Genomic DNA, 55655 nt, shown 5'->3' on the forward strand with positions numbered 1-55655 from the left:
TTTCAGATTTTAACCACCACTGCGGCCAGCATAACAGAGCTTAAACGTGATCCTATGGGTACTTTTAATGCAGGAGAAGGTGCACCGGTAGTCATCCTGAATCGCAATGAACCCGCTTTTTACTGTGTTCCCCCTGCCCTGTATGCACAGATGATGGAAATTCTGGAAGATCAGGAGTTGGGTCGTATTGCTGACGAACGAATCGGTGAGGCTGTAATCGAGGTCAATATTGATGACCTATAGGCTAGCCTTTAATGAATCAGCGTTGAAAGAATGGAAAAAACTGGGCCATACCATCCGGGAACAGTTCAAAAAAAAGCTTACTGAGCGCCTGCAAAATCCACGGGTGCCAGCGTCACAACTCCACGGACGTAAAGACCAGTATAAAATAAAGCTCCGTGGAGCGGGCTACCGACTGGTTTACAGCGTTAATGATGAAATTGTGACAGTCACTGTCATTGGTGTGGGTAAGCGAGAAAATGATGGGACGATCGATAGGCCTCGTTGGTGATTGAAAAATTACCTTCGGGGCTTTCTGCTTTTTGTCTCTATCTCTTTCTATTCCTTCCCTCAAGAAATTTGCCCGCAGGGCACAGCGCTCCTGCAATAACCCGAAGCGGCCGTTCACTCACTTCCTCACCTGAAACTCGGCATTAATAATCGTTTGCATCATCAATTGTTATGTTATAACGTTTCATGATGTAAATTTTTGTATGCCTTTATGGCTTTCTGCCAGGGATAAAATCAGGAGAGTGATGTGATGAAGAAGCCCGGCCTGCCCGCGTTAACGCTGGTGATGGCATCCATGCTGTCGCTGTTTGCTACCGCGCAGGCAAACGCCAAAATCAATGTGATCGCCAGTTTTTCAATTATTGGCGATATGGCGCACAGCATTGGTGAAGACCGCATTACGCTGCGCACGATTGTTGGACCAAACGGCGATGCGCACGTCTATGAACCCTCCCCGGCTGACGCTATTGCAATGGCAAAAGCCGATGTGATCCTGATTAACGGCCTGAAGCTTGAAGGCTTTATGGCCCGGCTGATCCGCTCCAGCGAGAGCACCGCGCCGGTTATTGAAACCACCAAAGACGCTACGATCCTGCGCGATCCGGCAGGTGGGCACTATCACTTCAACAACGGCAAAGCGGTGTTCCATGCCGCCCCGCTCGATCCGCACGCCTGGCAGTCCGTCGCCAATGCAAAAATTTACGTGAAGAATATTACCGAGGCATTCTGCGCGGCGGATAAGGATAACTGCGCGTTTTATCAGCAGAACGCCGATCGCTATACGGAAAAACTGAGCGTGCTGGATAGCAAAATCACTGCCGCAATTCAGCAGGTGCCGCCAGAGAGGCGCACCGTGGTCGTCGGGCATCATGCCTTCCGCTATTTCGAAGAGGCTTACGGCATTCATTTCCTTTCGCCGCAGGGCGTATCCACGGAGTCTGAAGCCTCGGCGGCGGACGTAGCCGGAATTTTACGGGAGATAAAAACTCACCGCGCCTCCGCCATTTTCGCTGAGAACATTTCTAATCCGCGGCTGGTACAGCAGATCGCCAGTGAAGCCGGACTGCACGTTGCCGGTACGCTTTACTCCGATGCACTTTCCGCCGCTGATGGCCCAGCCGCCACCTATCTCGCCATGATGGAACACAACGCCACAACGCTTGCGGCCGCCGCCATCGGGAAGCAGTAACCGACTCATTATTCTGGGAAATAGTTAAAGATGGAGATAAGCATGAAAAAACGCATTTTATCAGCGGCGATTTCCGCGCTGCTGCTGGGTGTCGCGGCGGGTTCCGCACAGGCTGAAGACGACGTTAACGCCTGGCGGCTGTTTGTCGCCGATCACGATAAGCCGGTGATTAATGTGATTGATGCGCTGGACGGCGATAAGCTGGCGACCTTTAACGTCAAGGGCCCGGCCAGCCTTTCGCGCACCGAGAGCGGCGCGGTGGTATTTGCGATTCAGGGCAGCGCCAACGTGGTGTCGGCGATTTCTTCCGGCATTGCCTTCCACGATCACGGCGATCATGCCGATATCGATATCGACGATGCAAAACTGCTGAAAGTTGAGCTGGACGGCAAAAAGCCCGGCCACTTTGTGGAGCGCCAGGGCAAGGTTGCGCAGTGGTTTGACGGTGAAAACAGCGCACAGCTGCTGACCGAGCATGCGGTACTGGCAGGCAAAAATGATGCGACCAAAGTGAGTGTTGTGGCCGCGCATCACGGCGTAGCGGTGCCATACGATGGTTACGCGGTGGTTTCTATTCCGAACCCTGAAGATGCCACTAAGCGCCCAATCGGCGCGCGGGTGGTCGATCTGAAAGGGAATAAAGTCGGCGAAGATGCCGCCTGCCCGGGACTGCACGGTTCTGCCGGTTCGGGCAATATCTATGCCCTCTCCTGCGCTACCGGCCTGCTGCTTATCACTCAAAATGACGATGCGCCGGTGATTAAGCATCTGCCTTACGCAAAATCACTGCCGGAAGGCAGCACCTCCACGCTGATTGGCGGCAAGGGCATGCAGTACTTTATTGGCAACTACGGCCCGGACCGCCTGGTGCTGATTGACCCGACCGAAGCGGACAGCTTCCGTCTGATCCAGCTGCCAACCCGCCGCGTGCATTTTGCCGTTGATCCGGTGCGGCCGAAATTCGCTTACGTGTTTACTGAAGACGGCAAGCTGAATCAGATTGATGTGCTGAAGGGGCAGATTACCCAGTCGGTGAAGGTCACCGAGCCCTACTCAATGGACGGCCACTGGAACGATCCGCGCCCACGCATTGCCGTGGCGGACAGCAAAATCTTCGTGACCGATCCGCTGAAAAGCAAAATCCACGTGCTGGATGCGGTGGCGTTTAAAGAAACCGGCGAGATCGCGGTGGCTGGCCAGCCGTTTAATATCGTAGCGGTGGGCGGCTCGGGCAAGGTTCACGGCGGCGGGCACGCTCACGATGAACACGGCCACAGCCATGAGCACGCACATAACCACGAACACACGCATTAACAGGTAAAAGCTCCGCCGCCGGATCAGGCCCCGGCGGCGTGGCTTGCGGTTTATGCCCGGCTGCGCAGCTGGGTGCAGAACGGGCAGCCGCATCCGGCAACCGGGACGGCGGCACAGGTGGCAGAGGCACTGGCCTGCCCTCTCACCCCGTGCGGGTTGTAAAAGTTGCCAATAAGCGCATTTTCAGCCGTTTTTAACTGCTCCTGCGACGGAGCGGAAATTTGAGTCTCTTTCGCCTGAAAGGCCAGAGCCTGGGCCGAGGCCATCGTCAGAGAGAGCGCAATAATTTTACTGATTTTCATCTGAACCCCTAATAAGCATTCCGGGCGCTGTCGGGCTGTCTTAACGACTGCGGGCATTGGGTGAAACGGTTTTAGTTTAAAAACTGAAGCTTAATCTGAACGGTTATAAAATAACATAACATCCGCTTCGCGCTGCGCAAACTTCTTTCCAATGACTCTTTAATTTCTTGCCGATGACTCTTTTACACATTCAGGCCACGAAAGCGTTTCCCAGCCCTGTCGCCGTCCTGAGTCAACACCGAATTCAGCGCCAGATGCTGAATCAGCATAATGGTTTTTGCATCCTGAATTTCCCCGCTGCGAATGGCGGCCAGAGCCTGTGCGAAGGGCCACTCCAGCACCTCAATATCCTCGCCCTCTTCGACCAGCCCGCCGCCGCTGGTGCTGCGGTCGCGATCGGTATATTCAGCGATAAAGAAGTACAGCTTTTCGGTCACCGAACCGGGGCTCATATAGGCTTCAAACACCTTCTCCACGTTAGCCACTTTGTAGCCGGTTTCCTCTTCCGCCTCGGCCATAATTCGCTCTTCGGGCGAGGCGTTATCCAGCAGCCCGGCGGCGGCCTCGATCAAAAATCCCGAATGGCCGCTGATATAAATCGGGAAGCGGAACTGGCGAGTGAGCACCACCGTTTGGCGCACTTTGTTGTACAGCAGGATAACCGCGCCGTTGCCGCGATCGTAGGCTTCGCGGCTCTGTTCCTGCCATTGCCCGTCCCGGCGCTGCAGTTCAAAGGTAAATTTCTTCAGCGTGTACCAGTTATCCGACAGCAGCTGTTCACGTATATTGCGGATTTTTAGCGGTTCAGTTTGCATGGTTTTCCCCAGAAGAGATGACAGCAGGCACGCTAACATGCATAATCGTGCAAGATCAAGAAAAAACAAGAAGAAAGAATTATGCTCTCCATCCAGAGAAAACAGCTTATTCTGGACATCCTTGCTGATGAAAAGCAGGTTATTTCCCGCGAACTGAGCCAGCGGTTTTCCATCTCTGAAGACTCTATCCGCCGCGATCTCAGGGAGCTGGCAGCCGAGGGGAAGCTTCAGCGAGTGCACGGTGGTGCGCTGGCGGTCTCCACGGCGATTGCGCCATTTGAAACGCGCAAAAACGTGCAAACTCAGGCAAAAAAAGTTATCGCCCGGAAAGCGGCAGCCCTGATTCAACCGGGAAATATTGTGATTGTTGACGGGGGCACCACCACCGGGGAGATGGTTCAGCTGATCCCCAAAACGCTGCCGTTTACGCTGGTCACCCACAGCCCGAGCATTGCGGTCAGCATGGTCGATCACCCGCTGGCCGAGGTGATTCTGATTGGCGGCCAGCTGTATAAGCATTCGCTGGTCACGGTCGGCGCGGCGATGATCGAATCCATCCAGCGCATTCATGCTGACCTGTTCTTTATGGGCGTGACGGGCATTCATCACACTGCCGGATTTACCACTGCGAATTATGAAGAGTCCTGCGTGAAGCGCGCCCTTTCCGAACGTGCCGCTGAAACCGTGGTGATGGCGTCACCGGAAAAACTGAATTCCGCTTCGGCCTTTGCGATCGGCGGCCTTGAGATTGCCAGCACGCTGATTGTGGAAGAGAGCCTGGATGATGAGATGAGCCGGGCGCTGGCGCGATTGCAGATTACGGTGATTTAATGGCGGATATTGCCGCGCTATCGTCGAACCGATCCTCTGATTGCACAGGGTTTGCCTGCGCAGACCGACGGTAACGGATGATGTTCGCTCCAGAACCGCAACCGGAGCGAACATTGGCAGCAAACCTGGCGGGATTAATAAAGCTCCAGATGCAGCCGTCCCTGCTGTGCAAGCTGCTGCCACAGCGTCTCTTCAGCCTGTCCTGCTAAGCCGCAAACCGCCGTCAGCGCATTTTCCACCGCGCTTTCCAGATGCTGCTTGTTACCGCACAGATAAACGTGCGCGCCGCGCTGGAGCATCGCGCTGATGTGCTCTGCGTTATCGGCGATGGCATCCTGCACGTAGTACTTACCGGCTCCGTCGCGCGAGAAGGCGGTAATCAGCTGGCCGATCGTGCCCTGCTGCCGGAGTGACTCCAGTTCGCCCCGGTAGAGAAAATCCCCTTCGCGGCGTTTTTCACCGAAGATCAGGCAGGTTTCTCGCGCCGAAGCGCTCTCCATCGCCTGCTCGCGCAGCAGCCCGATCAGCGGTGCAATACCGGTGCCGGTGCCGATCAGCAGCAGCGGCGCACGCTCGTCTTTCGGCAGCCAGAACCCCGGATTCGCGCGGCTGAAGATACGCATCGCTCCGTTGTCACCCAGCAGCCAGCCGGTGGCGACACCCCTGCGCGCCCGGCCCCGACGTTCATAGCACACTTCACGTACGCAGAGATCGACGATCTCCGTATCGGGGCGCGAAGCGATAGAGTAAGCGCGCGGCAGGCAGCCGGGCAGCAACTCCAGTAGCGCATCCAGCGTCACCGACTGCGGCGTGCAGAAATCTTCGAGCACATCGAGCAGGTCCGCGCCGTAAAGGTACGCCTCCAGTGTTTTGCGCTGGCTGATTTTCAGGAGTGCCTTCAGCTCGTCACTGCCGGAAAGCTTCGCCAGCTCGCGCAGGGTGGTTTTGCTTATCTGCCGCAGTTCCCGGCGGCGCAGGGCCTCGGCAGCATCGCTGCGGCCAAGCCAGGTGCCAATTGCGGCCAGCAGATCGGCGTCATTTTCCGGCTGGAGATACAGCGTATCCCCGGCGCGATAGTGGATGCCGCTGCCGGCAATATTCAGCCGGATATGCCACGCACAGGGCGCTTCGGCGCTGAGTCGGCGGCGTTCGATTATCGATGCAGCAAAGGCGTTATCTTCGCTCCAGGCGGTCACCTGCAGGTGCAGGTCTTGCCCCGCCTGTTCATCGCCGTCCAGCACTTTTTCCAGCACCGACAGCCACTGAGAGAAAAAGCCGTCAAACGCGGCATCGGCATCCACCCGGTTAATCATGCCGTACGCCCCGCGCTCGGCCAGTGCCGCATCAAGCGTTTTGGTGAAGCCACAAAAGTTGGGGTAGGCGGTATCGCCAAGGCCAAATATGGCGTAGCGCAGGCCGTCAGCCCCCGCATAGTGTTGCAGCTGGTCAATAAACTGTTCCGCGTTGGCCGGAGGTTCGCCATCGCCAAACGAACTGGAGACGATCAGCAGCAGATCGCCGGAACGCGGCTCTGTCTGAAAGAGATAGTTAAGCTCCAGAACCTGCGGAGCGAAAGGTTGCAGAAAAGGCTGCTCGCCCAGGCGCAGTGCCAGCGCCCGGGCATTGCCCGATTCCGAACCGTAGCCAATAACGATACGTTCGATGAGATCGGCCATAGTGATGTCTTAGTTATCGTAGAATTCGTCGAACTGCTCTTTAGAGAACTCTACCGCTTCAAAATCGGTCATCAGGTCGTTAATCACCCGGCGGATGCTGATGTAAGAAGAGATAGCGCCCTGCTCGTCGTACAGCGGTTGCACGGTGGTATCCACCACGTACAGGCCACCGCCTTTACCAACGTTAGGGATGATGCCGGTCCAGATATTGCCCGCTTTGATGGTGTCCCACATGTCCTTATAGGTGGCTTTTGGTACTGACGGATGACGCACGATGCTATGCGGCTGCCCCAGCAGTTCTTCGCGGCTGTAGCCGGTCAGCTGACAGAACAGATCGTTGACGTAAGTGATGGTGCCCTGCAGATCGGTGGTGGAAATCACCATCACTTTATCAAGGGCGGACAGCAGCTGGTCGGAATTGGGAGTCTGGCTCATAGCAAATTTCCTTGTGTTTAACCTGTTGAGGTGACTCAGTGCAGGTGAGGTCAGTGTATCGATTTGATGCGAACTATAAGTTGCATTTGAAATGCATCTTATAGGGAATCCCCCGACAAGATCAAGTTAAATGATTGTTGCAAAAAGGAAATAAACCCCTGCTAAAAATGCAACATCCACGCTTGCGCCCGTCTCAGCACGATGGAATACCCGTTCGAAGTGAAGGCGTTAGCCACCGTTGGCTAATTTGCTATCAGTCGTAATCCACACCATTTGTAATTTTTTGAAATGGTGAATGAAAATTGTTCTCCCTGAGTTATAGCCTGTGCTATAACTCATAGCATCAGCTAATTGCCTTGCGTAACTTTCTTACAGGAGAACATTGATGCCTCGTCTGAACTGGTTTAAAGGATTGTGCTGCGTAGCCCTGCTGGCGGCGCTGCCGCTAACGCCCGCCGCTGCCGCAGAGAAATTCCGCGTGATCACCACCTTTACGGTGATTGCCGATATGGCGCAGAACGTGGCCGGAGACGCCGCCGAGGTGGCATCGATCACCAAGCCAGGCGCGGAGATCCATGAATATCAGCCGACGCCCGGCGACATCAAACGCGCGCAGGGTGCACAGCTGATCCTCGCCAACGGCCTGAACCTGGAGCGCTGGTTCAGCCGCTTCTATCGCCATCTGAAAGGCGTGCCGGAAGTCGTGGTCTCCGCCGGTGTGGAGCCGATGGGCATCAGCGAAGGCCCTTACAGCGGTAAACCAAACCCGCACGCGTGGATGTCGGCGAAAAACGCACTGATCTACGTCGATAATATTCGCGATGCGCTGGTGAAATACGATCCGGCCAATGCCGCCACCTATCAACGCAACGCCGAACGCTACAAACAGCAAATCATCGCTACCGTTGCGCCGGTTCAGCATGCGCTGGCACAGATCCCGGAAGATAAACGCTGGCTGGTGAGCAGCGAAGGCGCATTCTCCTATCTGACCCGCGACTACGGCCTGAAAGAGCTGTATCTGTGGCCGATCAACGCCGATCAGCAGGGTACGCCGCAGCAGGTTCGCCGGGTGATTGACCAGGTGAAACAGCATCAGATCCCGGCGGTATTTAGCGAAAGCACCATCTCCGACAAGGCCGCGCGCCAGGTTGCGCGTGAAACCGGCAGCCACTACGGCGGCGTGCTCTACGTGGATTCACTCAGCCAGCAGGACGGACCGGTGCCGACCTATCTGGATTTACTGCGGGTGACCAGCGAGACCATCGTGCGCGGTATCCAGCAGGGGTTAGCAAAATGACCGAACTCAGTGCCCTTCAGCAGCCCGGCGGCATCCACGTCAGCGATGTCACCGTGACCTATCGCAACGGCCACACCGCGCTGCGTAACACCACGCTCGATATTCCCACCGCCAGCATCGCCGCGCTGGTGGGGATTAACGGCTCCGGCAAGTCGACGCTGTTTAAGGCAATTATGGGGTTTGTGCCGCTCTCTTCCGGCAGCATCACCCTGCTTGGCCGCCCCGGCAGCCAGGCGCTGAAGCAGAACCTGGTGTCCTACGTGCCGCAGGCCGAGGACGTGGACTGGTCGTTTCCGGTGCTGGTAGAAGATGTGGTGATGATGGGGCGCTACGGCCATATGGGCATGCTGCGCATCGCCCGCCAGCAGGACCGCGATATCGTCGCCGACGCGCTGGCGCGGGTGGGGATGTCCGACTATCGCCACCGGCAGATTGGTGAGCTTTCCGGCGGCCAGAAGAAGCGGGTCTTTCTGGCCCGCGCCATCGCCCAGCGTGGCCGGGTGATCCTGCTGGATGAGCCGTTTACCGGGGTGGACGTGAATACCGAAAGGCAGATTATCAGCCTGCTGCACGAGCTGCGCGATGAGGGGCGCACGCTGCTGGTTTCGACGCATAATCTGGCGTCGGTCAGCGAATACTGCGACCACACGGTGATCATTAAAGGCACGGTGCTGGCCTGCGGCACCACCGCCACCACCTTCACCCGCGAGAATCTGGAGAATGCCTTTAGTGGCGCGCTGCGCGATATCGTCTGGGAGAATCCGTAATGGGCTGGCTGGCGGAACCGTTCCACTATGAGTATATGCTCAACGCGATGTGGGTCTCCGCGCTGGTCGGCGGCGTGTGCGCGTTTCTCTCCTGCTATTTAATGCTGAAAGGCTGGTCGCTGATTGGCGATGCGCTGTCCCACTCCATCGTTCCCGGCGTGGCGGGTGCCTATATGCTCGGCCTGCCGTTTGCCCTTGGCGCGTTCTTTTCCGGCGGGCTGGCGGCAGCCGGAATGCTGTTTCTTAACCAGCGCACCCGGCTGAAAGAGGACGCGATTATCGGCCTGATCTTCTCCTCATTCTTCGGCCTGGGGCTGTTTATGGTGTCGCTGAACCCCACCTCGGTGAATATTCAAACCATCGTGATGGGCAATATTCTGGCGATTGCGCCGGGCGATATCCTGCAGCTGGCGATTATCGGCCTCACCTCGCTGGCGATCCTGCTGATTAAGTGGAAAGACCTGATGGTGACCTTTTTCGACGAGAACCACGCCCGCTCGATCGGCCTGAATCCTGCCCGGCTGAAGCTGCTGTTCTTCACCCTGCTTTCCGCCTCGACCGTGGCCGCCCTGCAAACCGTCGGCGCGTTTCTGGTGATCTGTCTGGTGGTGACGCCGGGTGCGACCGCCTATCTGCTGACCGACCGCTTCCCGCGGCTGCTGATGATTGCGGTGGCTATCGGCAGCATCACCAGCTTTTTCGGTGCCTGGCTCAGCTACTATCTGGACGGTGCGACCGGCGGCATTATCGTGGTGGCACAGACGGTTATCTTCCTGCTGGCGTTTATCTGGGCCCCTAAACACGGGATGCTGGCGCGCCGTCGCCTGGCCCGACAAACGCAGGAGGCACAGCCATGAACCTGACCGAACTGCTGCTCAGCCCGTTTGAGTTTGATTTTATGCAGAACGCGCTGGCGATTTCGCTGCTGGTGGCGATCCCCTGCGCCCTGCTCTCCTGCTTTATGGTGTTAAAAGGCTGGTCGCTGATGGGCGATGCGATGAGCCACGCGGTGTTTCCCGGCGTGGTGCTGGCCTACATCATCGGTATTCCTGTTGCGATTGGCGCGTTCGTCGCCGGGCTGTTCTGCGCGCTGGCCACCGGCTTTGTGGCGGAGAACAGCCGCATCAAGCGCGATACGGTGATGGGGATTATTTTCTCGGGGATGTTTGCTCTCGGGCTGATCCTTTATCTGTCCATCGAATCTGACGTACATCTCGACCATATTCTGTTCGGCGATATGCTGGGGATTGGGCTGTCGGATATGCTGCAAACCGGCGGCATTGCCGCGCTGATTGCGCTGATTGTACTGGTGAAGTGGAAGGATTTACTGCTGCACGCTTTCGATCCGCATCAGGCGAAAGCCTGCGGGATTAACACCTCGCTGCTGCACTACGGCCTGCTGTGCATGATCGCCATGACCATTGTGGCCACGCTGTCGGCGGTGGGGATTATTCTGTCGATTGCGCTGCTCATTGCGCCGGGGGCGATTGCTCTGCTGCTGATGCGCCGCTTCTCGTCGGTGCTGATTTTCGCCGTGCTGCTGTCGATGGCGGTCTGCTTCCTCGGCACCTGGCTGTCGTTTTTCCTCGACAGCGCGCCCGCGCCGACGATCGTGGTGCTGTTCAGCCTGATCTTTATTGTGGCGTTTATCTGGTCCAGCCTGCGTGCCCGCGCGGTGATGACCTAGAGGAGCCGGTCACTGCCTGCTCGGGCAAGCGTGCCCGTGCGGCGGCCTCAGGCACAGACGTTGCGCTTCTTTCGGAATCAGCCCGCGCCGGGTGGCAACACCCGGCGTTGAACGTTCAGACAGGCTGCCCCCTGCGGGGCAGCCGTAGTCTTTATCCGAGATCCTGACCGTTGGTGGCGATAACCTGCTTATACCAATGGAAGGATTTTTTACGGTAGCGATCGCCGGTGCCGTTGATGTTGTCATCCAGATCGACGTAGATCATGCCGTAGCGTTTGCTCATCTCCCCTGTCGACATACTTACCAGATCGATACAGCCCCACGGCGTGTAGCCCATCAGATCCACCCCGTCCTTAACCGCTTCCGCCATGGCGCTGATGTGCTGGCGCAGATAGTTAATGCGGTACTCATCGGCGACGTAGTGATTTTCATCCGGCTTATCTATCGCGCCCAGGCCGTTTTCAACGATAAACAGCGGCTTCTCGTAGCGGTCATACAGCTCGTTCAGCGCGATGCGCAGGCCGGTTGGGTCGATCTCCCAGCCCCAGTCGCTGGCTTCCAGGAACGGGTTACGCGCCCCGCCGAGCAGGTTGCCGTGCGCCGCTGCGGCTTCCGGGTGGGTGGCGTAGATAGTGCGCGACATGTAGTAGCTGAAGCCGATGTAGTCGACGGTGTGCGCTTTCAGCAGCTCCAGATCGCCCGGCTGGATATCCAGCTTGACGCCCAGCGACTGCCACAGGCTTTTCGCGTAGTACGGATATTTGCCACCCACCTGCACATCGGCACAGTAGAAGTCGGAAGACTGACGCTCTTTCAGCGCCGCCAGCTGGTTCACCGGGTTGCAGTCGAAGCCGTAGCTGGTGGCATAGAGGATCATGCAGCCAATTTTGATTTCCGGGTTAGTTTCATGGGCGATTTTCACCGCCAGGCTGCTGGCAACGAACTGATTATGCAGTGCCTGGAATTTGGCCTGCGGCTCCAGCGCGCCGGTTTTCACCGTCAGACCCTGGCTCATGATTGGGAAGTGGAAGGCGCTGTTGATCTCGTTAAAGGTCATCCAGTACTTCACCTGCTGACCAAAGCGTTCCAGCACCGTGCGGGCAAAGCGCTCGAAGTGGCCGATCACCTCGCGCCCCTGCCAGCCGCCGAACGCGTTGGCCAGGTGCAGCGGCATCTCATAGTGGGAAATGGTGATCACCGGCTCGATGCCGTGGGCGATGCAGGTGTCGATGACCTGCTGATAGTGGTTGAGGCCCGCCTCGTTCGGCTGCTGCTCTACACCGTTCGGGTAGATGCGCGTCCAGGCAATCGAGAAGCGATAGCATTTAAAGCCCATCTCCGCGAACAGCGCGATATCTTCACGGAAACGATGATAGTGATCGATGCCTTTATGGTTCGGGTAGGTATAGCGCTCGGTGTCCAGCGAGAAATCAAACTCCGGCGAGGAGACGATGCTCAGACGCGCCTTGCCGCCGGGAATGGCATCGACAATCGACAGACCTTTGCCGTCCTTATCGTATGCGCCTTCCACCTGATTGGCAGCGGTTGCGCCACCCCACATAAAGCCCTGCGGAAATCTTTCTTTCATTGCCGTAATCCTTTAAACATTCGCAAATTTTGCGGCCCCGCTTCAGGATGGATCGATTCAGCGCAGCCCGAACGACGATAATACAAGAGCAGTGAGCAAAGCGTAAGCCGCCGCCCGCCGGGATGGCGCAAATGTCGTAAAAATGAGGATATCGCTGAAGGGAATGCCGATGAAATCATCATTTTGCTGCAAACATCAGCAGTTGGCTGATTTTATTGATTTTCCACGTTGACACACCCGGTCGCGATGATTAATATGCGCCTCGTTCACACGATTCCTCTGTAGTTCAGTCGGTAGAACGGCGGACTGTTAATCCGTATGTCACTGGTTCGAGTCCAGTCAGAGGAGCCAAATTTAGAGAAGCCCGCTTAAGGAAACTTAAGCGGGCTTTTTGTTTGTTATCCTGCCCCGCACCGGCGGAATTTGGTAGTCAGATGTGTAACAAGTTGGTTCGATAACGGATTGACGGCCAGATGTTGTTTAACACCTTCGAGCGTTGATTTTAAATCACCCGCAACCTTTTCAAGGTTTTTGATTCTCACGGCCTGTACCTGTTGATTCAACTGGGGTCGCATCTTTGCTTTCTCAAATGTCGTACAATAAAAAATATCCTGGCTTACGCCTGGGGCCAATCCAGACGAATATGAAGCTGACTCTCGTCAACAGGTTGACGCTAACAATAAGTTGCCTAAACGCCTCTATTTACGCGGAACAAGCCGGACCAAGTTTATTTCGTTACGACTACCACTGCGCATTGGCGTCAGATAAGTACCGGCTCCTTGCGATACAAATACCTGTGTACTTTCAAAGTATTTCAGGCCGCTGTTAAAGTTAAAGAAAAAGGGTGACAACAGCGTCCCTGGAAACACCTGCCCAGCGTGAGTGTGGCCAGACAGTACAAGATCGGCTCCTTTTTCAGCCATGTATTCAATACCCATGGGACTATGATGAATAAATATAGAAGCCTTAAAGTGATCAACATCCAATCCGCCTAGTGTAGATTTGATGGTTTCTTTTTCATCTGAGGGGTGAAGGTCCAGGGTATTTTCATCAGCTTTCATGTAACGAAGACCAACCAGTTGGACCCCACGGATATTCACAATCTCATTCCTGAGAATATGCACGCCCATTGACGCTATAAGTTCCTCTGAACGCGCCTGATCAACATACTTCTCATGATTTCCTCCTGTAAAATAAACAGGTGCTGTGAAGTTTTTTAGCGGTTCAAGAACGCTCTTGCCCAGTGCGACTTTAGAATCAAGTAGATCACCATTGATGATAACCAGATCAGGACTATTGCGATTCGTCTCATCAACTATCTTCTGGAGATAATCACGCCCACGGTGATAGCCGATATGAACATCGGAGATATGCATGATGGTAAGAGAATTGCTAATCTTGGGCACTGATAACTGCGTTGTGGTCACAACGAAGTCTCGTGCCGAATACACTCCCCAACAGGTCAGAATTATCACTGAGAAAAGGGCTGTTCCATTAGCCCATGACGCTGATATAAAAGAGACTGATGCGATAAGACCGGAGATGACAAACGCAATTGCCAGATACACCAGGGCAATCCAGCTTACTCCGCCCAACCAATAGAGCGAACCGACAAATGGGCTGGTCGACTTATCAGCTAATATCAACCCAGCCAGACCAGCAATATAAATTCCTGCGAAGAGACATCGGAACAGAATCGTTCTGCGAATTCCAAACAATGCAATTAAACGTGTCTCAACAAACCAAATTGCAATTATGGATAAGATGAGAAGCACAGCCGGTATACCTAAACCTATTAATGTTTTCACACTATCTCCGGATAGATGCACTGCCTTTCAAAGAAAGCATATCTATAAGTGACAAATTTTCAGCAAAGGGTTTAGCAATAACCTAATCCCGAAAATAAACGACTAACTACCCTTTTCATTCCGTGATGGTAAAGGTGTTTTCCCGTGCCCCCCTACCGAGCCTCCTTAGAGGGAATGTTACGTCACTTAAAACCAGGGTTTTTGCCGGATCAGTCGCCACTTCTGGCCGCTGCTATTCGTAAAGTGAGAAAGAATAATGGGTGAATTAGTCTTATCTGACGACGCGGTGATGTAGATTTGTGTACCCACCAGACCAATTGTGTAGATGCCCCTTGTCACTTCCGTGAATTCCCAAATCACAGTATTATGGACAGCGCTATTCTGAACGAGTGGCACGTCTTCGTAGGGTAGAGATTTGGTATCTAACATTTTACCGGTGTAGTAATTAATTAAACGAAAGTTACCGTCCTCTGCCTGAGAAAAACGCCAGGTCATACACTTCCACGCGTGATGTACGTAAAGAATAACGGGATTACCGTCATGCTTTCTGGCTTTATAGGGGCGAAGGTTTTTTTTAAATGAAATATTCTGAATCGCAAATGTATGGCCATTTAGTTCGTCCAGACTAACATCTGCCGTCCTGTCTGATGCACGCAGTAAGCGAGGTGAAAACTGATGACAAATTTTTTTAATCATCGAAGATGACCCATTAAAGATATTTGGAAATAATGTTTTTTGAATAACTCCAGACAATGATCTCGTTTTCTGAAGAATAATTTTTCTTGCTGGGCTGCTCCTCACCTTTTGGACCAAAATACTTTCCACTAATTCCTTCTAGTTCTGGTGCGCTGGCAGCGTATATACTGCTACTTGCGGCTTTATCAACAGGGATCATCATTATTTGCCAGACGAAATAAATAAGTTTCCACTTCAGAGATTTTGCGGATTCTCTACCAAGGCTAGATTGCGTTGAGCCAGGATGTACACAGTTAAAAGTGACGTTATTAATTCCAGCATTGCGTGTTTCGGTGATGAAATGGTTCATTATCCAAAGAACATATAGTTTAGAGACGGCATAGGCTTTAGCCATGCTATAGTTTTTCTCAAGTTCAATATCATTCAGATCGAGTTTCCCGGTCATACGATGGCTGTCAGAAGATACAGTCACTACGCGGGCTGATTTACTCTGTTTAAGTAAATCCATCAGAAGTGACGTAAGTAGCATAGGAGCAAACACATTAATGGCCATATGTTTTTCGAGACCTTCGCTGGTAGTTTCTCTGGTATCTGTAAACTGGGCTCCGGCATTATTTATAAGAACATCAATGCAGTTATAGTGCTTTTTAATATCATCGGCAAACTGCTTTACACCTGACAGTAATAAGAAATCACCCAGAAACATAACCACATCTGAATTACCAGAGATACGCTTTATCTCATCGAGTACAGCTTCAGTTTTTTGCTTGTTACGGCCGTGGATAATAATTTTATGGCCTTGCTTAGCCAGAGCCGTTGCGGTTTCTTTACCGATGCCATCGGAAGCACCCGTAATGAGAATGACCTTCTTTTCTGCAGCGTTCATATCAATTACACCCCGTGTTTTTTACATTCAGATGTTGGGTAAAGCGCCTTGAAAGCAAATGTACTCGTTGAATCAGCAACTCGGGTGTCGGGTTGTCAGCCAGCAACCCATCAAGCGCCAGAATGAAAACATCTGCTGCTGCCGGGTCATTGAGAATGGTGGTTACACACTGAATAGCTGTGCGACGATGCAATGCTGTTATCTCAGGATCGATGCGGCCGCAGGCCTCAAAAAATTCACCTGACATTGGGGCACCATACATCTCACTCCACGGGTCAATAGCGACAATGCGACAGACGTCGTAAAGCCTTTCATAAGTCTCCCCTGCACGGGAAGCCGCAGCCTCAGCCTCCGGTAAATGCGCCATCAGCCAGTGCCGGAAAACAGCCTTGAATATTTCTTCCTTATTTTTAAATGTCTTATAAACCAGAGTTCGCGAAATACTCGCGCGCTTTGCTATGTCATCCAGAGATGTTTTGGCAAAACCAAAATTGAGAAAACACCATCTCGCCGCAAGTATTATCCCGATTTGACGCGCTTCAACGTCCTCTGGTGTCAGTTTCAGAGACATATCTTTTCCAGTTGTTTTGAAAATGTCTAAACAGGCCTTTCAGGGCACCATTGCACTCTATTTTTGTGCATCATTAGCATAGTGCGATAAAAATTTTCCGAGACCGTTTAGGTTGCTTTACGGAAAACCATCAGGTGAGTAACTACGTCACAAGAACAAAGTGACATTTTTAACTAAAAGTGTCAAAGTGTTTTTTGATGGTTTCAAATTATTCATAGTGGAATATCGATAGAAATCCCAGAAGAGTTGCCATGTAGGCTTACTGTCTCGTCAGATGGCGGGTTTTATCAGATTCTTAAAAAATTATTAAAGTTTTTTCTTCATGATTGATCATAAATCGATACGTGGATGTGGACTGACATGATATGAACATTCTTCTCGTTGAAGATGACCAGATGCTGGGTGAGTCTATTTGTGATGGCGCACGTTTGAGCGGATGGCATATTGACCATGTTTTTGATGCTAAAGCTGCACGTGGCGCACTCGTGGATCATGCCTACGCAGCGGTGCTACTCGACATAGGTCTTCCTGGAGATTCAGGACTATCTGTGTTGCGCACAATGCGTGGGCGCTACGATCCGACCCCCGTTTTAATACTCACTGCGCGCGGTAAGCTAAGCGATCGTATTGCAGGTCTGGACGCTGGTGCAGACGACTACCTCGTTAAACCTTTCCAATTCGATGAACTCTGGGCTCGTGTACGTTCAGTCATTCGTCGCAGCCAGGGCCGTGTTGTGCCCATTTTTACCTGCGGTGACGTATGCATCGACCGCAGTCGCCGAGTCGTTACAAAAGCGGGAAGTGAAATTGTCCTCAGTGCAAACGAATACCGCACTTTACTTGGACTGATCGAACGTCCTGGTCATGTAATCACACGCGACCATTTGCACAATATCGTCTACGGAACTACCAGCAACATAGAGAGCAATACCATAGCCGTATTCATCCACCAACTACGCCGCAAGTTAGGTGACGACCTGATTCGGACCGTCCACGGGCTTGGCTACGTGGTCGGACAGCCCACAGTATGAAATCGCGATCCTACAATGCTCAGTTGCTCTTAGTTATCATTTCGGTCACCGCCGCGTGCTGGGCAATCGTCGTCATCGTGGTACTCACGCAGCTTTCATTCAACCGGGCCAGCACATGGGATGAGAAACTCGCGGCCATAACTACCCAATTGCTGGTGACGATCCCGGCTGATAGTGATTACGACGGTACTGGAAGGCCTGGACTTAAACTACAAGACGGACAAGGCATTGAGAGGGCACCGCTTGTTTTCCAGATATGGGTAGACCGCAGTCGGATAATTGCGAGTACGCCAGGAGCCCCCAGGTCTGTGCTCCAACCCAACTTTATCGATGGTGCTACCTCAACCCTCGTGGAGGGCGAGGTGTGGAGAGTGTACTCTGCCTCGGATAGCACAGGTCGTGTCACCGTACAAGTTGGTACCCTGCAAAGCGTGGTGGATTCGGACATGCGTGAAGAAGTGATCCATGCGTTGATTCTCGCCACAGTGCTACTCGTTATAGCCGGACTCATTATGTGGGTTGTGACACTGATAGCGCTAAGGCCAGTACGCGCTCTTGGACAGGCCATGCGCCATCGCCGCGGCTTCGATCTCACGCCTTTACCCCTTGATCGCCTCCCACGAGAATTGCATCCCTTAGTCGACTCTTTCAACCATGTGCTCAAGCAACTTGACGAAGCTATTGAAGGAGAACGCCGCTTTATTGAAGATGCCGCTCACGAACTGCGCACCCCGCTGTCAGCCCTACAGACTCAAGCCGAAATTGCCATGCGTGCAACGGCTCCCAATGACAAAGACGTCGCCCTCAAGAAGTTGCTTATGGTTGCAGAACGTAGTACTCGATTATCCGAACAGATGCTCGATCTAGCACGTATTAATGCAACGGCAAAGTCCCCTAAACACGTACCGGCTGACCTGAGCCAACTCATTGAACATGTTGCACAAGAGTTTGAGGTCTACGCCCCCCAAAACAGGCGTTTTCTGTTCCTGGATGTGCCCAGCTGTACGATCCAGTGTGACATCGATGAGATTGGTATACTGCTGCGTAACCTCTTGCACAATTCCATGCGCTACACCACTGAAGGCGGAAACGTGCTGGTGCGCTGCGGTTATGAGACCTCTTCTTCATCCGGGCAACAACCCGTAGTGTTTCTGGAGGTGTCTGACGATGGTCCGGGTGTTCCGGATGATGAGCATAAAGCCATCTTCGAACGTTTCCACCGTGTTACGGAAACATCTGTGCGCGGCAGCGGCATCGGTCTTTCACTTGTCGCGCGTATTACCGAATCTCACCATGCTACGCTCCAGACAGGAACCGGCCTCGAAAATCGAGGTTTGAAGGTACGCATCGTGTTTCCGGGCACGACAGCTATAAGCTCTCTAAAGCAGGGTTGATGAGCTCATTAGAAGTAGTGAGCGAGGCCACAATAATATTTTTTCTCTGCACCCTATCTCATTAACGAATTCTTAAAAACTCTAAAAAACTGCTAAATACTCCTGCGTAGTATCCCGTCTCACAGGCGCATCATTTCGGCGCGCCATGAAACTGGAGATTCCGATGCGGCCTCAACCTCTCCCCAGATTCACAGCCTTTCTTCATTCGGGCACCACCCACATTACGCGAGCAATTGAGTATCAAATCCTGGCCGAATCGAAAGTGCCTGGAGATAAATTCATCGCGCTTCCACTAATCAACCTTAAAATGGGCCAACCTATGAACCATCAATACCTCCCTTTCCGCCGCCTGATGTGCTCTTCTCGTATCAGAATGATCGCTGCAATGGCGATTTCTATCACGGGGTCATCAACAGCTTTCGCACAAAGTAGTTATGCAGAGGAAACTGAGAGTAAATGGTTACTGGGAATCGGAGTAGCCGTTGTCGACAAACCCTACCGTAAGGCCGATCGCGAAGTTTATCCTTTACCGATCGTATCGTACGAAAACGAGTGGATAAGCGCATCCATTCCCACTTTCGACATCAAGCTATTCTCAACTGATTCACTTTCGTTCCGCCTGCGTGCACGCTGGACCGGCGAGGGTTACAAAGCAAAGGACTCCCCGTATCTAAACGGCATGGATGAACGTAAGGCCAGTATCTGGACTGGTGGCGCAGTAATGTGGGAAACAGAATTTGCTAACGTTACGGGAGAATTCCTCGCTGATGCGACGGGTAATAGCAAAGGAACTCGCGCCAGGGTACAAATTGACCGACGCTTCACCGCTGGCAAATTCGGCTTCACGCCACGTATTGCGGCAGAGTGGGTCGATGATAAATACGTAGGCTACTACTACGGTGTGAAGACGCCCGAAGTCCAGACCAATCGCATCTTCTACGAGGGAAAAGCGACGACAAATATGCTGATTGGGTTTCGCGTGGACTACATACCTGCCAGCCATCACACAGTGTTTTTGGATGTTGGTGCTACACGCTTCGGCAATGCCGTCAAAGATAGCCCACTGGTGGACAAGCCTAACCAGAGCACATTCGCTCTAGGTTATGTTTATCGTTTCTGACCAGCCGTTACATTCGCCATAAGGATGCAGCCTCCTTAGCATCAATCGGCAACTGAACAATATTAGATGTTGCACCAGATGGATACCGATACAAAAGATGGAAGCTGCGACCACAGAATCAGGCAATGGCTTGAGTGGCCTCATAATGCCCGGTCTGTGGTCACATGATGCAGTTGAAACTTAGAACCAGCCTAAACGTCTCGTTGATGCTCAGCTCCCACGATACGTAGAATAACCATACTGGCTCAGCAGCAGCGGAACGTGATAGGTGGTGGCCGTATTGCTGATGTGGAATTCCACCGGGATTTCCGGGAAGAAACTTTCCTGCTTGCGATCCGCGAAATATTTTCCGGTTTTAAAGATCACGCGATAGTCACCTGCCTCAAACGGTTTCTCCGGCCACAGCGCCGCCACGCGGCCATCTTCGTCGGTGCTGGCCGTGTTCAGCACGGTCCATTTCTCACCCTGTTTTTTCTCCAGCGTTACCGCTACATGCGGGGCGGGCATCCCCGTTTGCTGGTTCAGGATATGCACGCTGATCGGGTTTTTACCGGCGGCAAGTGCCATACCGGGCGCAGCCAGCAGCATAGAGAGGGACATCGCAACAACGGACTTTTTCATGTTTTATTCTCCTGTGTTAATGACCGTGCTGTTATACCTGCGCGCGGGTCGTGGTTACCTGTCACGAAGATGACCATATTGTCATCTGGCGCTGAAACGCTGTGGCTTCCCTGTCTTTCATGGCACACTGCGCCCATGAAACTGTTACTGATTGAAGATAACCAGAAGGCCAGCGCCTGGGTGCGCAAGGGACTTGAGGAAGCGGGCTACATTGTGGATCACGCGGTGGACGGGCGGGACGGTCTGCATCTGGCGCTGGCTCACCCTTACAGCCTGGTGATACTGGATATTATGCTGCCGGGCATGGATGGCTGGCAGGTTCTGAAAACCCTGCGCACCGCCAGCAGCACGCCGGTGATTTGCCTCACGGCCAGGGATTCGGTGGACGATCGCGTTAAAGGCCTGGAGCTGGGCGCGAACGATTATCTGGTCAAACCCTTCTCGTTTGCTGAACTGCTGGCGCGGGTAAGAAATCAGCTTCGCCAGCATCAGCCGCACAGCAGCACGCTGCGCGTGGCGGATCTGGTGATGGACTCGGCGCGCTTTCAGGTCACGCGTAATGGTGTTCCGCTGGCGCTGACCCGCAAAGAGTTTATGCTGCTGTGGCTGCTCGCCAGCCGTTACGGCGAAATCCTGCCTCGTACGCTGCTCGCCAGTGAAATCTGGGGCGTAAATTTCGACAGTGAAACCAACATCGTCGATGTCGCCATTCGCCGCCTGCGCCGTAAAGTTGACGACCCTTTTCCGCAAAAGCTGATTACTACGGTCAGGGGCATGGGATACTGCCTGTCGGAACAGGAGGCAGGCGGTGTATAGCCCTTCCCTCACCCTGCGGCTGACGGCGATCTTCACGCTGATTGTGGCGCTGGCCTGCGGCGGCATCAGCCTGATCCTGTATAGCGCGTTACGCAGCGAGCTGGTGTGGCGCGACGATCAAACGCTGATCAACCGCGCCGCGCAGCTACGGCAACTGCTGGAAGGCGGCGCACATCCCGACTCTCTGCCGCTCTATTTCAATCGTATGGTTGATACTCGCCAGGATATTCTCAGTATCGGCTCGCAGCATAAGCAAAACGTCAGCATTAACCATACCGGCGTGGCGCTGCCGGAAATATCCCCCATCCCGGTCAGCACCCCGCCCGGCGAGCAGCAGATCCACCGCTGGATCGGTGCGGATAATATTGAAGCCTCGGCGCTGAGCCTGCAGGCCCGTTCTGAGGAAGGACCGATAGTGATTACCCTTGCGCGGGTAGCGCGGGAGCGGGCGATAATGCTCGAGCGCTATCGCCAGCAAAGTATCCTGGTGTCGCTGGCGGCGATTTTGCTGTGCGCCGCGCTCAGCCCGCTGCTTATCCGGCGCGGGCTGCGGGCGATTGGCCGTTTAAGCCAGGCCATGGCGGAAACCGGCAGCGATCGGCTAACCCACACCGTGCCGCTGCAGGCGATGCCGAAAGAGCTGCTGCCGCTGGGTGAGGCGCTGAATACCATGCGCCAGCGCCTGTCGACGGACTTTATCCGGCTGACGCAGTTTGCCGACGATCTGGCCCATGAGATACGTACGCCGATCAACGTATTATTAGGCCAGAATCAGGTGGCGCTGGGCCACGCGCGTTCCACAGAAGAATATCAGGCGCTGCTGGAAGGGAATATTGAAGAGCTGGAAGCCCTGTCGCGGCTGACGGAAAATATTCTCTTCCTGGCCCGCGCCACGCACCACAATATCCGGCTCAATAAAGAAACCTTCTTACTGCATGACGCCCTGGAAACCCTTATCGATTTTCTGGAACCGGTAGCGGAAGAGCGGGAAATGGTCATTGAACTCCACGCCGACGGTTATCTCACCGCCGATAAAATGCTGTTCCAGCGGGCGATGACGAACCTGCTGGTCAACGCCATCCGCTATGCGCCAGGCCACGGCACGATAGCGGTCAGCACCGTTCATCGCGCCGATGTTACCGAAATAGAGGTGGCAAACACCGGTGATGCGCTGGCGGAACCGGAGAAAGTCTTCGAGCGTTTCTGGCGCGGCGACAACGTGCGCCACACCGCAGGCAGCGGCCTGGGGCTGTCGCTGGTCAGCGCCATCGCCGCATTACACGGCGGCAGCGCGTATTACCGTCACGAGGATGGGGGAAACATTTTTGGGGTGAGGCTGGGTAAATGAGGAAAAGTTATAAATAATCACGCCCCCATTACTTCCTTATTTCTCTTTGTATTTCATCCTCTATAATTAGGATTCTGGCAATAGTCATAAAGTAAATAATCAGTAATATAACAAAGATCAGTGATGATAAGGACGTAATCAAAATTTCAGAGGCATCGGCAGTACCAAACGTTTCATTTCTGAATGATATATAACTCACTAACATATTCCCCCCTAGAGTCAAAACAATAATATCTGGGAGAATTTCAATCAACCTTAATATTAGTGTCTTTTTTTCTATATCTTTTGTTTTTAGATTCAACAAATCAGAGGATGATTTCAGCAGATTATATGACCGATAAATCAATGGAATGATCACTGAGAAATACGAAGACAAAAGATACCCAACTTCCTTATATGAAATTTGAACCAAAAAAGAAAGAAGCAGAAAAACAAAAATAAACAAGGTGATTTTTAAAGTATGTATTGTTTTAAAGTTAAAACCAAAAAAATTCGGATAACTCTTTTTAAAATAACCCTTCATCCTTACAAAAGCCACAGCATTAATGATGATGAATATTATAGAAAAAATAAAACCCAGAAAAACAGAGATAAAGAAAAACATAAGTCTCCTTTTTAAGTGCATTGCAATAAAATGACGCCTTATAACTTATATACCTTAGCATTTAGAGCTAACCATGTCACTGATATGATTAATAATAATTAACACAACATGATGTTAGTGATGTTCCACCCAAGTGCAGAACTACTATGGCCGTTCTGTAAAAATAAGATCCCATTCTACTTCGAGTTCTCCAACGCATCATAGGCTTGATCCAATAATACCGAAATATATTTTCCCGATTCTTATTCCCCAGTATACATTGGTTCATGTAAAGATTATTAGTTTTGCATATCAGTTAAGTTATTTTTCATTATGGAAAATCTACTACACTGTCGAACTTCGCGATCAAACATTGCTTCAATCTAATATAAATACTTTAATATTACCAGGTTAATATATCTTCATAAGACCTGGTCCAAAACTGGAAGACGTTGTCTTTCCTGTGCTACTGGATACGAGTGTTCCGACCACGCACAGCAGGCTTACTATACCCCCGGCAGAAATCAGCCTGCTGTAAAAACTAAAACGCTGCCCGGCGTTTTCACGCGGGGCAGCGTTAGGTCTTTCAGGTTCAGCGCCTCATTCGCAGCGACGGTGGAGCAACCTCTTACAAACTACTCAAAGCTCAGCCCTGTTCCAGGCGTGGCCCTGCCAGGGCAATACGCGCACCGGCTTCATTATCACTGTACTGTTTAAAGTTACTGATAAACAGCTGCGCCAGTCTCTCTGCGGCTTCCTGCCACTGCGCCGGGGATGCCCAGGCGTTACGCGGATCGAGGGTGGCGGCATCCACCCCGGCAATCTCCTGCGGAATGGCGAGGCCAAATATCGGCAGTGCTTCCTCACGCAGTGCGCCCGTTTCCCCTTCCAGGATGGCGTTAACGATCTGGCGCGTATCCTTCAGCGACAGGCGCTGACCCGCGCCGTTCCAGCCGGTATTCACCAGCCAGACTTCCGCACCGCTCTGCGCGACCTTCTCCTGCAGCACATCGGCGTACTGCGTTGGGTGCAGCAGCAGGAAAGCCGCGCCGTAGCAGGCCGAGAAGGTCGGCGTTGGGGCGGTAATATCGCGCTCGGTTCCCGCAAGCTTCGAGGTGAAGCCGGACAGGAAGTGGTACTGCATCTGTTCCGGCGTCAGGCGCGAAACCGGCGGCAGCACCCCGAATCCATCCGCTGCAAGGAAGATAATGCGTGAAGGATGACCGGCGCGGGAAACCGGCTGCACGATATTCTCAATATGCGACAGCGGATAGGAGACACGGGTGTTCTCGGTTTTGCTGCCGTCGGCATAATCCACGCTGCCGTCGTCCCTGACCACTACGTTTTCCAGCAGCGCGTTACGACGGATGGCGCCATAAATTTCCGGTTCGGACTCCGCCTTCAGATTGATGGTCTTGGCATAGCAGCCGCCTTCAAAGTTGAATACGCCGTCAGCATCCCAGCCGTGCTCATCATCGCCAATCAGCTGGCGGCGCGGATCGGTCGAAAGCGTAGTTTTACCGGTGCCGGAGAGGCCAAAGAACAGCGCCACGTCGCCCTTTTCACCCCGGTTTGCTGAACAGTGCATCGAAGCGATTCCTTTCAGCGGCAGCAGGTAGTTCATCACTGAGAACATGCCTTTCTTCATCTCGCCGCCGTACCAGGTTCCACCAATCAGCTGGATATTTTCCGTCAGGTTGAAGGCAACGAAGTTCTCGGAGTTAAGCCCCTGCTCCTGCCATTGCGGATTCACACATCCCGCGCCGTTAATCACCGTGAAGTCCGGCGTAAAGTCTACGAGCTCCTCGTCGGTGGGGGCGATAAACATGTTTTTGACGAAGTGTGCCTGCCACGCCACTTCCGTCACAAAACGCACCGCCAGGCGGGTATCTGCGCTGGCACCGCACCAGGCATCAACGATGTACAGCGCTTTCTCCGACAGGTAGTCGGCAACCCGCGTTTTCAGGTGCGCCCATACGTCAGCGGACATCGGTTTGTTATCGTTACGGCCCGTACCGGCATCAGACCACCACAGGGTATGACGGGTCACGTCGTCGCGAACGATGTACTTGTCGCGTGGAGAACGGCCGGTGAACTCGCCGGTATCCACCGTCACTGCGCCAGACGTCGTCAGCGTACCGCGAGCGGGTCCCTTCAGGTCAGCAGCGGTTTCATGTTCGAAGAGCAATTCGTAATTCGGGTTATAGATCACCTCGCGAACATCATTGATGCCAAGGCTTGAGAGATGTTGCATGACAGATTGAATGGCGCTCATAGAATACCCTGACTCATTGGATGAATGGCGAGGTGGCAATAGCCGACCTCATGATGCAGCGGATAGTAACACCGGCTTTGTGATGCAGAAATTGCATTTAAATCATCCGCCATGTAAAAATTGCATAGCGATGGGGGCTGAAATCGGAGCAGAGAAGTGCTAAGTAATCTCGAAGTGAAATGGCTTTATGATGTAATTGCGCTGGAAGAGTGCCGCAGCTTCACGCTTGCGGCAGAGAAACGAAATATTTCCCAATCCTCCTTCAGCAGAAGAATTCAGTCACTGGAGTCCAACCTGGGTTTCAGCGTCTTCAACCGCAATGTGAATCCCCCCCAGTTAACGCCGCAGGGCAGAATATTCGTCGGCTACGCCAGGAATATGCTCGACGATATGGATTTCCAGATTAGCCGCATCAAGGGCGAGGATAAGCTGAAGCAGAGCATCCGCATTGATGCCGCCCCGTCGCTTTCCGTTCTGCTGCTGCCCGATCTGTTAGCCGAATACCGCGACAGCCCGGATAAGGTGTTCTTCGTTGAATCGATTAACGTCAACGATGCGGTGTTTAATCTGAAGGAGGGGAAAAGTGATTTTATCCTGTCGTTTTATAACGAAGAGCTGATGAATTACCCGTTTATCAATCATAAAATCTTCGATTCGTCTCTGCACCTGGTCTCGCCCTGCGATCCTGACGGTAAGCCGCTGTTCTCGATAAACGATAGCCCGCTGCCGCTGGTCAAATATGCCAATGACAGCTATATGGGGCGTCAGGTCAATCAGGTCATCGATCGCATACCGAACACCACCTTTCTGCTGACTTTTGTTTCCTCGATGAGTGAGCTGCTGAAAAGGATGATCCTGAAGGGCGACGCCGTTGGCTGGCTGCCTGATTACTCGATTCAGCGTGAGCTGGAAGAGAAGAGACTCGCGATTATGGACCCGGGCCTTACCCTGAAGATTTCAGCGTATGTTTATCGCTCCGGCGCGCGTTTGAATCTGACGGCAGAGCGCTTCTGGCGCTATATGAAGGAACGAAATACGGAGGGTTAAGGGAAAGAATTACCTGCGATAGGAATTATTTCAATGTTGGACGATCCAGAAGAGTTCCGAGTGATATGTATTAACCAAACAGCTCACTGTGAGTACCGAGGTTTATAAAGGTGACAAGATTTTCTTTCTCTAAAATCCGATAAACCAGCAAAAAGTCGCCGCCGATGTGGAGTTCTCTGGAGCCACCCCATTCAGCGCCGTGTAATTCGTGATCAAGATACTCAGCGGGTAACTCTTTAGCAGCAAAAATCAACGCCATTACAGTGACCAGATCATTCATATTTCGCCGACCGGCCTTGTTATAGCGCTCCCATGCTTTAGCAAAGGTTTTGGTATATTCAACTCTTCGGGGCTGTCGACTTCTCTTGATGTTCATCCGCATTCAATCCTTTGAGTAGAGATTCCATCGAATCGTAACGATGCTTAGCATTTGCCTCAATGTCATCTGCTTCCTGCAGAGCAATTCGCATTTTTGCCGACGGGCGTTTCACTTCAAACGGTAACCCCTGAGAATGAACAACCTGTTCAAGAAACAGACGCACGGCACTGCTAACAGTCAGGCCACAGTCACGTAATACATCCGTCGCCTCTTTTTTAAGATCTTCCGAGATCCGCATTTTGATACTGGTTTGCATGATTATCACCTCGACAATTGTGGGAACATTGTACCCACGCAAGAGTAATAGGTCAAAATTCTGCCTTTCGGTTTAACGTTACGCCGCTCCCGTAGCTTACGCGGAATACGCTCAATTCAAGATGCAATACAGGCATCAGCAACTTGCCCGGGCCCCCCTTTTACCCCATAGTTTCTGCTCATCCCTGCCAGGAGGCCCAAATGCTAAAAGTGATCGCTGAAGACTTTATCAAACCCGAACACATCGAAACCGTGCTGCCGCTGTACCGCGAGCTGGTTGCCGCCACGAAACAAGAACCGCTGTGTATTGCTTACGATCTGTTTATCGATGAGAAAGATCCGGGGCACTTTATCTTTATCGAAGAGTGGCCGGACCATGCGGCGCTGGATGTACACTGTGCCACGGAGCATTTTCAGCGGCTGGTCCCTGCTATCAATCAGTATCAGCGGCAGGACGGGCGGATTGTTTTGATGGATACCGTGGTGAGCCCGGCGACAAATTAATACCCCTCTTCACGGGTGACATTTCCCATCCCGAGATGTCACCTTCTTTAATTTTGTGACCAGCCTCACAAACCACTGCGACCGCGAAAGTGAAACAATCCCTCCTACAATCAACACGCTAACTAATCCTGACTGCCGCAATAAATATGATAAAAGTCACAAAATAACAATCAGTCCACTATTTTCAAGCAAAGGTCACTTTTTTGCTATGTCATCGCCGTAGTGAACAGGGAAAGATAGCAAACCTGTTCTGCAAATTTTGCTCTGCGCACACGCTCAGGAGTCGGCATGGCGGTTTCAATCACCTGGTTATGCGAACTTAATGAAGGGATTCATGCCCGACCCGCTGGCTATATCGCCCGGCTGTGCAACCTGTTTCAGGCCGCTATCGACTGGGAAAACACCCGCACCGGGCTACGGGCGAATGCAAAAAGCGCCCTCTCGCTGATTGCCAGCGACACGTTGCTCAACGATGAATGCCGCATCACGCTGGACGGGGAAGATGAACAGCAGGCTGCAGCCCGGCTGCGCGCGCTGCTGGTGGATCTTCCGGCGTTCAGCATGCAGCCCGAACCGGTCGTCAGCCAGGGCTACCTGCCCCGCTGCCTGCGCGAGCTGAACCCGCAGGTGACTCAGGGCACCCGCATTCACCAGGGAGCCGCCATTGCCCGGCCGCGGGTGATGCAGAGCCTGACCTTCGCCGACATTATCGATCGCACTCCCGGGCATACCGACGGGGTCGAAAGCGAAACGGCGCGCTTTCGTGCCGGGATAGCGTCGCTGCGCGGGGAGAAACAGCGCGCCCTGAGTCAAACCCGGGGTATTGAGCACGATCTGATTGCGGCACACCTCACGCTGATTGACGACGGTGAGTTTCAGGATGCAACGATCGGGTATCTTAACGACGGGATGAATGCCTGGTCGGCTATCGTCCGGGTGTCGCAGGACGTTTGCCAGCAGCTTGAGCAATCGTCCAGCCGCTACCTGCAGGAGCGCACGCTGGATGTGCTCGACATCGCCACGCAGCTGATCGGCGCAGCCTATGGTGAACGGGCGCTGAACAGAAGTCCGCTGCTGCTCACTGAACCGGCGATTGTTTTCGCCAGCTATCTGACCCCCAGCCTTTTGCTGGCGCTGGACAGAAACCGGCTGGCGGGTCTGGTGCTGTCATCCACCGGCAAAACCTCGCACACGGCGATACTGGCCCGATCGCTGGATATTCCCACCCTCGCCGATGTTGACTTTGCGGCGCTGATGCTGGATAGCAGGCAGCCAGTCGTCATCGACGCTGAATCCGGCATTCTTATCGCCCACCCGGATGAAAACGTGCTGCGCCACAACAGGTGCTGGCGCTGAACGGCTGCGATCGTCTGACCGTATCTCCGGCGCTGCTGGCGCAGCTACAGCAAAGCCAGGGGCCGGTGCCCGCGCCGCTGAACTATGCAGGCGAAGTACTGGCTAAGCCTGCGGCCATGACCGAAGCAGAATTCTACTGGGCGCATAATCAGGACGCGATGGCGGTGGAAAAACTGGCTGAAGGGATTCGCCTGTTTGCCGTCGACCAGAACAGTCTGGAGACGTTGCTGGAGCAGTATCTGTAGGAGGGTGCCTGCATGACGAAGGGTTTGCCAGCCGCCGGATTAGGCCGTATGTTGAAAGCTGTTCCTTACCCGGCGGGTAATCCCTTTTTCAATGTTGAGGCAAGATGGAATCGTTGTTTGTCTACGGCACGCTGCGCCCGGGCCATTCGAATGCGCATATTATGGAAAACATCGGCGGCGAATGGCTGGCAGGCCACGTTACCGGAACCTTTTACGAGCGGGGCTGGGGCGCGGCGGCGGATTTCCCCGGCATTGTGCTGCACAGCGATGGCGCGCAGGTGAACGGCTACCTGTTTTTATCCGACAATTTGCAGGCGCACTGGCCGATGCTGGATGAATTCGAAGATGGCTATGACCGGGTGACGGTTGACGTCACCACGGTTGATGGCCTGCAGGTGAGCGCCTGGATTTATCAGCTACAGCCTGAGTCCGGGCTGTAGCAGTAAGCGCGGGTCAGGCGGATTGATACCTCTCCGCCACCTTCGCCTGATTAATATCGGCAATCAACGCCTGCCGCGCGGCGTCCAGGCTGCTCCAGCTTGATGCACTCTGCACCGGCGGAATGGTGACCGTTTCCCGCCGGTCAAAGCCCACCAGCGCGGCGTCGACCAGATCGCCCGCTTCCATCATCTGCGGCAGGGTGTTGATATCAATGCCCGCGCGATCCCAGATTTCGGTGTAAGTGCCGGCAGGCAGCACCGCCTGTACGTATACGCCTTTATCCGCCAGTTCAACGTTCAGCCCCTGGGACAGGAACAGCACGAAGGCTTTCGTTGCGCCATAGACCGACATGCCAAATTCCGGTGCCAGCCCTACGACCGAGCTGATGTTGACGATAGCGCCCTCCCCGGCCTGCACGAAACGTGGCGTGACCGCGTTAGCCAGCCGCGTCAGTGCGGTAACGTTCAGCGCGATTAGGCGCTCAATCGAATCGGCCGTCTGCCCGGCAAATCCCCCCGACTGGGCGATACCGGCATTGTTGATCAGAATGCCGATTTTCGCATCGTCGCGCAGGCGCGCTTCTACCGTGGCGACGTCATCCGACTGCGTGAGGTCGGCGGGCAGAATATCCACGGCAACGCCGTTTTCCCGCTGCAAACGTTCAGCCAGTGCGGCCAGCTTTGCTTTATCGCGCGCCACCAGCACCAGGTCATGCCCGCGTTGGGCAAAGCGCTGCGCATAAACTGCGCCAATACCGGTTGAGGCACCTGTAATCAGAACGGAAGGTTTGGACATCTGCGTGTTTCCTCTGTGGATGATTGAATGAGTCGTGCTGCCCATATTGCTCTCTGCCTGCCGCACCCGGTTGGCACGGAAGATCCCGCTGACGGCAGCAATGCGACGCGAAATTAATGATGACGATCATAATCTAAACAGTCAACATTTTTTGATTACGGTCATCATCAATGTATAATTGCGGCAGAAATTTCGCTCAGAGGAGCCAGCAGCAATGAAAGTGTCGAAAGAACAGGTACGTGAAAATCGCCAGCATATTGTCGAAACGGCCTCGGCGCTGTTTCGTGAGCGCGGCTTCGATGGGGTTGGCGTGGCGGAGCTGATGTCTGCGGCGGGCTTTACCCACGGCGGGTTCTACAAGCACTTTGCTTCTAAGGCGGATCTGATGGCGGAAGCGGTGAGCTGCGGCTTTGTGCAGGCGGCAGGTATGTCCGGCGGCACCACCCGGGAAGAATTTGTTGAGCGCTATCTTTCCCGCCAGCATCGCAATGCGATGGGGTCAGGCTGCGTGATGTCGGCGCTCGGCACCGACACGGCGCGCCAGCCCGAGTCGGTTAAGGCCATATTTGCCGCCGGTATTGAAAAGAATCTGGCCAGCCTCTCGGGCGAAGAAGGGGAAAAAGGCGCAAAGCGTGCCGATCTGATCGACACCCTCGCGCATCTGGTAGGTGCGATGGTGCTGTCCCGCGCCTGCCCGGATGATTCCGCGCTGGCCGATGAAATTCTGGCCGTTTGTCGGGCGCGGATTCTTGCAGAGGGCAATGACCAGGATTAAGCCATCCGCGGCTTAACCGTCAGAGCACCGCTAGTGAGGCGTTAACCACCTCGATCAAGACGCCCGCCGGAACGCCGTCCCGCGCCTGTACCGACAGGCCGTGCAGCACCAGCGCAAAATAGTTGCCCAGCAGGTCCGGGTTGGCATCGCTCTTCAGCTGCCCGGCCTCCGCCGCCTGGCGGAAGCGGTCAATAATCGATTCCGTCCGTAGGCGGCGCTGTTCTGCCATCCACTGCTGCAACGGCTGATTTTCATCGCTGAGCGCACCGGCGGCGGAAACCACCATACAGCCCGCTGGCGCAAGCGGCCGGGTATAGAGCGCGATGGCATCCATTAACATTCGCTTGATCGCGAGGGCAATCTCACCCTCTTCCAGCGCCCGTGCAGCAAAACCGCCTTCGTGTTCCGCATAGTGCGCCACCGCCTCGCGGAACAGCTGTTCCTTCGAGCCAAACGCTTTATAAATGCGGGCGGAGGCAATGCCCAGCGCCGCCACCAGATCGGACATCGACGTGCCCTCAAAGCCATGACGCCAGAATAAATCCCGCGCCTGAATCAGGGCGGCTTCGCGATCGAATTCTCTGGGTCTTCCGGCCATAGCGGTTCTCTTTTCTCGGATGATACGTTCAGGATCTGGCAGTAAGAATATCACATTAAATCAGCCACCTTCTGCCCTGATGACTGAGCACTACGTGCTGCGTTAACAAAAACGCCTTGTGGCCGTTTCGTCAGATCTCTATTGTTTGCCAATCGACAAACAATAGAGGTTCATATGCAAACGATCAAGGGTCCCAGCCTGCACCTGGCGCAGTTCAGTGATGATGTTTTCCCGTTTAACAGTCTTGAGGCGATTGCCGGATGGGCAGCGGAGAACGCTTTTCGCGCTCTGCAAATCCCGGCCTGGGATAAGCGGCTGTTTGACGTCAATCTGGCGGCGGAAAGCCAGCAGTACTGCGATGAGATAACCGACATGCTCGCGCGGCACGGGCTGGTAATCAGCGAGCTGACCACGCATATTTTCGGCCAACTGATGGCGGTACACCCGGCCTACGATGCGCTGTGCGACAGCTTTGCGCCGCCGCACCTGCACGGCAAACCGGAAGCCCGCACCGCATGGGCAAAACAGCAGCTGCTGGCGGCAGTCAGCGCCTCTTCCCGCCTTGGGCTGACCGAGATGGGTACCTTTTCCGGCTCGCTGGCCTGGCCCTACGTGTTCCCCTTCCCCCAGCGCCCGGCCGGGCTGGTGGAAACCACCTTTGACGAGCTGGCCCGCCGCTGGCTGCCGATCCTTGATGCCTGCGAGGAACAGGGTGTGAACCTGTGTTATGAAATTCATCCGGGCGAGGATCTGCACGACGGCATCTCATTTGAGATGTTCTTACAGCGCACCGGCCATCATCCGCGCTGTAAAATCCTGTTCGATCCCAGCCACTTCGTCCTGCAACAGCTGAATTACCTCGATTTTCTGGATATCTACCGCGACCACATCGGCATGTTCCACGTCAAAGACGCCGAGTTTAATCCCACCGGGCGTCAGGGCATGTATGGCGGCTACCAGTCGTGGGCGGATCGCGCCGGGCGTTTTCGCTCAACGGGAGACGGTCAGGTCGACTTCAGGGCGATATTCTCCCGCCTGACTCAGAACGGTTACGCCGGGTGGGCGGCGCTGGAATGGGAGTGCTGCCTGAAGAATAAGGACGATGGCGCACGCGAGGGGGCGGCGTTTATCCGCGACCATATTATTCCGGTCACCGATAAAATTTTCGATGATTTCGCGGCGGCCCCGGTCAGCCAGAGTCAGATAGACCGCCTGTTAGGCATCACCACCACGGAGACTGAACACCATGGCTAACCCAACCCGCCACCATCACTCTCTGCGCGTTAACGGACGCCGTCTGCACTGCGTCACTCAGGGCCACGGCCCGGCGGTCCTGCTGATCCCCGGCTGGCCGCAGACGTGGTACACGTGGCGGCACGTGATGGAGCATCTGGCCCGCGCGGGCTATACCGCCGTAGCGGTCGATCCGCCCGGCACCGGCGAGTCGGACGCACCGACCGGCGGTTTTGATACCGGGAATATCGCCGCGCAGCTGACTGACGTGATGTCCCAGCTCGGCCACGAACGCTATCCGGTTATCGGCCATGATATTGGCATGTGGGTGGGCTACGCCATGGGCGCAGATTTCCCGCAGCGCGTGCATTCGCTGCTGCTGACCGAAGCGGTGATCCCCGGACTGGCTCCGGCACCGGAGATTTTTGTCAGCCCGCAGGAGACTATCTTCCTCTGGCACTTTATGTTCAACCAGCTGGGCGGCCTGCCGGAGGCGCTGATCACGGGTCGCGAGCGGCTGTATCTCAGCTATATGTTCGATAAATGGTCATGGCGGCGGGAACGCGTGGCGGCGGAAGTCTATATCGACGCCTACAGCGTGCCGGGGAAACTGGAGGCCGGATTTAACTACTATCGCGCCATCCCGGAGACCATCCGCCAGAATCAGCAGCGGGCCGCCACGCCGCTGAGTATGCCGGTGCTGGCTATCGGTGCCGAGCACGCCACGCGGGATGCCCCGGCGGAGACGATGAAAAAAGTCGCCCCTGATTTACGCAGCGCGATGGTCAGCGACTGCGGGCATTTTATTACCGAGGAGTGCCCGGATGAATTCTGTGCGCTGATCGCCGCGTTTTTACAGGAGAAAGGCTATGCCGCTCGATAGCGCAACGCAGCGCTGGCTGGCCGCCGCGCCCGCTTTCAACGCCGCCGTGCCGCTGGCGGTAATGCGGTCGGCCACCGACGCAGGATTGATCGCCGGTCAGCAGCCCGTAGCCGGGAAAATTCGCGACTGGCAGGCGTTAAGCATAGAAGCGGAGGATGGCTGGCCGGTCGCGGTAAGGATGTATTTCCCTGCCGGGGCAAAAGACGGTGAGGCGCATCCGGCTTTGGTGTATGCCCACGGCGGCGGCTGGTGCCTGGGCGGTCTCGACGCCTGGAGTACTCCGTGCCAGCAGCTGGCCGACGCCACCGGCAGCGTGGTGTTCTCCGTTGGCTATCGCCTGGCTCCGGAGCACCCGTTCCCGGTGCCGTTAAGCGATTTTTATGCCGCGCTTTGTGCCATCTCCGACCGCGCGGATTCGCTGGGCATCGACCCGCAGCGCATCGCGGTTGGCGGCGACAGCGCGGGCGGCAACCTGGCCGCAGCGGCCTGCCTGCTGGCGCGAGATCGCCAGGGGCCGTTGATTGCCCGCCAGCTGCTGCTGTACCCGGCACTGGATACGGCGATGCAGTCGGCTTCCTGGCAGCAGTTCGGCGAGGGCTTTGGCCTGACGCGGTCAGTGATGGAATACTGCTGGGAGCGCTATTTGCCCGACGCTCGCGAGCAGCCGAATCCGCTGGCCAGCCCGTCAGCGGCCGCATCGCTGCACGGCCTGCCGGACACGCTGCTGCTGAGCTGTGAATGCGATCCGCTGCGGGATGAGGCGGAAGCGTACGCCCGCAGACTGGCGCGGGATGGCAACAATGTGCGGCTCGAACGGCTGGCGGGGACGGTCCATGGCGCGATGCATATGACCGCCGTCACGCCCGCCGCGTGGGGGGTATTTGAACAATGCGCAGCGCTGTGGGATAGGCCTGCAACTTAACGCCGCCGGATCTTCCCGTTGAGCGCGTTCCCGCGCCTGCCGCAATGGTCAGGCGCGGTTTTAACCACGGTTAATGGTGGATAATCTGCTCCAGGAAATCTCTTGCCCGCCCGGAAGCCGGAGCGGTAAAGAAGGCATCGGTCGGCGAGTCTTCGATGATTTCTCCGGCGTCCATAAAGATCATCCGGTCGGCGATTTTCCGCGCGAAGCCCAGCTCATGGGTCACGCAGCACATGGTCATGCCCTGCTCCGCCAGTTCCGCCATCACCGCCAGCACTTCGGCGACCATTTCCGGGTCCAGCGCCGAGGTCGGTTCATCAAACAGCATCACCTTTGGCTCCATCGCCAGCGCGCGGGCTATCGCCACGCGCTGCTGCTGGCCGCCGGAAAGCTGTGCCGGGTATTTATGACCATGGGATTTCATGCCGACGCGCTCCAGCAGCTCGTGGGCTTTTTTCTGCGCCTGCTCGCGACTGTGTTTAAGGATGCGCATCTGCGGCACGATTAAATTGTCCATCACCGTCATATGCGGGAACAGTTCGAACGACTGGAATACCATGCCTACCTGCTGGCGCAGCGCGGGCAGGCTGGTTTTTTTATCGCTCAGCACCATACCGTCAATATTAATCTCCCCTTTCTGGAACGGCTCCAGCGCATTCATACACTTGATCAGGGTAGATTTACCGGAGCCGGAAGGACCGCAGATCACCACCACTTCCCCCTTCTGAATATCAAGGGTGCAGTTTTTGAGTACCGGCAGCTCGCCGTAGTATTTAGTCAGATTTTTAATCGCGATCATGCTGTTTTCTCCTGCAAAAGGGTGACCAGGCTGTTGGCAACCACCAGGGTGGCGCGGCGTAAGTCATCAAGGTGAATGCGTTCGTCGGCGCGATGGCCGTTCGCTTCCAGGAAACTGCGCGGTCCGGCACCGTACATGATGGTCGGGATACCGGCACCGCTGTACAGCCGCGAGTCGGTGTACAGCGGCAGGCCGACCAGCGGAATGGGCTCATTGAACACGGCTTCGGCCTGCTGGCTGAAAATCTCTGCCAGCGCCAGGCTCTGCGGCGAAGGGGTAAACGGGCGGGCGAGCAGGATGCGACGCGCGTTGAAGGCCACGCCGGGAACCTGGCGCTGTACGTCGGCGACCAGCGCCAGCAGTTCCTGCTCGACGGCCTCCGGGTTTTCTTCCGGGATGATGCGGCGATCCAGGCGCAGCACGAAATTGTCCGACACGACGTTGGTGTTAATGCCGCCGTTGACCAGGCCTATCACCAGCGTCGGTGAGTCGATGCCGTCAATTGCCGAATGGGTTTCGCCCAGCGCATCGCGATAGCGGTAGAGAGCAGTCATCAGGCGATTTCCGGCTTCAATGGCATCGCAGCCGGTGGTGGGAAATGCGGCGTGGGCCGACTGGCCTTTTAAATCAATTTCCAGATGCAGGCAGCCGTTGTGCGCGGTGACCACAAAGTAGCTCAGCGCGGCACAAACCACGTAGTCCGGTTTGCTGTGGCCGTTGGCCAGCAGCCAGCCGGGGCCGGTCGATCCGCCCGTCTCTTCGTCGTATGTGATATGCAGTTCAACGGTGCCTTGCAAATCTGCACCGCTGTGAATCAGCGCCAGCAGCGCGGAAGTGTAGGTGGTGATATCGGATTTCGATACCGCCGCGCCGCGCCCGTACAGCCAGCCGTCCTCAATTTCCGCGCCGTAGGGATCTTTGCTCCAGCCGCCGCCCGGCGGCACCACGTCACCGTGGGCGTTCAGCGCCACGGTCGGGCCGGGGCCAAAGCGGTGGCGGACAATCAGGTTGGTGGCGCTGCGCATGCCGCCTGCGGCGACGACGTCATCGGGCACGGTGAGAATTTCCACCTCCAGCCCGAGGTCGTGCAGGCAGCGGGCGGTCATCAGCGCGTGGGGAGTACAGTCGCCTGGCGGATTGTCCGACGGCATCTGCACCAGCTTTTTCAGCATCTCAACCTGCTGTTCAAAATGGTTATCAATCCAGTCGGCGAGAGTGTGTTGTGTATTGCTCACGAAAAGAAATCCTTATTATCAGTGGAATCGGGAAATCGCATAGGGCGCAAGATCGATCTCGCTGCGGCCCTGCAAAATCTGTTGTGACAGGCTCCAGGCGACAACCGGTGCCAGCGTGTAGCCGTTAGAGGTGACCGCGTGATAAAAGCCCGCTTTGCCGGGGACTTCACCGACGATCGGCGCACCGTCGATATTGATGTTCATCCCCGCCCAGCTGCGCACCATATGCAGGCTGTTGAGGGCGGGCAGCACTTTCCCGGCCACCCACAGGTTGCCTTCGATGCTGGCGCGCAGTGACTGGTTCATCCGCATTTCGGGGTTAAATCCGGCGCTCCAGCCGCCGCCGATCAGGATGCTGCCGTGTGCGGTTTGCTTGAGGCTCAGGTGGCGGCCCGCGTGGGCGATCAGGTGGTCAATACGCGGCGCGGACTGTTCGGTGACGATCATTTGCAGCGGCGCGCCTTTGACCGGCAGCGGAACATCGACCATTTCCGCCACTTTGGCCGCCCAGGCTCCGGCGGCGTTGATCACCCGCCCGGCTTCAATCACCCCACGGCTGGTCTGCACCCGGTAACCGCCGTGCGGCAGTGGTTCGATGGCTTGCACATCGGTCCCGCGCTGGAAGCGTGCACCGGCCTCCGTCGCCAGTCTGTTGACCACGTAGGTGGCGCGCAGCGGGTTAATTTTTCCTTCCATCGGGCAAAACTCTGCGCCGAGCAGGTCCGGTGACAGATGAGGAGAAAGCCGGTTGAGCTGGGCGGCATCCAGCAGTTCGGTTTCAATGCCGTAGCGGCGCTCCAGGGCGATTTTCTGCTCCAGAAAGCGCATGTCCTGTTCCGTTTCGGCCACCATCAGCCCACCGGTAATTTTAATTTCCAGCGATTCGCCGCTGGCCTGTTCCAGCGCCTGCCACAGCCTGACCGACGTCGGACCCAGCGGTAGCGTCTGCGCCGCCGGGCCGCCGCCCTCCTGCGCCTTGCTACCAAAATCAAAGGACAGCAGCTGTACGTGCAGGCTGCCCGCATTGGCACCGGAGGCCTGCAGGTTGATCTCGTCACGCTCCACCACCAGCACACCGGCACCGCCCGCCGCGAGGTAATAACCGAGGCAGTTACCCATCACCCCGCCGCCAATCACCAGAATGTCGGTTTTTTGCAACGGCAGCGCGGTCTGCTCCACCGGTCGGGCAAGATTGGGAGTGATGGCGGGTTTATGCCCGCCCCATTCCGGTTTTTCAAAGGCCAGCGCGGCAATCGGCACGGGGCGCACGGGGAAACGCGGCGCGTAAAATCCGCTGACGGTGTTCCGGCGGCCGGTCATCTCCTCCACCAGCTGCGCCACCATCCCGGAACAGGTGCGCCCCTGGCACAGCCCCATACCGCTGCGCAGATTGCGCTTCAGCGCGGCGGGGGTGTCGATTCCCTGGCTGATGGCCTGGCGCAGGCGGCCCAGAGTGATATTTTCGCAGCGGCAGATCACCGTTTCGTCTTCCAGCGAGGCCAGGCTGACGGCCGGTGCCTGATAGACCTGCCACAGCGCGCGCTGGAAATCCTCGGCCCGGGTCAGGCGGGATGTGAGGGTAGGAATCTCCTGAGGGCTGACCGTTTTGCCCAGCGCGGCAGCGGCGGCGAGACCCGCCAGCCTGCCACGCGCCTGCGCCACCTGTGCGCCGCCCAGTTTCGCGCCGTCACCCACGACGTAAACCCCGCTGACGCTGGTTGCGCCGTTTGAATCGGTTTTAATCGTCGGCGTGCTGAACGGCGTGGCGGAAAGCTGCTGTTCGCAGCCGAGCATACGGGCAAGATCGGTGGAAGGGATAAAACCGTGGCCCAGGCAGAGCACATCGCAGCCGATTTCCCGGCGGGAACCGGCAATACGCTGCCCGTTCGCGTCGACGCGCATCACGGTGATCCGCTCCAGGCGCTGTTGCCCGTGCGCGGCCACCACCTCATAGCCCCAGCTGAGCGACACGCGATGTTTTTTTAATACGCCAAGGTAGTGCCGCCCTTTCCACAGCAGTTCGGGGGCCGCCTGCAGCATGGTGAAGATCTGGCGGAAATGCTTCAGCCCGGGTTTCGGCGCGCGCTCCAGCACTTCGACAACGGAACCCTGACTCTCCAGCAGGTCGGCGGCAAACTGCAGATTCAGCGGGCCGTTGCCGCTCACTACCACCCGGCTGCCCGGGATCACGCGATAGGCTTTAGCCAGCGTCTGCCCGGCTCCGGTGGTCATCACGCCCGGCAGCGTCCAACCGGGAAACGGCACGGGGCGTTCGTAGGCACCGGTGGCAATAATCAGCTGCGCGGGGCGAAACAGCCGCGTCTGACCGTTAACCATCACGGCGATTTCATTCACGGAGAAGGCCGCCCAGACGGTGGCCTGCTGAATAACGGTAATGCCCGCTGCGACGGCGTCGTTCAGCAGCTTTTCTCCATCCCGCCACTGCGGCGGCATGTTGCCGTGCAGAATATGGGACGGTGCCAGCGGCTTGAAAAACTGCCCGCCGCTCTGCGGTCGTTCATCAATGACAATAACCGCTGCCCCAGCCTGCGCCGCCACCAGCGCGGCGGAAAGCCCGGCAGGGCCGGCTCCCAGCACCAGCAGATCGCAGACGGTTTCAGCGGGTTCAACCGTCGCAGGTGCCGACGCCAGCGGCTGAGGCGTGCGATCGTCTGAACGACGGCTGTGAATTTGCATCCCCTGCTCAACCAGCGTCATACAGCTGCGCTGCGAACCTTTGCCGTCGACCTCCACCACGCATTCATAGCAGGAGCCCATCCCGCACCACAATCCGCGCTTTTCGCCCTGCGTATTTTCGCGCAGCGCCACGATATTACTGCGGGCCAGGGCGGCCGCGATCGTCTCTGAAGCCAGAGCCTGTATGGCCTGGCCATCAAACCAGATGGTCCGGGTTTCGGCACTCTGGCTGATATCTTGAGATTTTAGTTCCACAGATCTTGTGCTCCGACATCGTATACGTATACAGTACGTATACGGTATACAAACGGTGTTCATCAAGAACTTTCTCAAGGAACTCAGCATGTCTACGTTTCGCGGCACTTACACGGTATTGATTACCCCCTTTACCCCTGATGGTTCAGCAATAGATGTGCCAGCTTTGAAAAAACTGGTTAACTGGCAAATTGAACAGGGAATTCATGGACTTATTCCGCTCGGCAGCACCGGTGAGTTTTTATCGATGAGCCGCGAGGAGCGCCAGCTGGTCACTGAAACGGTGGTTTGCACCGCAAACGGGCGCGTGCCGGTGCTGATGGGCACGGGTGCAGAGTGGACCCCGGAATGCGTTGAGCTGAGCAAAGAAGCGGAAAGCATGGGTGCAGACGGGGTGATGATCATCCCGCCGTTTTACAGCTGCCCGAATGAAGACGAACTGTTTGCCCACTATCGCGCGGTCGGGGAAGCGATCTCCATCCCGATCATGATCTACAACAACCCGGCCACCGCCAACGTTGACCTGCTGCCGAAAACCGTCGCCCGACTGTCGCAGATCGATACGGTCAGCTACATCAAGGAATCCACGCTGGAAGTCACCCGCGTTCGCGACATTATCGAACTGTGCGGCGATCGGATGAACGTCTTTGCCGGAATACTCGGCTACGAATCATTCTGGCTGGGGGCCTGTGGCTGGGTGGCCGTGGCCTCTAACCTGCTGCCGTCGCAGTGTGCGCAGATGTTTGAAGCCGCAGCGGATCGTCTGGATCGCGACGCGGCCCTCGCCCTGTATCGCCAGATCCTGCCGGTGGTGCGAGCGGTGGGCGGACCGCACTACGTCGCCGCCAGCAAAGCCGGTCTGTCAATGATGGGGCTGGATGTCGGTATCCCGCGTGCGCCGCGCCTGCCGCTGGCCGACGATTTACATCATGTTTTACGTCATGAATTAGAAAAACTTAACGTGCTGAACAGCTTCCAGCATTAATCACTGGCCTGAATTGACACCCGGAGAATCAACATGAAAGCCAAATTAACCTTATTAGCCGCGCTAACGCTGCTGTCCGGCAGCGGCTTCGCCGACTGTACGGCACCGCAGGGCGCCAGCCTGGTTACCTCAGGCGAGCTGAAAATGTCAACCAACCCGACGCTGCCGCCGCTGCAATATGTCGACGGTGAAGGAAAGTTAAAGGGCATGCGCATTGAGATGGGCGAGGAGATTGCCAAACGCCTGTGCCTGAAAGCCGATTACACCCGCATTGAGTTCTCCGCGATGGTGCCCGGCCTGCAGGGTGGCCGCTGGGATATGATCAATACCGGCATTTTCTTCACCCCGGCCCGCGCGAAAATGATGTACATGATCCCGTATGAAAGCCAGGCGGTGAGTATTTCGACCCCACCTGCCGATGCAGGAAAAATCACCAAGGTTGAGGATCTGGCCGGTAAGAGCGTGGGCGTTGAGCTGGGCGGATTTGAAGAAACCACCATCCGCAAAATCAGCCAGCAGCTGGTTGCCAAAAACCTTAAGCCCGTTGATATCCACACCTTCGACAACTTCACCGTCGCTTTCCAGGCGCTGCGCGCAGGCCAGGTGAATGCGGTGATCAGTATTGACGCCGTGGCCGCCGACTATCAGCACAAAGGGATGTTTAAGCAGGTGATCTCGGGGCTGGAACCTACCCCGGTAGCCATCGCCTTTAAAGATCCGAAGCTGGCCGCCGCCGCCGCCGATGCGCTGAACAAGATGAATGCCGACGGCAGCCTGCCTGCGCTGTTTAAGAAATACGGCGCGGAAATGATCCCAGGAACCTTTAGCGTTCAGGGCCCCTCCTCTTAAACCACAGGAACTCTCACTATGATTCAGGGCTGGAGCTGGGAAGGCTACTTCCATTATCTCACCAACTATTTCATTTTCCTTGGGGCGGTGAATACCGTCCTGTTAACCCTGGCTGGAATGGCGGGTGGGCTGGTACTGGGTGTGGTGCTGGCCTTCGCCAGGCTGTCGCCCTGGTCCTGGGTTAATCAGTTAGCGCGTACCTATATCTGGATTTTCCGCGGTACGCCGCTGCTGGTGCAGCTGATTATCATTTATACCGGCCTGCCGCAGATCGGCATTCGCTTCTCGGTACTTGAAGCGGTGATCACCGGGCTGGTGCTGAATGAGGCGGCCTATCTGGCGGAGATTATTCGCGGCGGCGTGCAGGCACTGCCAAAGGGGCAAATCAACGCGGCCAGGGCGCTGGGCTTTAACCATACCGGCGTGGCGCGCTATGTGATTTTCCCGCAGACCATGCGCCTGATCCTGCCGTCGCTGGGCAACAGTTTTAACGGCCTGCTGAAAACCACCTCGATCGCCTCGGTAATTTCGATGGAAGAGCTGCTGCGCCGCACGCAGATCCTGATGCAGGAGCAGTTTATGGTGCTGGAGCTGTTTATGGTGGCGGCAACCTACTACCTGATCCTCACCACGCTGTGGGACTTCATTCAGCGGCGCATCGAGCTGCACTACGCGAAAGCGTATCAGAGTACCCAGCATAGCCGCCCGGTGAAAAAAGCCCCGTTAACCGACACCAGCACCGCGCTGGCCAAGGAGACACAGCGATGAGCACGTTCGATCTGATTGTGAAAAATGCCGATATCATTACCGCTTCCGACCGTTATCACGGCGATATCGGCATCCGCGACGGCAAAATCAGCATGATTGCCGCCGGGCTGAATGCCGAAGACGCTCGCCAGGTGATTGATGCCGCGGGCAGAATGGTTACGCCGGGTGGCGTTGATGCCCACTGCCATCTCGATCAGCCCTCGACCGATGGCTCAATCGGTGCTGACGATTTTATCAGCGGCACGCGGTCGGCTGCGTGCGGGGGCACCACCACGGTGATCCCCTTTGCCATGCAGTTTAAGGGCCAGAGCCTGCAGGATGCCGTTGCCGACTACCATCAGCGCGCCGAGGGCAAAGCCTGCATTGATTACGCATTCCATCTGATTATTACCGATGCCAACCCGGCGGTGATTGCTGAGCTGCCGGCGATGATCGAGCAGGGCTACACCTCATTTAAGATTTATATGACCTATGAGGCGCTGAAGCTGTCGGATCACCATATTCTGGATGTGCTGGATGCCGCCCGCCAGCTGGGGGCGATTTCGATGATCCACGCGGAGAACGATGACTGCATCAACTGGCTGACCGAGCGGCTAAAGAAGCAGGGAAAAATCGCCCCGCGCTATCACGCCCTCGCCCACTCGCCGATCGGCGAACGCGAGGCGACCCACCGCGCGATTTCGCTGGCCGAACTGATCGATGTGCCGATTCTGCTGGTGCACGTTTCCAGCCGGGCGGCGATTGAACAAATTTACTGGGCGCGCGGCCAGGGCATGCACATTTTTTCGGAAACCTGTCCGCAGTATCTGTTTCTGACGGCGGAAGATCTCGGGATTGATGACAGCTTCCACGGGGCGAAATGCATTTGCAGCCCGCCGCCGCGCGATACGGACAGCCAGAACGCGGTGTGGACGGCGCTGGCCAACGGCACCTTCACCATTTTCTCCTCAGATCACTGCCCGTTTAATAATGATGCCACCGGCAAAAAGCTGCACGGTGAAAACGCGTCGTTCGATCTGGTGCCGAACGGCATTGCCGGGCTGGAAACGCGCATGCCGCTGTTAATGAGCGAGGGCGTGCTGAAAAATCGCCTGTCGGCCCAGCGCTTTGTCGATCTGACCGCTACCGCCCCGGCGAAACTTTATGGCCTTTATCCGCAAAAGGGCACTATCGCCCCCGGTTCCGATGCCGACCTGGTCATCTGGGATACGCAAACGCCGAAAACTATCAGCAGCGCTATGTTGCATACCAACGCCGACCATACGCCGTATGAAGGGAAAGAGGTTCAGGCCTGGCCTGCCGTTACGCTGTCGCACGGCGTGGCGGTGTGGGGCGATAATCAGTTCCTCGGCGTGGCGGGCCAGGGGCGTTTCCTCGCCTGCGCGGTCCCTTTCCCATCGGAAGGATAATTCGGTAAACTAGCGGCGGAATTAACTACTGGAAACTGCGTGAAGATGACTGACTATCAGGACCATACGCTGGCGGCAATTATGGCGTCAAAACCGTTGTATATGAAATCGGCCAGCCTGTCTGAGCAGGTCTATGTATTACTGAAAGAGTTAATTCTTGAGCGTAAAATTCCGGGCAACAGTGAAATGTCGGAGTCGCGCCTGGCCGATGAGCTACAGGTTTCACGCACCCCAATGCGTGAAGCGCTGGTCAGGCTGGCCGGTGAGAATCTGCTGGAGCGCCGCGGCGCGCGTTCGTATACCGTTCGCTCGGTGGATATCAAAGAGTACTTAGATACCATGGCACTGCGTGAACTGCTGGAGGTGGAAGCGGTTGGCAAGGCGCTGGATAAAATCGGTACGCCAACGCTGGATGCGCTGATCGCCGAGCTGCACGAACTGATGAAGGCCGACGAGGAGCACCTTTTCTGGCGCTATGACGAGAAGCTGCACAACACCATCGCGGAAGCCAGCGGCAACGTGGTGCTGGCCGGCGTGTTAAAGGGGCTGCGGGTTAACGTTCGCCTGTTCCGCCTGCACAGCCCGCTGCATCGCCAGAGCGAGAATCACACCGAGCATCTCGATCTGCTGACCGCCATGCGCGAAGGCGACCGAGAGAAAAGCCTGGCCTCCATCCGCAATCACATCAGTAAGTTACGCAACGACGTCTTGGCGTCTTTATAAACGACAGCCGCACTGGCGGCTGCGTTCCACCATCGCCACAATCACCTGATACAGTTCATCAACCGCCTGCTGTTCAGCAATATCGCCGCTGACCCTATTCTGGCGGGATTTAAAATCCTGATACGGCATCGTCAGCACATCACTCCCTGCGCTGGCAATCCGCCACCACGCAACCGCATTCGGCTGAGCAACACACTCATCGCGTGCAGGCCACACATGCAATAGCACGTAACTGCAAGACGGTAACGCGACTGAACTATTACTCTGAAAGGCTATAAAAATCCGTTAGTTATGACGCTGATATTGAGTTTCAATATTTTATGTATTTAATCGAACGCTACATCATGGTTGCCACGCAACGACTGGTGATAACAATAATCGGCTTCCTGATTTTTATCTTTGCCAGTTATTCCACTCAACGCTATCTGACCGATGCCGCTAACGGCACGCTGGCGCTGCAATCAGTGATGTATATCGTTTTCTATAAGATACTGATTGCTCTGGAGATGTTACTTCCCGTCGGGCTCTATGTTTCCGTTGCCGTTGCGCTGGGGCAGCTTTATAACGATTCAGAAATAACTGCCGTACTGGCTTCAGGCATCAGTCCTTTTCGGATTTATAAAGCCATCATGTTCCTGGCGATCCCGTTAGGGATTTTAGTGACCCTGCTCTCGATGTACGCCCGCCCCTGGGCCTATGAACAAATATTCCAGTTAAAACAGCAGGCGCAGTCTGAATTAGATGTCAGCCATCTACAGGAAAAGAAATTTAATCTGAATGACAGTGGCAGAATGATTTTGAGCGATAAGATCGATCGTAAAAGTAACCTGCTGTCAGATGTGCTGATTTACAGCACCTCCGGTAATAACACCTTTTTATTTCGGGCACACTCGGTAAAGGTGGTCAATCCTGCAATCGCCTCACCGGCAGTCATGCTTCATTCCGGCACGGCATATCAACTTGACCGCAAAGGCACGGATGACAACGTACAAACGTATAAAAACTTTAATCTGCATCCTAAGCCAATGAAGCAAAGCATCGAACTCAGAAGTAAATCTGCCTCAATGGCAGAGCTGTCACGTTCACACGATCCCGCCGATATTGCCGAACGTCAGTGGCGGGAAAGCCGAGGAATTAGCGCTATTTTAATGGCACTGCTGGCGATACCATTAAGCCGCACGCGTCCCCGCCAGGGGCGATTTGCCACTCTGGTACCGCTGGCCGTACTGTTTGTTCTCATCTTTTATGCCGGTAACATCAGCCGTTCACTGGTAGCCAGCGATATTATCCTCTCATTCCCCGGCGTGTGGACGGTGCCATTGATGATGCTGTTGGGCTTCCTGGGCCTTTTGGCCCATCAGGCCTCACTTTTACAGAAGTTTTTCCGGTGAATATTTTTAGCCGTTATCTGATTAAAAATGTCTTTCTCGGTTTCGCTGCCGCAGCGGCTTTGCTGATCCCGCTCTTTTCTACTTTTGATTTTATTAATGAGCTGGATGATGTCAGTTCAGGCGGATACCACTGGACTCAGGCATTAATGGTGGTATTGATGAAACTGCCTCGCTGCCTGATCGATCTGGGGCCTTTTATCGCTTTGCTTGGCGGTATTGTCGGGCTGGGCCAGCTGTCGAAAAGCCTGGAGCTGACTGCGATGCGCGTCTCCGGCATGTCAGTTTTCAGGATAGGAATGAATGCGCTATGTGCCGGTATTATTTTCACCGTGGCGCTGTGTGCGCTGGACGAATGGGTGGCTTCACCGCTTCAGCAGCGGGCACTTCAGTTAAAAGATATTGCCGAGGCCAGAGATGATAATGCGTCCGGCTCAGCTAACACGCTGTGGGCGCGTAAAAATAATGAGTTTGTGACGATTAAAACGCTGGATGAATACAACCGACCTGTTGACATTGAAATATTTAAGTATCACAAGGATCAAACCCTCGATTATTATATTTATGCGAAAACCGCGACCATCGTTGGCAACGGCATATGGACTTTATACGATGTTAATCAAAAAACATGGATAGATGGTAAAGAAACATCAATATTGCATGACAGCATGTCGTGGCAATCGATATTCAATCATACCAGCCTGAAAGAATTAATGATGCCCAGTGATAGCTTTTCAATCCGACAGCTGAATAACTACATCAATTATTTGCAAACAACAAACCAACCCGATCTAGAGTTCCGAATTGCACTTTGGCAAAAGCTCGGGCAGCCTGTTTTGATACTTGCGATGATATTACTTTCCGTTCCCTTCACATTTAGCAATCCTCGGGCGCCAGGTATGGGAAGCCGCCTGGCGACGGGTGCTGTTATTGGGTTACTCACCTATGTCAGCTACCAGATCATCGTCAACCTTGGCCTGTTGTTCTCTTTCAGTGCACCGTTGACGGCACTTCTTCCCCCCATACTCCTGCTGGCATCGGCATTAATACTGGTTAACCGATTTGACAAGAAGCATTAGCCCTAATGACTAGCCCCCATTTTGTATCCTCTCGACTGCAAAAAATCAGCAACGACACGTTCTGTCAAAAGAAGAACATGGTCGAGAGGTTGATTAACGTCGATATCGACAGTTTCAGAACCGGGGAAATTCAGCTTTGAAGTGACGGCTACTTTTTTTTCCAGCGATTCCCGGCGGTGATCGGGTTTTCGTGCACAGGCAACATCAATGTCAACGTCAAGTTTTAACACCAGGTCGGGCTTGTAACTGGTCATCCAGCGAAATGCCTGATGTTCACGGCCAGCCAGCCAGTTAATGAAAGGCCTGCCGGGAACATGCTCAGGCAAAAGAACACCATCATAGGCACCGGGAATTTGCATCTGAGGATAGCGATCGGCCAGGATAATCAGCCCCTGCTTGCGAAGGCGTAGCATACGGCGAAAACGAAAAAGACGCCGTAAAACAAAAATCATCATGACCAGTGCTGGTACCACACCGATTTTCGATTTTGCTACTTTCACTTTTTTACGATCGATAGTTTTACCCAATTTTTTACCCAGCAGCGGCAATTTCACTAACTGACGTTCTACATTACCTGCCTGCTTTCCTAAATGTACTTTAACAGCAGGGACATATTGATTAATAAATCCAATAAGGTGTTCAGAAATAGTCGACTTTCCGGAACCGTCGCAGCCAATAATAGCGATGATTGGTGGGTTGTTTTTCGAATTCATACAGCCATCCCTGTGAAATAAACTCCTCAGGATATAGCATTTTAAAAGAAGATTGTCGCTAATCATGCTTGTTATTCTACAGAGCTTAAACGCACCGAGAACATCGTGCATTATGGAATGCAATGTTAAAACAGGGTTGTTAACGTGAAGAATTTAAAAACGATTATCAATCACTCCCCGGTTCGGGCGATCGCGATTACGGGATGCGACGGTGCCGGAAAATCAACGCTGGCCGCTCATCTTGCAAATCATCTTTCATCTCAGGGTGAAACAGAACTGATTTATCTGGGGCAGTCTTCAGGATTTATTGGCAAACGGATCGCCGAAATTCCGGTTATCGGTTCATATATTGGGAAATATTTAATTAACCGTTCTGAACGCGTGCACAATCGCCCTTCTTCACCACCGGGAAATATCGCTGCGCTGGTCATTTATCTGCTCTCCTGCTGGCGGGTCTATAAGTTCCGCCGCATGTTGGCGAGATGCCAACAGGGCTGTCTGTTGATTACCGACCGCTATCCGCAGGCAGAAATTCCGGGGTTCCGCGTTGATGGTCCTCAGCTTGCAAAGGCGGAAGGCGGTAATTACTGGGTGCGCATGCTGAGAAAAAGCGAACTGCGGCTTTACCGCTGGATGGCTTCATACCCGCCGGCGTTGCTGATCCGTTTGAATATTGATGAGCAAACGGCGCACTTACGCAAACCCGATCACGCCCTGTCTGCACTACGCGAGAAAATTGCCGCGATACCACAGCTGACCTTTAACGGCGCGCACATTCTTGATTTAGATGCCCGTGAACCGGAAAGCAAAATAATCGATACATCACTGCGGGCGGTTCATCTCGCCCTTTCAGGCCTACAGAAAAATGCATAGCGATAAATTAAACGCCCAACACTATGCCACCCGCATTCCCGGACTGATTGCCGTGGTGGGCTGCGACGGCACCGGAAAATCGACGCTGACCGCAGATTTAGTGAAAACACTCAGTTCCTCCTGCACAGTGGAACGCCGCTATCTTGGGTTAATATCCGGTGAGGATGGCGATAAAATTAAACGTTTACCGGTGATCGGGGTATGGCTTGAGCGCAGGCTGGCGGCAAAATCGGAGAAAACCCAGCGCATGAGCAGTAAAGCGCCTGCTCTCTGGGCCGCGCTGATTATGTACGGGCTTTCCGTCTGGCGAAAAGCGAATCTGGCTAAAGCGAAACGCTTAGCTCAAAGCGGCGTACTGGTAATCAGCGATCGCTATCCGCAGGCTGAAATTTCCGGCTTTTATTATGATGGCCCCGGCATTGGAGTTGAACGCACAAGCGGGAAATTGATGACGTATCTGGCGGAACGTGAAAAACATTTATACCAGCAGATGGCTTTGTACCAGCCTGAGCTGATTATTCGTCTGGAAATTGATGCCGATACCGCCTTTTCACGCAAACCCGATCATAACTATGACGAACTGCGCGACAAGGCCCTTGTGATGAGCCAGCTTAATTACAATGGTTCCAGAGTGTTAAACATTGATGCCCGGGCTCCCTATGAAGAGGTTCTGCAAACCGCGCTGGCGGCAATTTATCCGGTTATTTCTGCCGAACGGACGGAGAAACTTGCCGAGGTTTAATTTGGTATAAACATAGCGAGATTATCGGCTAAAGCAAAATCATCGCCCAGACGATCACGGTCATCAGCATCGTGACAAGCTGTGCGGCGCCGCCAATATCTTTTGCTCGTTTTGACAGTGGATGAATCTCCAGAGAAATCCGGTCGATGGCGCTTTCGATAGCCGTATTAAGGAGTTCAACGACCAGCAGGAGAAAGCAGCTGGAAACTAAAAACAGACGTTCAATGGTTGACACATCAACGCACAGCGCAATGAAGAATAATATTCCAGTAATAATAAACAGCTGCCTGAATGAATTTTCCGTTAATAGTGCGTTAGCAAGACCAGACAGCGAGTTTTTTATACTGTCGAACAGACGGCCGAAACCCTTTTTCTTTTCAAATAGCATCGCAATATTATTAACCCCAGCAGATATTAGAGTTGTTTTTCATATAACCGGTAACGCTTATAAGGTATGGCACCAATTTTCTCCAAAATATTCCTCATTCCGGCGTTTGATTCTAAAATCCATGACATTTCTAACGCCTCAATGTTCCATTTACAAAATGCAACATGCAGCGCCTCGATAAGTAGCAGGGCAATAACCGGCCCAATCCGGCTAAACTGGTGTTCGATTTTTACCCCCATCAACGGCACCCTTGCCGTACGCACCCCGCTGACCTTCAGCCGCCAAAGGAGTTTCGCCCAGCCAAGGGGGAATAATCGCCCGTTGAGATCGGCAATCGCTTCATTGATGTTAGGCAGGCCGATAATGAACGCGACGGGTGCGGAATCTATCTCGGCGATAAAGATCATATCATCCGGCACCAGGAATTTTAGCTGGTCCCCCATAACGGCAAATTCGTGTTCGGTAAAGGGTACAAATCCCCAGTTTTTCTGCCATGCCGAGTTAAAAATCTGGCGCAGAACCTGCATTTCCTCGCTGAATTTCTTGCGATTAAGGCAGCGAATGCTGACTTTGCTGCGAGCATGGTCCATAAGTTTAGCCAGTGATGGTGGGAACTGGAGTTCCGCCAGGTGCATCCAGTAGGCCAGCAGATCGATGCCCTGTGTATAACCCTGCTGCTCAACTCTGGCTGAATAATAAGGCATACCGTGCGTCATCATGGCGCTTGGCGGGGTGTCAAAGCCGTCAATCAGCAGGCCACTCTCCTGATTGATATTAAGACTGAAGGGGCCGGTGATTTTTCTGGCACCTTTTGAAGCCAGCCAGTTTTCCGCAGCCGAAAATAACAGTCTGAATACCTCTGGATCGTCGACGGCATCAATCATGCCGAAATGCCCGGTATCCGGTCCATAGAGCCCTCGGTGTAAGGAATCAACCTGGGCAGATATCCTGCCAACAATTTTCCCCTCTTTTTTTGCCAGCCATGTCTGCCATTCGATATGTTCATCTGCCGGATTTTTTTTCGAAAAGTGCTCTAACCGCTCTAAATTTAAAGGATGAATCCAGGCGGGATCGTGTTGAAAAAGATCGGAGGGAAACGTAATAAATGACTTAAGTTGGCGCTTATTGATAACTTTTTCGATGTGAATCATACATACCATTGAAACTGATAATTGACGAAAAAACACACAAAAACCTGTTAAGGATTGTATTAGCTACGGTTATTGTGCCCTTTATCCCTTTTCATTCTGCAATACTCGAAATGTATTAAATACTTATATAGAAAAGGAAAGCTTTGTTTTTTTATCCTGTAATCTAAGCGAAGTAAATCATCAAGGCGTTAGGCATATTATGCTGCTAACAAACCATTCTAATAAACAATTACAGTTTCTTATTTGAAAAATATTTTCCCTAAAAGAAGCCAAAAAGCCTTTAACACTAAATGCTACATTCAAGCCAGAGCAGGAATTTTCGCTACAGGAGGGTTTAAAAATCACAGCCGCCGCAGTATTTTAATGCCGTGATAAAATTAAAAAACAATGTGTCATATTTTCCTCTCGGGCTGTCCGCACGCAGTATTTCCTATCATGCTGTGACTTATCAACACCTGTGTAATTAAAGGCAATTTTGTGAGACAAAAAATGTGCTTGTGTAAATAGTTACGCAAATAAAAACCTCCAAATAGTAATCATTTCTATTACTAGATAATTTAATCTATAAATGGGTTGTATATGCACGAAACACGATCTACGCATTCTCTTCCTATGCGCTACGCAGACTTTTCTTCTCTCGTTGAAGCTTTAGACTACGCAGCCCAGGGAAGTACCGGGATGAATTTCTACGATCGACGTAACCAACTCCTGGCCTCGCTGGAATATCGCGTACTACAGCAGCGAGCGGTGAGTGTGGCCCGTCGATTGTTATCAATGAACCTGAAAAAAGGGGATCGCGTCGCGCTGATTGCAGAAACCAGCGTCGGCTTCGTCGAAGCTTTTTTTGCCTGCCAGTATGCGGGCCTCGTTGCGGTTCCTTTGGCCATTCCTATGGGCGTTGGCCAGAGTGCATCCTACATCGACAAGCTACAGGGGCTGCTCAAGAGTTGCCAGCCGGCCGCAATTATCAGCAGTGATGAATGGTTACCGTTAGTCAAGCCCGTACATAACGAAGTCGCGCATATACGTATCCTCACTCACCGAGAAATCAATGAGCTGCCGGAGAAAGATATCCAGCTCAAGGTGCCTCTACCGGATGATATCGCCTATCTTCAATACACTTCCGGCAGCACGCGCTTTCCACGCGGAGTGATTATCACCCAACGTTCGGCTATGGCGAATCTACAGGCCATTAGCCGTTATGGTATTAAGCTGCAGGCCGGTGACCGCTGCGTTTCCTGGCTGCCTTTCTATCACGACATGGGGCTGGTTGGTTTTCTCCTTACGCCAGTGGCAACCCAGCTCTCCGTTGACTATCTGCGTACGCAGGATTTTGCGATGCGCCCGATGCAATGGCTAAAACTCATCAGCAAAAATCGCGGCACCGTTTCCGTTGCCCCTCCTTTTGGCTATGAGATATGCCTGAGGCGCTGTAGTGATAAAGAGATTGCTGATTTGGATCTGTCCAGCTGGCGTGTGGCCGGGGTCGGTGCCGAGCCGATTTCTGGCGAGCTGCTGCAGCGTTTTGCCGAGTGCTTCAGCAAAATTAACTTTGATAGCAAGGCGCTGATGCCCTGCTATGGCCTGGCTGAAAATACGCTGGCGGTTAGTTTCTTCGATAACGTTGCCGCTCGGATGGTCGATACGGTCGATCGCGATATTCTGGAATATCAGGGCAAAGCCGTTGAGCCAACCCGGAACACGCGCGCCAGAGTAACTTTCGTTAACTGCGGGCGGGCGCTTCCGGGGCATCGAGTTGAAATTCGTAATGAGTCAGGGAAAATCTTAGCCGACCGTGAAATCGGTCATATCTGGATTTCAGGTCCCAGTCTGATGAGTGGCTATTTCAGAGATAACGCTTCTCGCTCGAAAATCGAGTCCCTCGGCAGAATGGATACCGGCGATCTAGGCTACCTGCTGGACGGGGAGCTGTATGTTACCGGTCGGAAAAAAGATCTTATTATCATACGCGGCCGTAATATCTGGCCGCAGGATATTGAATACGTTGCCGAATCGGTACCGGAAGTTCGTACCGGCGATGCCATTGCCTTCGTGACGTCAAACGAGCGTGATGAGGCAGGGAAAATTATTTTGCAGATACAGTGTCGTGTGAATTCCGAAGAGCGCCGGGATCAGATTATTCATATGCTGACGTCTCGTATTCAAAGCGAGTTTGGCGTAACGGTAGAAGTTAAACTTTTGCCTCCGCATAGTATCCCCCGCACATCTTCAGGAAAACCGGCGCGGGCCGAAGCTAAGAAGCGCTATCTCAGTGAGGCGATGAGCTCACCCTTGCAGCTGGCAGGCTATGCGCAATGAACAGAACGGTAGCCGTTACGGGCGTAACGGGGTTTATCGGCAAGCATATTGTCGAGAAACTACTTTCACGAGGCTTCGTTGTCAGAGCATTCACCCGGCAGGATAGTACCCTTACGGCAGATAATTTGATCTGGGTGCGCGGTGACCTGGACGATCGGGTAGCATTGGCTGAACTGGTCCGGGGAGCAGAATGCGTTATCCACTACGCGGGCCAGGTCAGAGGCAGTCAGGAAGACGTTTTTACCCACTGTAACGTATCCGGCAGTCTGCGTCTGATGCAGGCAGTGCAGACAGGCGGTCACTGTCAGCGCTTCCTGTTTATTTCTTCGCTAGCCGCGCGATATCCGCAGCTTTCGTGGTATGCAAATTCAAAGTTTATTGCCGAGCAGAAGCTAACCGCCATGGCATCTGATATTTCTCTCGGTATTTTCCGCCCCACTGCGGTCTATGGACCGGGTGATAAAGAACTGAAACCGGTATTTAACTGGCTCCTGCGTGGGATTCTTCCTCGCCTCGGCTACGCCGAATCCCTCCTGTCGTTTCTTCACGTCAGCGATTTAGCAGAAGCCGTCTATCAGTGGGTTATCACGGAAACATCTGAGACAACCCCCTTCGAGCTTTGCGACGGAGATATCGAGGGATACAGCTGGAAACGTCTGAAGGAGATCGGTTCCCGTATACGTGGTAATCCGGTGCATTTAATCGGCGTTCCTCTTCCACTGTTAAAACTGGCCGCCGACGTCAGTATGCTATCGCATCGTATAATGCGAAAAGAACCGATGTTAACCCGCAGCAAAATCCGAGAATTAACCCACAACGACTGGTCAGCAAGCAATTCCCATATATCAAATTATATTAACTGGCGTCCTGAGGTTAGCGTTGAGCGAGCGCTGCGCGAAAGACTCTTTTAATTTCCCCAGACTATAGGTGTTAAAAATTATTTCTATGTGCAACCGTGAATTATTAATGGACTATATCCTGGAATGCATACGGGAGATGGCTCCAAAAGATGTTGAAATTAAGAAAGAAAGCGATCTAATCAATGATCTTGGCCTTGAATCCGTTCAGGTGATGAATTTGTTGATGATGCTTGAAGATAAACTCGATATTTCAATACCCATGAATATTTTATTGAACGTCAGAACGCCTGAGCAACTACTTGAAACCTTATTCTCATATCTGGAGAGCACTAATGGGTCTGTATGATAAATTCACCCGCCTCGCTAACCAGCGAGAACAGTTTCAGACATCCGGCCTTAATCCCTTCGGTACTTGCATTGATGAAGTCTATTCTGCAACAGAAGGCCGAATCGGCGAGCGAAATATTGTTCTGGCAGGGACTAACAACTACCTCGGCTTAACCTTTAATGCGGAAGCCATTGCGGTTGGCCAGGCGGCACTGGCTAATCAGGGAACGGGCACCACCGGTTCACGTATGGCGAACGGCAGCTACGGTTCTCATCTGGCGCTGGAACACGAGCTGGCGACTTTTTTTGACCGGCCTACCGCTATCGTTTTCTCTACCGGCTATACCGCGAATTTGGGCGTTATCAGTACACTGGCCGACCCGAATGCCGTCGTGCTGATCGATGAAGACTGCCACGCCAGCATCTATGACGCCTGCGTTCTGGGCGGCGCACAGATAATACGTTTCCGACACAATGATGCCCAGGATCTGGAACGCAGAATGGTTCGGCTTAAAGAGCGGGCGAAAGACGCAATTATCATCGTCGAAGGGATTTACAGCATGCTGGGGGATGTTGCCCCGCTGGTTGAAATTGTCGAGATTAAAAAACGCTTCGGTGGATATCTGCTGGTTGACGAGGCTCACTCGTTCGGCGTTATGGGCGCTACCGGCCGTGGGCTGGCTCAGGAGCTGGGCGTTGAACAGGACGTAGATATTGTGCTGGGTACTTTCAGTAAAAGCCTGGCGTCAATCGGGGGCTTTGCCGTCGGTTCTGCAGCAATGGAAGTTCTGCGGTACAGCAGCCGTCCTTACATTTTCACCGCGTCGCCATCACCCTCATGTATTGCTTCAGTTCGGGCATCGCTGCAAATTATCGCCCAACAACCTGAGTTACGTGAAAAACTGTGGGCTAACGCCGCCAGACTTTACCAAGGCCTTGAAAAAATCGGCTACACCCTCGGTGCACATATCAGTCCGGTAGTTCCGGTCGTGATTGGGTCGAAAGAAGAAGGCCTGCGTTACTGGCGGGAACTGATTGACAGGGGGGTTTACGTTAATCTTGTTCTTCCACCGGCAGCTCCATCCGGCATTACGCTACTCCG

58 protein-coding genes, 1 tRNA gene and 1 pseudogene (2 of these 60 cut by a window edge) are annotated in these 55655 nt (G+C 54.2%); 37 read left to right on the forward strand and 23 right to left on the reverse strand.

Going from position 1 to position 55655, the window contains the following annotated elements; all coding sequences use genetic code 11:
* From IBT46_RS16945 to aztD, 4 genes are all read left to right on the forward strand, one after another.
* Positions 1-243 carry the 3' portion of a type II toxin-antitoxin system Phd/YefM family antitoxin gene (locus IBT46_RS16945; RefSeq protein ID WP_105592672.1) on the forward strand. 6 nt of this gene lie to the left of the window's left edge, so the window shows 243 of its 249 coding nt (coding positions 7-249); its start codon lies beyond the left edge, outside the window; its stop codon occupies positions 241-243.
* Positions 233-511, forward strand: a complete 279-nt coding sequence (locus IBT46_RS16950; protein WP_105592673.1) for a type II toxin-antitoxin system RelE/ParE family toxin — start codon at positions 233-235, stop codon at positions 509-511. The genes IBT46_RS16945 and IBT46_RS16950 overlap by 11 nt, the downstream gene beginning before the upstream one ends.
* A 249-nt stretch (positions 512-760) precedes the next feature.
* Positions 761-1699, forward strand: a complete 939-nt coding sequence (gene aztC / locus IBT46_RS16955; protein ID WP_200546695.1) for a zinc ABC transporter substrate-binding protein AztC — start codon at positions 761-763, stop codon at positions 1697-1699.
* A 42-nt stretch (positions 1700-1741) separates the two neighbouring features.
* Positions 1742-3013 carry a zinc metallochaperone AztD gene (gene aztD / locus IBT46_RS16960; RefSeq protein WP_200546623.1) on the forward strand — a complete coding sequence of 424 codons (1272 nt, stop codon included), beginning with the start codon at positions 1742-1744 and terminating at the stop codon, positions 3011-3013.
* Between the two features lie 50 nt (positions 3014-3063).
* On the opposite strand, the gene IBT46_RS16965 is transcribed toward aztD, so the two are convergent.
* Together IBT46_RS16965 and IBT46_RS16970 are read right to left on the reverse strand one after the other, a co-directional pair.
* Positions 3064-3315, reverse strand: a complete 252-nt coding sequence (locus IBT46_RS16965) for a hypothetical protein (RefSeq protein WP_200546624.1) — start codon at positions 3313-3315, stop codon at positions 3064-3066.
* Positions 3316-3497: 182 nt separating this feature from the next.
* Entirely contained in the window at positions 3498-4130 is a 633-nt protein-coding gene (locus IBT46_RS16970) for an NUDIX domain-containing protein (protein WP_234480173.1), read from the reverse strand.
* Between the two features lie 81 nt (positions 4131-4211).
* Between IBT46_RS16970 and IBT46_RS16975 the strand changes: the two genes are divergently transcribed.
* Positions 4212-4961 (forward strand): DeoR/GlpR family DNA-binding transcription regulator, encoded by a 750-nt coding sequence (locus IBT46_RS16975; protein ID WP_200546626.1) that lies wholly within the window; start codon positions 4212-4214, stop codon positions 4959-4961.
* A 134-nt stretch (positions 4962-5095) separates the two neighbouring features.
* Here the strand turns inward: IBT46_RS16975 and IBT46_RS16980 are convergent, their stop codons facing one another.
* Together IBT46_RS16980 and IBT46_RS16985 are read right to left on the reverse strand one after the other, a co-directional pair.
* The gene (locus IBT46_RS16980) at positions 5096-6637 is read right to left on the reverse strand and encodes a sulfite reductase flavoprotein subunit alpha (protein ID WP_200546627.1); all 1542 of its coding nucleotides are present in this window, start codon (positions 6635-6637) and stop codon (positions 5096-5098) included.
* Positions 6638-6646: 9 nt separating this feature from the next.
* Positions 6647-7072, reverse strand: a complete 426-nt coding sequence (locus IBT46_RS16985) for a PAS domain S-box protein (RefSeq protein WP_200546628.1) — start codon at positions 7070-7072, stop codon at positions 6647-6649.
* A 385-nt stretch (positions 7073-7457) separates the two neighbouring features.
* On the opposite strand from IBT46_RS16985, the gene IBT46_RS16990 reads away from it, so the two are divergent.
* From IBT46_RS16990 to IBT46_RS17005, 4 genes are read left to right on the forward strand one after another with little or no spacing between them, the layout of a single operon-like run.
* A complete protein-coding gene (locus IBT46_RS16990) occupies positions 7458-8369 on the forward strand; it encodes a metal ABC transporter substrate-binding protein (protein WP_200546629.1) in 912 nt (303 codons plus the stop codon).
* The gene (locus tag IBT46_RS16995; RefSeq protein ID WP_200546630.1) at positions 8366-9136 is read left to right on the forward strand and encodes a manganese/iron ABC transporter ATP-binding protein; all 771 of its coding nucleotides are present in this window, start codon (positions 8366-8368) and stop codon (positions 9134-9136) included. The genes IBT46_RS16990 and IBT46_RS16995 overlap by 4 nt, the downstream gene beginning before the upstream one ends.
* A complete protein-coding gene (gene sitC / locus IBT46_RS17000; protein WP_123333036.1) occupies positions 9136-9993 on the forward strand; it encodes an iron/manganese ABC transporter permease subunit SitC in 858 nt (285 codons plus the stop codon). Before IBT46_RS16995 ends, sitC begins: the two co-directional genes overlap by 1 nt.
* Positions 9990-10823, forward strand: coding sequence for a metal ABC transporter permease (locus IBT46_RS17005; protein WP_200546631.1), 834 nt, complete (start codon positions 9990-9992; stop codon positions 10821-10823). Before sitC ends, IBT46_RS17005 begins: the two co-directional genes overlap by 4 nt.
* Before the next feature lie 151 nt (positions 10824-10974).
* Here the strand turns inward: IBT46_RS17005 and IBT46_RS17010 are convergent, their stop codons facing one another.
* Complete coding sequence (locus IBT46_RS17010; protein WP_200546632.1) at positions 10975-12411, reverse strand: glycoside hydrolase family 1 protein; 1437 nt, start codon at positions 12409-12411, stop codon at positions 10975-10977.
* A 275-nt stretch (positions 12412-12686) separates the two neighbouring features.
* Here IBT46_RS17010 and IBT46_RS17015 point away from each other — a divergent pair.
* A tRNA-Asn gene (locus IBT46_RS17015) sits at positions 12687-12762 on the forward strand.
* 347 nt (positions 12763-13109) lie between these two features.
* Here IBT46_RS17015 and IBT46_RS27730 read toward each other — a convergent pair.
* The 4 genes from IBT46_RS27730 to IBT46_RS17035 all read right to left on the reverse strand — a co-directional run bounded on the left by IBT46_RS27730 (position 13110) and on the right by IBT46_RS17035 (position 16372).
* On the reverse strand, positions 13110-14219 hold the full coding sequence (locus IBT46_RS27730) for a metallophosphoesterase (RefSeq protein ID WP_200546633.1): 1110 nt from the start codon (positions 14217-14219) through the stop codon (positions 13110-13112).
* A 186-nt stretch (positions 14220-14405) separates the two neighbouring features.
* Positions 14406-14915: an RICIN domain-containing protein gene (locus IBT46_RS17025; protein ID WP_200546634.1), complete on the reverse strand. Its 510-nt coding sequence runs from the start codon at positions 14913-14915 to the stop codon at positions 14406-14408.
* Between the two features lie 13 nt (positions 14916-14928).
* Complete coding sequence (locus tag IBT46_RS17030; protein WP_200546635.1) at positions 14929-15801, reverse strand: SDR family NAD(P)-dependent oxidoreductase; 873 nt, start codon at positions 15799-15801, stop codon at positions 14929-14931.
* 1 nt (position 15802) lies between these two features.
* Positions 15803-16372, reverse strand: coding sequence for a TetR/AcrR family transcriptional regulator (locus IBT46_RS17035; RefSeq protein ID WP_200546636.1), 570 nt, complete (start codon positions 16370-16372; stop codon positions 15803-15805).
* A gap of 365 nt (positions 16373-16737) precedes the next feature.
* Between IBT46_RS17035 and IBT46_RS17040 the strand changes: the two genes are divergently transcribed.
* The 3 genes from IBT46_RS17040 (at position 16738) to IBT46_RS17050 (ending at position 19917) form a co-directional block, all read left to right on the forward strand.
* Complete coding sequence (locus IBT46_RS17040; RefSeq protein ID WP_200546637.1) at positions 16738-17403, forward strand: response regulator transcription factor; 666 nt, start codon at positions 16738-16740, stop codon at positions 17401-17403.
* A 446-nt stretch (positions 17404-17849) separates the two neighbouring features.
* Positions 17850-18797 carry a HAMP domain-containing sensor histidine kinase gene (locus IBT46_RS17045; protein WP_200546638.1) on the forward strand — a complete coding sequence of 316 codons (948 nt, stop codon included), beginning with the start codon at positions 17850-17852 and terminating at the stop codon, positions 18795-18797.
* 145 nt (positions 18798-18942) lie between these two features.
* On the forward strand, positions 18943-19917 hold the full coding sequence (locus IBT46_RS17050; RefSeq protein WP_234480174.1) for a MipA/OmpV family protein: 975 nt from the start codon (positions 18943-18945) through the stop codon (positions 19915-19917).
* Between the two features lie 210 nt (positions 19918-20127).
* On the opposite strand, the gene uraH is transcribed toward IBT46_RS17050, so the two are convergent.
* A complete protein-coding gene (uraH, locus tag IBT46_RS17055) occupies positions 20128-20538 on the reverse strand; it encodes a hydroxyisourate hydrolase (RefSeq protein ID WP_200546639.1) in 411 nt (136 codons plus the stop codon).
* Positions 20539-20673: 135 nt separating this feature from the next.
* Between uraH and hprR the strand changes: the two genes are divergently transcribed.
* Positions 20674-21354, forward strand: coding sequence for a response regulator transcription factor HprR (gene hprR / locus IBT46_RS17060; protein ID WP_200546640.1), 681 nt, complete (start codon positions 20674-20676; stop codon positions 21352-21354).
* Positions 21347-22702, forward strand: coding sequence for a heavy metal sensor histidine kinase (locus tag IBT46_RS17065; RefSeq protein ID WP_200546641.1), 1356 nt, complete (start codon positions 21347-21349; stop codon positions 22700-22702). Before hprR ends, IBT46_RS17065 begins: the two co-directional genes overlap by 8 nt.
* Before the next feature lie 28 nt (positions 22703-22730).
* Here the strand turns inward: IBT46_RS17065 and IBT46_RS17070 are convergent, their stop codons facing one another.
* Together IBT46_RS17070 and pckA are read right to left on the reverse strand one after the other, a co-directional pair.
* Positions 22731-23306 carry a hypothetical protein gene (locus IBT46_RS17070; protein ID WP_200546642.1) on the reverse strand — a complete coding sequence of 192 codons (576 nt, stop codon included), beginning with the start codon at positions 23304-23306 and terminating at the stop codon, positions 22731-22733.
* A gap of 625 nt (positions 23307-23931) precedes the next feature.
* The gene (gene pckA / locus IBT46_RS17075) at positions 23932-25560 is read right to left on the reverse strand and encodes a phosphoenolpyruvate carboxykinase (ATP) (protein WP_200546643.1); all 1629 of its coding nucleotides are present in this window, start codon (positions 25558-25560) and stop codon (positions 23932-23934) included.
* A 156-nt stretch (positions 25561-25716) separates the two neighbouring features.
* Here pckA and IBT46_RS17080 point away from each other — a divergent pair, with 156 nt between their 5' ends.
* On the forward strand, positions 25717-26607 hold the full coding sequence (locus IBT46_RS17080; RefSeq protein ID WP_200546644.1) for a LysR substrate-binding domain-containing protein: 891 nt from the start codon (positions 25717-25719) through the stop codon (positions 26605-26607).
* A 70-nt stretch (positions 26608-26677) separates the two neighbouring features.
* Here the strand turns inward: IBT46_RS17080 and IBT46_RS17085 are convergent, their stop codons facing one another.
* On the reverse strand, positions 26678-26983 hold the full coding sequence (locus IBT46_RS17085; RefSeq protein ID WP_234480175.1) for a type II toxin-antitoxin system YafQ family toxin: 306 nt from the start codon (positions 26981-26983) through the stop codon (positions 26678-26680).
* Positions 26946-27242 carry a type II toxin-antitoxin system RelB/DinJ family antitoxin gene (locus IBT46_RS17090; protein ID WP_200546646.1) on the reverse strand — a complete coding sequence of 99 codons (297 nt, stop codon included), beginning with the start codon at positions 27240-27242 and terminating at the stop codon, positions 26946-26948. Before IBT46_RS17090 ends, IBT46_RS17085 begins: the two co-directional genes overlap by 38 nt.
* A 200-nt stretch (positions 27243-27442) precedes the next feature.
* Between IBT46_RS17090 and IBT46_RS17095 the strand changes: the two genes are divergently transcribed.
* From IBT46_RS17095 to IBT46_RS17110, 4 genes and pseudogenes are all read left to right on the forward strand, one after another.
* Positions 27443-27745, forward strand: coding sequence for a putative quinol monooxygenase (locus IBT46_RS17095; RefSeq protein WP_200546647.1), 303 nt, complete (start codon positions 27443-27445; stop codon positions 27743-27745).
* 288 nt (positions 27746-28033) lie between these two features.
* Positions 28034-29101, forward strand: a complete 1068-nt coding sequence (locus IBT46_RS17100; RefSeq protein WP_200546648.1) for a PEP-utilizing enzyme — start codon at positions 28034-28036, stop codon at positions 29099-29101.
* Positions 29083-29346, forward strand: a pseudogene (locus IBT46_RS17105) (transaldolase family protein); the annotation flags it as partial. The gene IBT46_RS17100 and the pseudogene IBT46_RS17105, both read left to right, overlap by 19 nt.
* A gap of 104 nt (positions 29347-29450) precedes the next feature.
* Entirely contained in the window at positions 29451-29786 is a 336-nt protein-coding gene (locus tag IBT46_RS17110) for a gamma-glutamylcyclotransferase family protein (RefSeq protein WP_200546649.1), read from the forward strand.
* A gap of 13 nt (positions 29787-29799) precedes the next feature.
* Here IBT46_RS17110 and IBT46_RS17115 read toward each other — a convergent pair whose 3' ends face one another.
* A complete protein-coding gene (locus IBT46_RS17115) occupies positions 29800-30582 on the reverse strand; it encodes an SDR family oxidoreductase (RefSeq protein WP_200546650.1) in 783 nt (260 codons plus the stop codon).
* Between the two features lie 214 nt (positions 30583-30796).
* Here IBT46_RS17115 and IBT46_RS17120 point away from each other — a divergent pair, with 214 nt between their 5' ends.
* On the forward strand, positions 30797-31357 hold the full coding sequence (locus tag IBT46_RS17120) for a TetR/AcrR family transcriptional regulator (RefSeq protein WP_200546651.1): 561 nt from the start codon (positions 30797-30799) through the stop codon (positions 31355-31357).
* A 19-nt stretch (positions 31358-31376) separates the two neighbouring features.
* Here IBT46_RS17120 and IBT46_RS17125 read toward each other — a convergent pair whose 3' ends face one another.
* Positions 31377-31955: a TetR/AcrR family transcriptional regulator gene (locus IBT46_RS17125; RefSeq protein ID WP_200546652.1), complete on the reverse strand. Its 579-nt coding sequence runs from the start codon at positions 31953-31955 to the stop codon at positions 31377-31379.
* A 174-nt stretch (positions 31956-32129) separates the two neighbouring features.
* Here IBT46_RS17125 and IBT46_RS17130 point away from each other — a divergent pair, with 174 nt between their 5' ends.
* From IBT46_RS17130 to IBT46_RS17140, 3 genes are read left to right on the forward strand one after another with little or no spacing between them, the layout of a single operon-like run.
* Positions 32130-33209 (forward strand): sugar phosphate isomerase/epimerase, encoded by a 1080-nt coding sequence (locus IBT46_RS17130; protein WP_200546653.1) that lies wholly within the window; start codon positions 32130-32132, stop codon positions 33207-33209.
* On the forward strand, positions 33202-34071 hold the full coding sequence (locus IBT46_RS17135; protein ID WP_200546654.1) for an alpha/beta fold hydrolase: 870 nt from the start codon (positions 33202-33204) through the stop codon (positions 34069-34071). The genes IBT46_RS17130 and IBT46_RS17135 overlap by 8 nt, the downstream gene beginning before the upstream one ends.
* The gene (locus IBT46_RS17140) at positions 34058-34993 is read left to right on the forward strand and encodes an alpha/beta hydrolase (RefSeq protein WP_200546655.1); all 936 of its coding nucleotides are present in this window, start codon (positions 34058-34060) and stop codon (positions 34991-34993) included. Before IBT46_RS17135 ends, IBT46_RS17140 begins: the two co-directional genes overlap by 14 nt.
* A 70-nt stretch (positions 34994-35063) precedes the next feature.
* Here the strand turns inward: IBT46_RS17140 and IBT46_RS17145 are convergent, their stop codons facing one another.
* The 3 genes from IBT46_RS17145 to IBT46_RS17155 are packed head-to-tail and all read right to left on the reverse strand — an operon-like array spanning position 35064 to position 39979.
* Positions 35064-35792: an amino acid ABC transporter ATP-binding protein gene (locus IBT46_RS17145; protein WP_200546656.1), complete on the reverse strand. Its 729-nt coding sequence runs from the start codon at positions 35790-35792 to the stop codon at positions 35064-35066.
* On the reverse strand, positions 35789-37027 hold the full coding sequence (locus IBT46_RS17150; RefSeq protein ID WP_200546657.1) for a M20/M25/M40 family metallo-hydrolase: 1239 nt from the start codon (positions 37025-37027) through the stop codon (positions 35789-35791). The genes IBT46_RS17145 and IBT46_RS17150 overlap by 4 nt, the downstream gene beginning before the upstream one ends.
* Before the next feature lie 18 nt (positions 37028-37045).
* Complete coding sequence (locus tag IBT46_RS17155; RefSeq protein WP_200546658.1) at positions 37046-39979, reverse strand: FAD-dependent oxidoreductase; 2934 nt, start codon at positions 39977-39979, stop codon at positions 37046-37048.
* An 88-nt stretch (positions 39980-40067) separates the two neighbouring features.
* Between IBT46_RS17155 and IBT46_RS17160 the strand changes: the two genes are divergently transcribed.
* From IBT46_RS17160 to IBT46_RS17180, 5 genes are read left to right on the forward strand one after another with little or no spacing between them, the layout of a single operon-like run.
* On the forward strand, positions 40068-40964 hold the full coding sequence (locus tag IBT46_RS17160; RefSeq protein WP_105592721.1) for a dihydrodipicolinate synthase family protein: 897 nt from the start codon (positions 40068-40070) through the stop codon (positions 40962-40964).
* Positions 40965-40997: 33 nt separating this feature from the next.
* Positions 40998-41813, forward strand: a complete 816-nt coding sequence (locus IBT46_RS17165) for an ABC transporter substrate-binding protein (protein ID WP_200546659.1) — start codon at positions 40998-41000, stop codon at positions 41811-41813.
* An 18-nt stretch (positions 41814-41831) separates the two neighbouring features.
* Positions 41832-42581, forward strand: a complete 750-nt coding sequence (locus tag IBT46_RS17170; protein ID WP_234480177.1) for an amino acid ABC transporter permease — start codon at positions 41832-41834, stop codon at positions 42579-42581.
* Positions 42578-43990 (forward strand): dihydropyrimidinase, encoded by a 1413-nt coding sequence (hydA, locus tag IBT46_RS17175; RefSeq protein ID WP_200546660.1) that lies wholly within the window; start codon positions 42578-42580, stop codon positions 43988-43990. Before IBT46_RS17170 ends, hydA begins: the two co-directional genes overlap by 4 nt.
* Positions 43991-44035: 45 nt before the next feature.
* Positions 44036-44713, forward strand: coding sequence for a GntR family transcriptional regulator (locus IBT46_RS17180; RefSeq protein ID WP_200546661.1), 678 nt, complete (start codon positions 44036-44038; stop codon positions 44711-44713).
* Here the strand turns inward: IBT46_RS17180 and IBT46_RS17185 are convergent.
* On the reverse strand, positions 44708-44941 hold the full coding sequence (locus IBT46_RS17185) for a hypothetical protein (RefSeq protein WP_200546662.1): 234 nt from the start codon (positions 44939-44941) through the stop codon (positions 44708-44710). The genes IBT46_RS17180 and IBT46_RS17185 overlap by 6 nt on opposite strands.
* A 92-nt stretch (positions 44942-45033) precedes the next feature.
* Between IBT46_RS17185 and lptF the strand changes: the two genes are divergently transcribed.
* Positions 45034-46104, forward strand: coding sequence for an LPS export ABC transporter permease LptF (gene lptF, locus IBT46_RS17190; RefSeq protein WP_200546663.1), 1071 nt, complete (start codon positions 45034-45036; stop codon positions 46102-46104).
* Positions 46101-47180 (forward strand): LPS export ABC transporter permease LptG, encoded by a 1080-nt coding sequence (lptG, locus tag IBT46_RS17195; protein ID WP_200546664.1) that lies wholly within the window; start codon positions 46101-46103, stop codon positions 47178-47180. The genes lptF and lptG overlap by 4 nt, the downstream gene beginning before the upstream one ends.
* A 2-nt stretch (positions 47181-47182) precedes the next feature.
* Here the strand turns inward: lptG and IBT46_RS17200 are convergent, their stop codons facing one another.
* Positions 47183-47893, reverse strand: coding sequence for a thymidylate kinase (locus IBT46_RS17200; protein ID WP_200546665.1), 711 nt, complete (start codon positions 47891-47893; stop codon positions 47183-47185).
* A 144-nt stretch (positions 47894-48037) separates the two neighbouring features.
* On the opposite strand from IBT46_RS17200, the gene IBT46_RS17205 reads away from it, so the two are divergent.
* Positions 48038-48766: a hypothetical protein gene (locus IBT46_RS17205; protein ID WP_200546666.1), complete on the forward strand. Its 729-nt coding sequence runs from the start codon at positions 48038-48040 to the stop codon at positions 48764-48766.
* Complete coding sequence (locus IBT46_RS17210; protein ID WP_200546667.1) at positions 48759-49508, forward strand: hypothetical protein; 750 nt, start codon at positions 48759-48761, stop codon at positions 49506-49508. Before IBT46_RS17205 ends, IBT46_RS17210 begins: the two co-directional genes overlap by 8 nt.
* A gap of 28 nt (positions 49509-49536) precedes the next feature.
* On the opposite strand, the gene IBT46_RS17215 is transcribed toward IBT46_RS17210, so the two are convergent.
* Positions 49537-49896, reverse strand: coding sequence for a diacylglycerol kinase (locus IBT46_RS17215; RefSeq protein ID WP_200546668.1), 360 nt, complete (start codon positions 49894-49896; stop codon positions 49537-49539).
* Between the two features lie 26 nt (positions 49897-49922).
* Positions 49923-51047 (reverse strand): N-acetyltransferase, encoded by a 1125-nt coding sequence (locus tag IBT46_RS17220; protein WP_200546669.1) that lies wholly within the window; start codon positions 51045-51047, stop codon positions 49923-49925.
* Between the two features lie 579 nt (positions 51048-51626).
* Between IBT46_RS17220 and IBT46_RS17225 the strand changes: the two genes are divergently transcribed.
* The 4 genes in view from IBT46_RS17225 to IBT46_RS17240 are tightly spaced (at most 34 nt apart) and all read left to right on the forward strand, a layout consistent with a single transcriptional unit that may run on beyond the window.
* The gene (locus IBT46_RS17225) at positions 51627-53366 is read left to right on the forward strand and encodes a fatty acyl-AMP ligase (protein ID WP_200546670.1); all 1740 of its coding nucleotides are present in this window, start codon (positions 51627-51629) and stop codon (positions 53364-53366) included.
* Entirely contained in the window at positions 53363-54277 is a 915-nt protein-coding gene (locus IBT46_RS17230; protein WP_200546671.1) for an NAD(P)-dependent oxidoreductase, read from the forward strand. Before IBT46_RS17225 ends, IBT46_RS17230 begins: the two co-directional genes overlap by 4 nt.
* 34 nt (positions 54278-54311) lie before the next feature.
* Positions 54312-54572 carry an acyl carrier protein gene (locus IBT46_RS17235; protein WP_105592736.1) on the forward strand — a complete coding sequence of 87 codons (261 nt, stop codon included), beginning with the start codon at positions 54312-54314 and terminating at the stop codon, positions 54570-54572.
* Positions 54559-55655: the 5' portion of an aminotransferase class I/II-fold pyridoxal phosphate-dependent enzyme gene (locus tag IBT46_RS17240; protein WP_200546672.1), read on the forward strand. The gene runs 76 nt beyond the window's last position; the window shows 1097 of its 1173 coding nt (coding positions 1-1097); its start codon is at positions 54559-54561; its stop codon lies beyond the right edge, outside the window. The genes IBT46_RS17235 and IBT46_RS17240 overlap by 14 nt, the downstream gene beginning before the upstream one ends.

The sequence above is a fragment of the Erwinia sp. S38 genome (assembly GCF_016624545.1).
Classification (GTDB): Bacteria; Pseudomonadota; Gammaproteobacteria; order Enterobacterales; family Enterobacteriaceae; genus Erwinia; species Erwinia coffeiphila.

Excerpts from the sequence above, each read along its gene's own strand:
- IBT46_RS16950 (WP_105592673.1), top strand. The coding sequence starts at position 233 with ATGACCTATAGGCTAGCCTTTAATGAATCAGCGTTGAAAGAATGGAAA.
- aztC (WP_200546695.1), top strand. The coding sequence starts at position 761 with ATGAAGAAGCCCGGCCTGCCCGCGTTAACGCTGGTGATGGCATCCATG.
- aztD (WP_200546623.1), top strand. The coding sequence starts at position 1,742 with ATGAAAAAACGCATTTTATCAGCGGCGATTTCCGCGCTGCTGCTGGGT.
- IBT46_RS16965 (WP_200546624.1), bottom strand. The coding sequence starts at position 3,315 with ATGAAAATCAGTAAAATTATTGCGCTCTCTCTGACGATGGCCTCGGCC.
- IBT46_RS16970 (WP_234480173.1), bottom strand. The coding sequence starts at position 4,130 with ATGCAAACTGAACCGCTAAAAATCCGCAATATACGTGAACAGCTGCTG.
- IBT46_RS16975 (WP_200546626.1), top strand. The coding sequence starts at position 4,212 with ATGCTCTCCATCCAGAGAAAACAGCTTATTCTGGACATCCTTGCTGAT.
- IBT46_RS16980 (WP_200546627.1), bottom strand. The coding sequence starts at position 6,637 with ATGGCCGATCTCATCGAACGTATCGTTATTGGCTACGGTTCGGAATCG.
- IBT46_RS16985 (WP_200546628.1), bottom strand. The coding sequence starts at position 7,072 with ATGAGCCAGACTCCCAATTCCGACCAGCTGCTGTCCGCCCTTGATAAA.
- IBT46_RS16990 (WP_200546629.1), top strand. The coding sequence starts at position 7,458 with ATGCCTCGTCTGAACTGGTTTAAAGGATTGTGCTGCGTAGCCCTGCTG.
- IBT46_RS16995 (WP_200546630.1), top strand. The coding sequence starts at position 8,366 with ATGACCGAACTCAGTGCCCTTCAGCAGCCCGGCGGCATCCACGTCAGC.
- sitC (WP_123333036.1), top strand. The coding sequence starts at position 9,136 with ATGGGCTGGCTGGCGGAACCGTTCCACTATGAGTATATGCTCAACGCG.
- IBT46_RS17005 (WP_200546631.1), top strand. The coding sequence starts at position 9,990 with ATGAACCTGACCGAACTGCTGCTCAGCCCGTTTGAGTTTGATTTTATG.
- IBT46_RS17010 (WP_200546632.1), bottom strand. The coding sequence starts at position 12,411 with ATGAAAGAAAGATTTCCGCAGGGCTTTATGTGGGGTGGCGCAACCGCT.
- IBT46_RS17025 (WP_200546634.1), bottom strand. The coding sequence starts at position 14,915 with ATGATTAAAAAAATTTGTCATCAGTTTTCACCTCGCTTACTGCGTGCA.
- IBT46_RS17030 (WP_200546635.1), bottom strand. The coding sequence starts at position 15,801 with ATGAACGCTGCAGAAAAGAAGGTCATTCTCATTACGGGTGCTTCCGAT.
- IBT46_RS17035 (WP_200546636.1), bottom strand. The coding sequence starts at position 16,372 with ATGTCTCTGAAACTGACACCAGAGGACGTTGAAGCGCGTCAAATCGGG.
- IBT46_RS17040 (WP_200546637.1), top strand. The coding sequence starts at position 16,738 with ATGAACATTCTTCTCGTTGAAGATGACCAGATGCTGGGTGAGTCTATT.
- IBT46_RS17045 (WP_200546638.1), top strand. The coding sequence starts at position 17,850 with ATGCGTGAAGAAGTGATCCATGCGTTGATTCTCGCCACAGTGCTACTC.
- IBT46_RS17050 (WP_234480174.1), top strand. The coding sequence starts at position 18,943 with ATGAAACTGGAGATTCCGATGCGGCCTCAACCTCTCCCCAGATTCACA.
- uraH (WP_200546639.1), bottom strand. The coding sequence starts at position 20,538 with ATGAAAAAGTCCGTTGTTGCGATGTCCCTCTCTATGCTGCTGGCTGCG.
- hprR (WP_200546640.1), top strand. The coding sequence starts at position 20,674 with ATGAAACTGTTACTGATTGAAGATAACCAGAAGGCCAGCGCCTGGGTG.
- IBT46_RS17070 (WP_200546642.1), bottom strand. The coding sequence starts at position 23,306 with ATGTTTTTCTTTATCTCTGTTTTTCTGGGTTTTATTTTTTCTATAATA.
- pckA (WP_200546643.1), bottom strand. The coding sequence starts at position 25,560 with ATGAGCGCCATTCAATCTGTCATGCAACATCTCTCAAGCCTTGGCATC.
- IBT46_RS17085 (WP_234480175.1), bottom strand. The coding sequence starts at position 26,983 with ATGAACATCAAGAGAAGTCGACAGCCCCGAAGAGTTGAATATACCAAA.
- IBT46_RS17090 (WP_200546646.1), bottom strand. The coding sequence starts at position 27,242 with ATGCAAACCAGTATCAAAATGCGGATCTCGGAAGATCTTAAAAAAGAG.
- IBT46_RS17095 (WP_200546647.1), top strand. The coding sequence starts at position 27,443 with ATGCTAAAAGTGATCGCTGAAGACTTTATCAAACCCGAACACATCGAA.
- IBT46_RS17100 (WP_200546648.1), top strand. The coding sequence starts at position 28,034 with ATGGCGGTTTCAATCACCTGGTTATGCGAACTTAATGAAGGGATTCAT.
- IBT46_RS17110 (WP_200546649.1), top strand. The coding sequence starts at position 29,451 with ATGGAATCGTTGTTTGTCTACGGCACGCTGCGCCCGGGCCATTCGAAT.
- IBT46_RS17115 (WP_200546650.1), bottom strand. The coding sequence starts at position 30,582 with ATGTCCAAACCTTCCGTTCTGATTACAGGTGCCTCAACCGGTATTGGC.
- IBT46_RS17120 (WP_200546651.1), top strand. The coding sequence starts at position 30,797 with ATGAAAGTGTCGAAAGAACAGGTACGTGAAAATCGCCAGCATATTGTC.
- IBT46_RS17125 (WP_200546652.1), bottom strand. The coding sequence starts at position 31,955 with ATGGCCGGAAGACCCAGAGAATTCGATCGCGAAGCCGCCCTGATTCAG.
- IBT46_RS17130 (WP_200546653.1), top strand. The coding sequence starts at position 32,130 with ATGCAAACGATCAAGGGTCCCAGCCTGCACCTGGCGCAGTTCAGTGAT.
- IBT46_RS17135 (WP_200546654.1), top strand. The coding sequence starts at position 33,202 with ATGGCTAACCCAACCCGCCACCATCACTCTCTGCGCGTTAACGGACGC.
- IBT46_RS17140 (WP_200546655.1), top strand. The coding sequence starts at position 34,058 with ATGCCGCTCGATAGCGCAACGCAGCGCTGGCTGGCCGCCGCGCCCGCT.
- IBT46_RS17145 (WP_200546656.1), bottom strand. The coding sequence starts at position 35,792 with ATGATCGCGATTAAAAATCTGACTAAATACTACGGCGAGCTGCCGGTA.
- IBT46_RS17160 (WP_105592721.1), top strand. The coding sequence starts at position 40,068 with ATGTCTACGTTTCGCGGCACTTACACGGTATTGATTACCCCCTTTACC.
- IBT46_RS17165 (WP_200546659.1), top strand. The coding sequence starts at position 40,998 with ATGAAAGCCAAATTAACCTTATTAGCCGCGCTAACGCTGCTGTCCGGC.
- IBT46_RS17170 (WP_234480177.1), top strand. The coding sequence starts at position 41,832 with ATGATTCAGGGCTGGAGCTGGGAAGGCTACTTCCATTATCTCACCAAC.
- hydA (WP_200546660.1), top strand. The coding sequence starts at position 42,578 with ATGAGCACGTTCGATCTGATTGTGAAAAATGCCGATATCATTACCGCT.
- IBT46_RS17180 (WP_200546661.1), top strand. The coding sequence starts at position 44,036 with ATGACTGACTATCAGGACCATACGCTGGCGGCAATTATGGCGTCAAAA.
- lptF (WP_200546663.1), top strand. The coding sequence starts at position 45,034 with ATGTATTTAATCGAACGCTACATCATGGTTGCCACGCAACGACTGGTG.
- IBT46_RS17200 (WP_200546665.1), bottom strand. The coding sequence starts at position 47,893 with ATGAATTCGAAAAACAACCCACCAATCATCGCTATTATTGGCTGCGAC.
- IBT46_RS17210 (WP_200546667.1), top strand. The coding sequence starts at position 48,759 with ATGCATAGCGATAAATTAAACGCCCAACACTATGCCACCCGCATTCCC.
- IBT46_RS17215 (WP_200546668.1), bottom strand. The coding sequence starts at position 49,896 with ATGCTATTTGAAAAGAAAAAGGGTTTCGGCCGTCTGTTCGACAGTATA.
- IBT46_RS17220 (WP_200546669.1), bottom strand. The coding sequence starts at position 51,047 with ATGATTCACATCGAAAAAGTTATCAATAAGCGCCAACTTAAGTCATTT.
- IBT46_RS17225 (WP_200546670.1), top strand. The coding sequence starts at position 51,627 with ATGCACGAAACACGATCTACGCATTCTCTTCCTATGCGCTACGCAGAC.
- IBT46_RS17230 (WP_200546671.1), top strand. The coding sequence starts at position 53,363 with ATGAACAGAACGGTAGCCGTTACGGGCGTAACGGGGTTTATCGGCAAG.
- IBT46_RS17235 (WP_105592736.1), top strand. The coding sequence starts at position 54,312 with ATGTGCAACCGTGAATTATTAATGGACTATATCCTGGAATGCATACGG.